The organism is Sphaerochaeta halotolerans (assembly GCF_003429665.1).
Taxonomy (GTDB): Bacteria; Spirochaetota; Spirochaetia; order Sphaerochaetales; family Sphaerochaetaceae; genus Sphaerochaeta; species Sphaerochaeta halotolerans.
Genome location: NZ_QUWK01000005.1, coordinates 115,343 through 172,196, shown reverse-complemented (window position 1 = coordinate 172,196; position 56,854 = coordinate 115,343). Strand labels below are relative to the sequence as shown.

Below are 56,854 nucleotides of genomic sequence, written 5' to 3'. Positions count from 1 at the left end.
CTCGCCTCGGCGCTGAGTGCTGTGAACCATGGACCGATCGAGCGGCCACCGAGAAAGTAGTCACTGGTGGATTTTGTTTTTCTAAAGGTGAAAAACCCGATAGCTAGCATAAGACCCAGATAGAGTGCAAAAGCCAAGGCGGTGATGAGCTGATACCTGTTCATGATCACAATTCTCCCAACATTTAATACATGTTGATTCAGAATACCTGTTGGAAAACAGGGTGACAAGAGCAATAGAGAACATCCTGTAAAAAAATTGCATAAATATGCATAAATGTAGGTAAAAATAACACATCTGTTACAGGTTGGTCGTGCAATGGCACCAACTAACTGCTGGCAGCCACTGTCTTGAGAAATTTCCTGAAAAAGAAGGCGATCAACATTGTTCCCAAAATCATAACGAAGGTGAGTGCGTTGATCACCGGGGATACCCCATAGCGAATCATTGAGTAGACATAGAGGGGGAGTGTTCCTGAACCTGGACCAGAAACGAAGAAGGTGATGACAAAGTCTTCAAGAGACATGGTAATACACATCAGGAACCCAGAGAGAATCGCAGGGATGATGGATGGGACAATGACCTTGAGCAGGGTCTGCCGCTCATTGGCTCCCAGGTCTCGAGCTGCCTCAAGCGTTGAGTAGTCAAACTCATCCAGTCGAGCACTAACCATCATGAACACAAAGGGAAGGTTGAAGGTGGTGTGTGCTACAAAGATGGTGAATAGCCCGAGACGGATCTTTACCGCTGAGAAGAAAATCAACATGGAGATACCGATGATTACCTCAGGAAGGACCATGGGCAGGTAGCTGACCGTGGTAATGTAGCTTCTTCCTTTGAATCGATACCACTTGATGCCGATAGCTGCCAGACTTCCGAGGATGGTGGCAGAGATGGAACTAGTGAACGCTATGAGAAGGCTATTTCTAAAGGCAGCCCAAAGGGAAGGGCTTTCATAGATGAGCGTCTTGTACCAGATAAGGCTTGCACTTTCCCACTGCATTCCTTTCACGCTGTTGAAGGAGAAGAAGACCACGACAAACAGCGGGATGAAGAGGAATACGATGACCAGGGAGAGCATGGTATAGGAGAAGGAAAAGCTGGTTTTTAAGGTGTTCCTGTGGTGACTCATTTTTTCCCCCGTTGGCTATGGTGCGTCTTGATATTCTGTTCGAGGGCCTGTTGATTATTCTTCTCCTGGTGTAGTTCCTTCTTTCCACTGTACAGCATCCAGAACACTCCGATGAGGGAGATCAAGGTCAGTACCATGGAGAAGGCAGAGGCCAGTGGCCAGTTCCTCGTCTTTGAGACCTGGTCTACTATGATGTTTCCGATCATGGTCGAGTCCTTGCCACCAACCAAGAGTGGTACGGTGTATGCACCAAATATGGGAATGAAGGTGAATATGAATGCAGTACTCACTCCACTCTTGATATTGGGGATCATGACCTTGATGATTGACTCCAGCTTGGTTGCTCCCAGGTCCCTGGCAGCATCGAGCAGGGAGAAGTCGAACTTGTCTATGGTCGTGAAGAGAGGAAGGATTGCGAAGGGAAGATACATGTAGATCAGAACGACGATAACTGCCTGATTGTTGTAAATCAGGGAGAGGCTCTGATCGATCAGACCAAGGTTTTTCAGAAGTGTGTTGAGAAACCCTTCACTGGAGAGAATGGAGATCCATGCATAGATACGGATTAGGGAGTTGGTCCAGAAGGGTATGATGATCAAGAAGAGCAGGAATGTCTGATGCTTGCTTTTTGCCATTGCATAGCCACAGGGAAGGGCTATAAGGAGACAAAACAATGTTGAAATAATGCTGATCCACACTGTCCTGAACAGCACTTTTGCGAAGCTTGGATTGAACATCTGTCTGTAGGCGGAGAGGGAGAATTCCCACTCAACACCTCCATAGAGACCACGCTTGAGAAAGCTGTAAAGGATAATGATGCTAATGGGAATGGTAAAGAAGAGCGTGAACCAGAGTCCCATGGGAGCACTGTAGAGTGTACCAAGCATTCGCTCTCGTTCCCTTGGTTTGAGAATCCGCTTCATTGTTCAGTATCCTTCACCAGATACCCGTCGTTAGCACTCCAGCTCACATAGACAGTGTCTTTCCACTGAATCTCTGGACCTTCTTCCAAGAATACTGTGTGTTGCTTGAATACCTTCACCAAGGTCGAAGGTTCCTTCTCTAATTTGATGAAGAACTTTGACTGGAATCCTGAATAGATTGGTTCTTCTACGATGCCTTTGAAGGTGTTCATGGTTGCATTGTTGCTTCTTGGGGGGGTATGGGAAATTCTGATTTTTTCAGGACGGACGGTAAAGTCGAGTGAAGCTCCCACTTCCTGGGCCTCAAAGTCAGTAACGAATACTTCATCCTGTAGCTGAGGGACATCAAGGCGTAGAAGGAACTCCTCCCCATGTGCTTCACAAGAGAGTACGGTACAGGGGAATATATTGGTCTCCCCGATAAAGCTGGCAACAAATCTGGTTGCTGGAGCTTCATAAATTTCATAGGGAGTTCCTATTTGCAATATCTTGCCTTGGTTCATGACTGCAATACGGTCTGAAACCGAGAGTGCTTCACTCTGGTCGTGGGTTACATAGATGAAGGTGATGCCAACCTTATCGTGGATAAGGTCAAGTTCCACCAATAGATTCTGTCTTAGTTTTGCGTCCAATGCAGAGAGAGGCTCATCAAGCAACAGTACGCTTGGTTCATTGATCAAGGCACGGGCAATGGCAACACGTTGTTTTTGCCCTCCACTGAGCATGGAAGGTTTTTTGTTGATGTGCCCTTCCAGCTGCACCAATTTTACATATTCCATGACTTTCTGTTCTACGGTTGCCTTGTCAGTACGACGAAGACGCAGTGGGAAGGCTATGTTCTCATAGACAGTAAGATGGGGGAACAATGCATAGGTTTGGAAGACGGTATTTGCTTGACGTTTTTCAGGGGGGAGGGGGAGGATGTCCTTGTTGTCAAAGGCAACGCTTCCCGAGTCTGGAAAGTCGAATCCAGCGATAATCCTCAGAAGTGTGGTTTTGCCACATCCTGAAGGACCCAACAGTGAGAAGAATTCTCCCTTCTTGATTTGTACGCTGACATTATCAAGAGCCTTGAAATCACCATAGGAACGGGATACCCGTTGCGCAGTTACTTCAACACCTTTCAATCTTTTCCATTTCCTCCACTCGTTTCAGGCATAGAATTTCCAGAACAGGTGTTTTGGAGCCTTCACGATGGTAATGCGAATATCGAATATTTACCACCCACTGTCAAGCATTCATCCGATAAAATTACGGCTCAATCATAAATCTTATGGGATTCCTTCATATGCAGGGTCCTTGACATAGTCCTTCCTGCTGACATCAAAGAGCTGGAGGAAGAAATAGTAGGCATCGGGATGCCCTTGTCTATGATCTGCAAGACGACCTTGTTTCCTCGTCACAGACGACCGCCTCCACTCATCCCCAACATGCTTGATGAACCAGTGGACGCTAGCCTTCTTCTTACCGGGGGCAAGCCAGAAGATGTGGCCGTTCTCCATGCCATGCTTTAGGAATAACCTAGATTCGATGTTTGGAGAGAATATATTGAAAGTTCCCTGTTTGGATGATTTCCCCTTGCCCCCTACAATACAAATTACACTGTTGTTGGTATAGGTTATACCGATACAGATCTAGTTCCTTGACAGTACATGGTACTTTTTTTGCCGTCACCGTTTTTTCTGGATGTAGACCATCATCCAGTTCAATCTCCCTGGATAGCTTCAGGGAGTTTTGGTATTCCCTCAAGCTTTTGGGCTTACGAAGACCTTCTGCAACGAATACCCAGCATGTGAAAGGGCAGGGCTATCCGTGTTGCGCTAGAGAATCCAAAGAAGAAGCAAGCGTTTCATTCCCCAACGGAGCGAGAGGAAAGGAATCAGCAGGAAGGTTCCTCTCCCGAGCGAGTGCCGGGAAAGCAAGGTGAGATACCCCGTCCCTTGGGGCGGAAAAGGAGGCAACGCCTCCTGAGTCCAGGGCTTGCCCTGGGGTATTGATACCTTTCATTTTCAGTTTTTTGGTCTTCCCATCTTCACACCAACAAAGTTTTGTCATTCCCCAACGGAGCGAGAGGAAAGGAATCAGCAGGAAGGTTCCTCTCCCGAGAGAGTGCCGGGAAAGCAAGGTGAGATACCCCGTCCCTTGGAGCGGAAAAGGAGGCAATGCCTCCTGAGTCCAGGGCTTGCCCTGGGGTATTGATACCTTTCATTGCCCATATCCCCTGTTTTCCTGTTTTTATTAGCCAGAAACGACGCACCATGCTGTGTGGTGCAAAGAAATTCAGATACCCCGCGGCTGGGCGCGTGGCAACCCGATGCATCACTATAAGATACCTCATGATTTATGCAGGAAAGATTTTATCGTTTTTGGCCTTGAACGAGCCAATAGCATTTGCTACAATAGATAACGTAATATCTATTTAAAAAAGGAGAGTGTTTTATGGCAAGTTTTGAGAAGCTTTTTGAGCCCATCAAGATTGGGAGCGTAGATGTAAAGAACAGAATTGCGATGGCTCCAATGGGTATTCTTGGATTATCAACGGAGAGAGGTGGTTTTTCAAAGAGGGCGCAGGACTATTATGTGGCAAGGGCTAAAGGTGGTACAGGGCTAATCATCACCGGTGTTGCAAAAATAGAAAACGAAATAGAAAAATTCCATCCAGGAAGCCTGCTTTGTCCTACCATTGACCCGGGACATTTTATAAACACAGCAGGAGAGATGAATGAGAGGATACATGCATATGGCTCAAAGATATTCCTGCAACTTGGGATAGGTTTTGGCCGTGTGGCAGCCCCCATGATGCTTGTGGGACAACCTGTAGCTCCATCGGCTATACCAAACTACTGGACGCCGTCTGTAACATGCCGTGAACTTACCACAGAAGAGGTGGAGAAGCTTGTTAAAATGGCGGCGGAATCGGCGGCAATTGCCAAGATGGCAGGTTTTGATGGTGTTGAGATTCATGCTGTGCATGAGGGTTATCTGTTAGATCAGTTTACCATAGGCATGTTCAACAGAAGGACCGATAAGTACGGTGGAGACCTAATGGGGAGACTTGCCCTTCCTGTAGAGGTTGTAAAAGCCATAAAAAAAGTAAATGGGAATGACTTCACCGTTGGTTTGAGATTCAGCATAAAGAGCTATATCAAGGACTGGAACCAGGGAGGACTTGACGGAGAAGACTTTGTGGAAAAGGGGCGTGACACTCAGGAGGGGCTTACCATAGCGCCTATCCTTGAGAAAGCCGGTTATGATGCTTTTGATGCCGATGCAGGTTCGTATGATGCATGGTATTGGGCACATCCACCAATCTATCAGAAACATGGTCTGTATCTGCCCCTTACTGAGCAACTCAAGAAGGTAGTCAATGTACCGTTGATAATTGCAGGCAGGATGGAGGTACCTGAGCTTGCAGAGAAAACACTGGAAGAGGGCAAAGCAGCCGATATGATAAACCTTGGGAGAGGATTGTTAGCCGATCCTGATTGGGGTAATAAACTTAAGGAAGGCAGACCAGAGGATGTTCGTCCATGCATAGGTTGCCATGATGGCTGTTTAGGCAGAGGCTTCGAGGGTAAGTCGCTGTCTTGTGCCGTAAACCCCGCATGCGGTAGAGAAGAAGAATATGGTGTGCATCCTGCGGATACTGTTAAGAATGTCATGGTTATAGGCGGTGGAATGGCAGGCATGGAAGCTGCCAGGGTATCTGCCTTGAGAGGCCATAAGGTTACGCTTTATGAGAAGACCGGTGAACTTGGTGGACATGTCATAGCGGGCTCCGTAGATGAGTTTAAAAAAGATAATGAAAGACTCCTTGAATGGTATAAGACGCAGGTAAAGAAACTCGGTGTAGATGTAAAGCTCAACACAGAGATAAAGCCGAAAGATGTAAAGAAAGGCAATGCAGATGTAGTTCTAGTGGCAACCGGTTCAGTTCCTTCTATGCCCAATATTCCCGGTATAGATAGTGCTAATGTGGGTACGGCAACAGAGGTTCTGCTGAAGAAAAAGTCAGTCGGGCAAAAGGTGGTTGTGCTCGGAGGTGGACTGGTAGGCTGCGAAACAGCTATTAGCTTAGCAATGGACGGCAAGGATGTCACAATAGTGGAAATGCTTCCAGAGCTTATGGGAGCCGGTATGCCGGTCCCGCATTCCAACAAAATTATGGTGCTTGATATGCTCAAATTCCATAATATAAAAGCTGTCCTCAATACCAGCATGCAAAAGGTTAAGGACGGCGCCATAGAGGTTATGGATAGGAACTTTAAGAAGAGCACCATCCCTGCTGATACGGTGGTAATCTCCGCAGGCTTGAAATCTAATAATGCACTTTACAAGGATGTTGCTAGTACTGTTCCAGACACGTATGTAATAGGTGATGCCAGCAGTGCACGCAATATCATGTATGCCATTTGGGATGCATATGAGCTGGCAAGGAGCATATGAGTACATCAATAGTGTAATTAAAATTTCCTATCCTAATGGCGATTGCTCATAAAACAGTCGATGGAAAACAACATCATGTATGGGCAATCGTCATGCTGGATTAGGTGAACAAAATATGCTGGACATGGTTAATACAGCCCTGCCCAGTATATTTTTACGTTTCTTTTTTTGTTGTCTTTTCCCTCAGTCTCGGTTGCAAGGAGTGTAGCCGTGCATAGGTCACGTAAAGGGTCAACATTAGTCATGCAGAGCTTGCTTCGCGTTTTCATAGTTTGTGTGAATGGAAATCTGCTATGCTAGGAAATAAGAAGCAGCAAAGGGCCAAGAGAAATAAACGAAAGGAAGATGCAATTTACAGCATTGTTGGCCAGCTAGGCCTTGTTGGGATTACCCAGGAAGAATTGTTCAGGGAAGGGGGACTGGCCAGGGGCATTTTCCTGATTACCGACGGTCTTGTGAACATGAACGTGTCGAGAAAATCAATCAAGATGCAAATCAGTGGCCGTGTTCCATCCCTGAGATGACATTGAGAAAATAGAGTTCAACGCTGGAAATCGATTCGTACAACTTCACCGGTTCTGGGGTCTTTCCTGTAGACTGCTGGGCCTTCCTCATCATAGCCATACCAGATAAGGCGAGAGAAACGAAGTAGGTTCTGTTCTTTTGGCGGATCAAAGACTCTGCAATAATCAAACCTGAATATTGTTTGTACCCGCAAATCGTAGCCCAACATATAACACTCCTCAATAAGGCATCAATCACCGTCTTCTGGTTGATATGCTTATGACATAAGCGTAGATGAGCATTGGCGAGTCGTCAAGGGTATCGAAACCGACTGTAATAGTTTTGAGTCTCTGAAGATGAAACTACCGACCAACAAGTGGTCGGTAGTAAAGGTATATTACGCCAAAGAGGTCTCGAACCTCTGACCTACTGCTTAGAAGGCAGTTGCTCTATCCAACTGAGCTATTGGCGCATTACAGGTTTTTAGTCCCTGAAACCAGCAAACAGTACCGCAAAATGAAAAAAAGGTAAAGATGGTTAGAAAAAATAGTTTAATGTGTAAAATACAATCGCGTTCCATTGTATTTTGACTTGCCTAATGGAAGAAATATGTGTATACTCTTAAATACCTAGTTAAAGACTAGGAAATAGACATACGATACATAGGAGGTATTTCATGTTTAAGCAAGTTGAACTTTCCTACGGTTTTGATGCGTTGGAACCTCATATTGATGAATTAACCATGGTAACTCACTACACGAAGCACCATGCTGGATATACCAAGAATCTTAATGCTGCGATTGATAAAGACCCAAGCCTGAAAGACCGCTCCATTGAAGACATACTCAAGAATCTTGATTCGATTTCAGATGAGAAACTCCGTATCACTGTGAGAAACAATGGAGGAGGCTATGCAAACCATAATCTCTATTTCTCAATTCTTAGTCCTTCAGCATCCCCAACACCGAAAGGTTCATTATCGGATAGAATCAAGAAAGATTTCGGAACGCTTGATGCTTTGAAAGAAACACTCAACAGCCAGGCAGCGGGAAGGTTTGGTTCCGGATGGGCTTTCCTTGTTGCTCATTCTGATGGTTCTCTAGAAGTAGTGAATACTCCGAACCAGGATACCCCTTTGATGGATAAAAAGGGTGGAGTACCTATTCTTGGAATAGATGTATGGGAGCATGCATACTACTTGAAATATAAGAATCTTCGGGCCGACTACTTGAAAGCGATTTGGAATGTGATTGATTGGGCAAAGGTGGAGGAAAGCTATCTTAAGCTTCTTTCCTAGGCGTATTGTACTCTTCTCGGCCCCTCTGACCCAGAGGGGCCGTTTTGCAAAGATCTCCACCACTAAGACGTTTCAGATATAGATAAAGTATTACAATATGTATTAATAAGGACTGTAAAATACAAAAAGAAAGCGGAACAATTCAAATATATTAGTCTATCAGTACTTGATTATCGAATAGTAATTCACTAGACTATAGACATGAAACAGAAAGAAGATAAGGAGACCTATATGGATAACCATGATATAGAGAAAAGACAAAGCATTGAGTACATCATTAAAAATACAGACATGTTCCTGGACGCAGACTATGACCGTCTTGCTTCACACATCGAGGGGCATCGCTACTTCCTTGGAAAGGATCTTTCCATGCCGATTACTTGGGATGAGGCAACCTACTCCTGGATGAGTAATATCTACCAGCCAATTAGTCAGGTTATGGAAAACTGGGCAACTCTGTTGAGTTTTCCTGGAAGAAGGAAAGCAGACCTCTTCTTTGAGATCTGTGAACATCAGTACTTTCTCAGTCTGCAGCAGCAGAAGGAAGTCAATATGTACAATGCTGCACTTGACTACGATGTCTTGTTCGGCAGAACCATTGGAAAGATCATCGCAAAGATTCTCTCTTCCAACAATGCGGCATAAGGGCCAGAAGCAAAATATAGGAAGGCATACGGTCTAGCAACTGTATGCCTTTTTCATGCCCTTATCCATATAACAGAACAGGGCAATTATCATGATGTTTCTCTAATAGGTATTGAAGGGGAGAACCAAAGGAACAATATGTCAATTTGGAGAAACATTGTCATATGATTCTCTTGATTTTGTTCGAATGAATTGCGTCAATTGGGGAATTTCGACTCTCTATCTCTATATATATGAATCGCATTCTCGACTTTCAGGGAAACGGTTGATTCATTCCCCAACGGAGCGAGAGGAAAGGAATCAGCATGATGGTTCCTCTCCCGAGCGAGTGCCGGGAAAGCAAGGTGAGATACCCCGTCCCTTGGGGCGGAAAAGGAGGCAATTCCTCCTGAGTCCAGGGCTTGCCCTGGGGTATTGATACCTTTCATTCGTCCATGCTTATAATGCTGCACGTACATCCTATGAAAATAGGGAGCATTGGTTTCGTACTCCCTACCAATTGGAGTTCCTTGATCAGTGGATTCTGAGGCATTTGTAAGGAGGATGGATAGTATTATCTATTCCAAATACAGAAACGAATTGAATTGGATCATTCTCTGTAAAATTGATTGCTGTAGGCTCAGCGTTTAGTTGGCCACAAACCATAAAAAAGGACGAACTGAGAATCTCAATCCGTCCAATATAGATCGGGGCGAAAGGACTCGAACCTTCGATATCCTGCTCCCAAAGCAGGTGCCCTAGCCACTGGGCTACGCCCCGAAACTTTTTGGAGTATACGCACTTGAGCTTGGAAGCGTCAAGGGGGTAGTATGCAGAAATATGGATAAGAATACCTACGCAAACCTTATATATGAACGTTTGGATACCTTGCTCCCAAAAGATATACAGTTTCTGGATCAACGTGACCCCTTCAGATTTCTGATCAGTGTCATCCTTTCAGCCCAGACAACAGACCGAACTGTCAATGCAGTGGTAAGAACGTTGTTTGATGTCTATCCCGATGCTCCCTCTCTGGCAAAGGCAAAGAGGGAAGAAGTGGAAGAGATCATCTTCCCCACAGGTTTCTACCGAAACAAAGCAAAGAACATCATTGCCTGTGCCCAGGCACTTGGAGATGGAGGGCTTCCTGATACCATGGAGGAGTTGGTCAAACTACCTGGAGTGGGGAGAAAGACTGCCAGCTGTGTGCTGGGTGACATCTATGGGAAGCCGGCGATCATCGTTGATACGCATTTCGGCAGGGTCATGAACCGGCTTGGGTTGGTTGCAACCAAGGACCCGGAAAAAATTGAGAAAGCAGTAGCTTCTCTCTTGGAACCGAGATTCCATTATCGGTTCTCCATGACAGCCAACCTGTTTGGAAGGACTACCTGTCATGCAAAGAAACCGAGTTGTGAGGAGTGTCCGTTCAGTGATGTCTGCCCGAGTCGAGATGCTTTTCTAAAGAAACATTCCAAGTGATGAGTGCTCCCTCTCTCTGGATTGAAAGCATGGCAAGCGATAGATCCTTGATGATGATCGGGTCAACAGAGAGAGTAGTCTCTATCTCTCCTAGATATACACCGTCATAAGGATAGTCTGTTCCTAATTGCTTCCGAATTTGGGCAAACGGCGTACCTGGTATTGGGAGATGTAGATGTCCATTTTTGTAAGATGTTGTATCGAGTGTGGTAAGCGGTAGCGGTGGGCAGTCGACAAAAGGCAGGGTGTCCTGCTTGTCAACCGGGCCTAGAATAATGCATGCTTCCAGGGTAAGCAAACTTGGTTCCCCATACTGTTTGTACAAACCGTCCCTGAATAGTTTCAGGTTTCTTCTCAGCTCTTTGCCTAATCGAAGGATGTAATAGTTCTCCATGGGTGTAGCATACTGAAGGAGATAGGCCTCAGCAAGGGAAAAAACAGAAAAGATGATGCCTTTGTCTTTACACAAAAGCTGTTATCTGGTAATTTGGCTAAGGTTGAAGTCTATTTGTACGACACCCTTGTACTACTGCTCACGGGCAAGGGCTTGCCTGGACAAGGTGATGTGTGATTTCAACAGGCCCTGATTCGGCCAACGAATGAATTATTAAGGATAAGGTGGATATAGCTATGGCTCGTAGATGTGAGATTTGCGGAAAAGGAACGGTTGCCGGAAATAATGTTCCGAGAAAAGGACAAGCCAAGAAGCATGGCGGTGTTGGTCAGCACATTGGTGTTACCACAAAGCGCGTATTCCGCCCCAACATCGTGTCTGTAAAGACTTTGGTCAAGGGGACTCCCCGTACCATTAAAGTATGCACACGTTGCTTGCGGAGCGGTAAGATCGAGAAGCTCGTATAATTTACATACGTCATCTCGATTACCAGAAGAGCCCAACGTTGGGCTCTTTTTGTGTAATCATGCAAGACATATTTTCAGTGTTTTGTTCACTATGTTGAACTTTTCTCGGAGGGGGTGCTGATGAATGACATACGGGTACACGCAGTAGAAAGCATTAATCTTGTTTCACAGGATGGTTTGGAAAAGCTCATCCGTATTCTTCAATCCTCCGGAGAGGCACACCAAGTGGTGGTTCTTGCCCCATTTACAGATGTAAATTTGGAACTCAATAACCTTTTACACGTAGCTATGCAACGTGACGAACGACTTTGGTCTATGCAGGAACAACGCTTTACCCGTTGGACCGCCTTGGTTGAAGATTTGCTTGCAGTACCTGCCGGTACCAAAGTCCTGGATAGAATCAAGCAAGGGTTTGCAGACATGGAAGACATCCTTCGCTCAATCTGGTTGGTTCAGGAGATCAGCGAGGGTGCAAAACGCTACGCAGGGGCACTCTGTGATAGTTGGGTTGCTGACATTGCCTGCCATTGGGCCAATTTGCATGACCTTTCTTCCAATCTCCTTGGGTATGCCGATTCCCAGAAGAAACACAGTGTTGAGGAAGCAGTACTGTTTGTGTATGGAGCTGTAAAGGACGGACAAAGCGAGTATGCTGCAGCCTCCCTTGCTGCCCAGCTTGGAGCAGTTGGGGTTACCTTCTGGAACAACAGCTCCTTGCTTCATAATGCTGACCATAGAGAAGTCCCTTCTGCTTTGGTCATCCGCTCTCTTTCCTATGCAGAGGCAACCGAGCTCAGCTTCTTCGGTGCTCCCATCATTCACTCCCATGCACTCGTTCCTGCCATTGCAGCCTCCTTGGATGTGCAACTTCGCTGTTGGAAAGAGGAGCAGGATCCAGGGACTATCATCAGCAAGCACGGAGACCAGATAGAACCGAATAGGGTGAAGGGCTTTTCCATCATCCATGACATTGCATTAATAAATGTGGAAGGAGCTGGCATGAGTGGTGTCATCGGCATCGCGAGCCGGCTCTTCTCAGCTATGAGAAAAGCTTCTATTTCTGTTGTGCTTATCAGCCAGGCTTCCAGTGAGTACTCCATCTGTTTCGCTGTTCCCGAGCATGAGGCAGAGCGCGCCTGCGCTACCGCAAAGAAGGAGTTCGCTCCTGAGCTTGAGGCTGCCTCCATCCAGAGCATTGAAGCAGAGACTGGACTCGCAGTCCTTGCAGCAGTAGGGCAGCAGATGACAGGTCAGGCGGGAGTTGCCGGCAAGTTCTTCTCATCCTTGGGAAAGGCTGGGGTTAATGTCATTGCCATTGCCCAGGGGTCCAGCGAGACAAACATCAGTGCAGTAATCAAGGGTAGTGACAGTAAGAAGGCACTCAGGGCATTGCATGCACGGTTCTTTCTCTCCAAGCGTGCTATTTCAGTTGGTTTGCTTGGACCAGGGAATATCGGTGGTACGTTGTTGCAACAGATCTCCAAGGAGACCATTAGGCTGAAAGAACAGTTTGGGCTCGATATCCATATTCGAGGTATTGCCAACTCAAGAAAAATGTTGCTGGACCAAGATGGAATTGACCCAGGGGACTGGAAGGAACGCTTTGAGAATGAGGCTGTAGAACTGGACCAGGACCTCTTTACCCGCCACATAGGTGCAACGTATTTCCCGCACTCCCTGATCATAGACTGTACTACCAGCAGCCAGCTTGCTGAGCAGTATGTATCTTGGTTGGAGTCAGGGATCCATGTCATTACCCCGAACAAGAAGGCAGGGACGGCTCCCATGGAGTACTACCAGAGGTTGCTGGAGACTTCCATGCGTACTGGAAAGCGGTTTCTCTATGAGACCACCGTCGGTGCCGGCCTTCCCATTATCTGGACCTTGAAAGACTTGGTCCAGACAGGAGATACCGTACACCGCATCGAGGGGATAGTCAGTGGTACCCTTGCCTGGCTCTTCTCCAGCTATGATGGAAGTGTTCCCTTTAGTGCACTGGTGAGACAGGCAAAGGAGATGGGGTATACTGAACCAGATCCGAGAGATGACCTTTCAGGTATGGATGTAGGCCGGAAGACGGTCATTCTTGCCAGGGAGTTGGGATATTCCCTGGAAGTGGAAGACATCCCCATTCAAAGTCTGGTTCCTGAGTCTTTGGATGGTTGCTCACCAAGTGAGTTCATGGAAAGATTGGAAGCAATCGATCCAGTCATAGAAGCTGCCTACAAAGAGGCAGTAGCAAAGGGAGAGAAACTCCGTTATGTAGGGATTGTTGATGAGAGGGGCAACTGTAGTGCTTCCCTGAAGAGCTATGCAAGCGACCATCCATTTGCCCAGGCAAGTGGAACGGACAATGTGATCTGTTTTACCACCGACAGATACTTGAGCCAGCCTCTGGTGATCAAGGGACCGGGAGCAGGAAGGGAAGTCACTGCCGGTGGTGTATTCTCTGATATTCTTCGATTGGCAGCCTATCTTGGGGCCAGGATTTAGGAGGACGTAGCGATGAAGTTTGTATCAACACGGAAGAAAGCTCCAAAGGTGAGTGCCAGCGAGGCGATTCTGCAAGGGCTTGCACCCGATGGTGGACTCTATGTTCCCGAGTCATTTCCCTCTCTTTCCCATCTGAATGTGCATGAGATCTCCTCGTACCCGGAATTAGCCTATGAAGTGCTCGCTCCTTTCTTTGAGGATGATCCTCTGAAAGATGACCTTGCCCAGATTTGCATGGATGCGTTCAATTTCCCGGTTCCCTTGGTTCCCCTAAAAGGGGAAGAGATGGTTCTCGAGCTCTATCATGGTCCCACCGCTGCGTTCAAGGACTTCGGTGCGCGCTTCCTTGCTGCAAGTATGGAGAAGATCCTGGAGAAGCAAAGTCGGAACCTAACCATCCTGGTTGCAACCAGTGGCGATACCGGTGGGGCAGTGGCAGCCGCTTTTGCAGGGCGGAAGGGTATTGATGTAAAGGTGCTCTTTCCCAAGGGTAGGGTGAGCAAGCGTCAGCAGACCCAGCTCACATGTTGGGGTGGCAACATTGAGGCCTATGAGGTCGATGGCAATTTTGATGACTGTCAGAAGATGGTCAAGGATGCGTTCATGGATCAGGAGATTGCCACCAAGTGGGGACTCAGTAGCGCAAACAGCATTAACCTCGGAAGACTGCTTCCCCAGAGTGTTTACTATGTCTATGCATCCCATCTCTACTACCAGGCTATAGGGAAGAAACCAACATTCATCATTCCCAGCGGAAACGTGGGCAACAGTTGTGGTGCCTACTGGGCACTGAGTATGGGTGCTCCCATTGAAAGGATTGCACTCTCAGTAAATGAGAACAAGACAATTCCTGACTATCTTTTCTCAGGCAACTATGAAAAACGTCCCTCTGTAGCTACCTTGGCTAATGCGATGGATGTTGGTGCTCCGAGCAACATGGAGCGGCTCTTCGATCTGTATCCAGATATCGATACCATGCGAAAGATGGTGAGTGCTTGGTCAGTGGATGACGAGACTATCAAGAAGACGATCAAGGAAGTGTATGACGAGTCAGGGTATATCATGTGTCCCCATACAGCTACAGGAGAACGCGTAAGAAGAGACCAGTTCAGTGGCAAACCCACCATTGTTGTCTCTACTGCCCACCCCGCGAAGTTTGAGCAGGTGGTAGAACCACTGATTAATACAGAGATACCTATTCCAGAGAACTTGAAGCAACTCCTGGATAAAGAGACTTCCTTCAAGCAGGTAGGGAAGGAGTATCGGGAGTTGTTTGAGTAGGGAAGTTTTTCACTTTCTACTCAGCAATACAACAACTTTCTCTCTGTCGTACCGTGATGGGAGTAACACTTCCCTTTGAGAAGACCGCCTCCATCGCTTGTTTGTAGAACACATACTTGTCCAGGGGAATATAGGCTTGGATAGTTCCTGCAAAACCTCCTCCGTGGACGCGTACAGTTGTTTCACTTCCTAGGAGCATTTTGGTCATGGCAATAGCCAGGCTCAGACCCTGTTCCTGGGGGAAGCAGGAGGGGTAGAGGTTCTGCAGGAAGCAAAAGGAGCTCTCCCCACTGGATCTGACTTCCTTCAGATATGCCTCAATGTTTTGGTTCTCCAGGGCTTTGAGCATATTGGTAACTCGTTTGTTTTCTTCGAAGAAGTGAATGGAGCGGAGCAGCGCCCTGTCATTCTGAAGTGTCTTTCTGAGAAGGGGAAGCTGAGAGGCGAAGGTTGTCTCATCAATCTCCCTGAGGTGCTTTGCCCCAAAGTGAGCGGCAACTTCCCTCATCTCCTTGGGAACAGCAGCATACTCGGGGGTCAGGTCTGCATGGTTTCCCCCAGTGTCCACAATAACCAGCTGGTAGCCATGTTCACTGAAGGAGTATTGCACCGGTTCAATCTTAGGGTTTTCCTCATCAGCAAAATCAATCCCTATGATCCCACCATAGGCGCACGCCATCTGGTCCATCAAACCGGAAGGCTTGCCGAAGTAGTTGTTTTCGCTGAACTTCCCGATGATCGCAAGATCAACAGGGGAGAGTGCATTCTTATTGTAGAGGTGGTTGAAAATGGTTCCACACAACACTTCTACTGCGGCAGAGGAGGAGAGACCCGAACCTTTGAGTACCCGGCTGGTGGTGTTGGCCTGCCAACCGCCAATTGCAAGCCCACGTTGCTTGAACGCAAAAGCAATACCACGTACCAGTGCCTCGGTGGTGTTTTTCTCTGCTTCAATGATTTCAAGCTCATCAAGATGCACAATGACCTCAGGATAGCCTTCGCTCGTCAAGACAACAGTGTTGTCATCACGCTTGCTTACTGCGGCGATGGTGTCCAGGTTAATGGTGGCAGCAATGACTTTCCCCAGATTGTGGTCAGTATGGTTTCCTCCGAGTTCACTCCTTCCAGCGGTAGAGAAGAGACTGACATCCTGTTCCTTGAACAATTTGGTATGTGCTTCAACCAGGCTGATAAACCTTTTATCCATATCTTCAGCCTGGTAGGAATTTCCGTAGAGAGATTGGTACTGTGCATGCAGCAACCCTCTTTGTATCATTTCTGTTCTGGCCATTGTACTCTCCATTTGGTACGTATTACTTGCATTCTTGAATGTACACGTGTACACTACCCCTGTATCAAGCATTTGTCAACAAAAAAGAGGATGACCGATGGGAGCAACCAGAGACAGTGTCGCTAAGATGGCAGGAGTGAGTAGTGCAACTGTCTCTCGTGTGTACAACAACCCTGGACAGGTCTCTCCGTCGCTCGCTGAGCGGGTATTGGAAGCTGCTAGGGAGTTGGGCTATGAACCCAACAGTGCAGCTGCCACATTGCGAAGGAGTGGAACCGGAACAATCGCCTTCGTCCAATTCAGAAAAGAGGGGAGGCCCTATTACTGGGGAAACATGGATAGTTTTGACTGGTTCTTCGGCAGGGCCATCAAAGGTGTACAGGAAGTACTGGCAAAAAGTTCGTGGCAGATGCGGTTCTACACGGTGGGAACACAAAAGGAGTTGGAAGCTGTTGCAAAGCGCTGTGACGGCATCTTGGCCTATGATGTAGACACAGAGGCGGAGGAAGCACTCTTCTCTTCCATCCCCATCCCCTATGTTCTTGCCCACCACTTATCTGGAAGCGCAGAGATACAGAATTGTGTAAAGACTGACAATAGGTACGGGGGAACCCTGCAGGCAGAGTATCTTACAGAGTGTGGTGTTGAGAAACCTCTATACATCACCGGCTATCTTGAGAGTGTTACTCCCCATGCCCAGCGTCTATCTGGGTTCAGGGAACTCTATCCTGATGTTTTGGTACTCTCGACGACCATTGGGAAAACCAATGCCATGGAAGGCGTTGCCCGGCAGGTACAGAACCTCATTGATGCTGATGCTATTGATGGAATTGCAGCGGTGAATGATATTGCCTTGTTTTCTCTCTTGCTACGCATCAAAACCGCCCTACCAGAAGTAGGGTATGATGCATCCCCACTGTTCAGCGTATACCCCGCTCCTATTGCGAGCATTGCTATTCAGAGCGGAGAGCTCTACAGAAGGGCGGCAGAGAAGTTGTTAGGTCTACTGGCAGGGAATCGATCCGGTTGCACCACTGTATTGCCAAAATTAATACGTTCCCTTTCACAGCAGGAGGAAGAGTTTCTTCCATGAGAGGTTTTCTTCCCCTTGTTGCTTTTTATCCTGCGTCGTCTTGGAGCTTTGCATTTCCTTGACCGGGAGGAATGGACGAGGCATGGTAGGGTAGCTGGGGCCGGTTCTCTTCAGCCTTCTCTTTTGCACTCTCATATGTAAGCCTTAGCCATGAATGTAGAGTTGTCAAGAGTGTGGGTATTACTTTGTAATCTATATAAAGTCGACGTTTAGCCCGCGTGATACAGTGAAGCTTGCCTTCTTTTATCAAAAGCATGATTGCTTCTTGCACTTCCTGCATTCCCCATGAGGAAAGCGTTCCTCCATATGAATACCAGCATTTGGTGTTCTGAAGCATGGAAGCTAACGAAGATGGTGAGAAGCGGAGTGGATGTACAAGCACAGACTTCAGTATTGCTTCCTCTCCTTGCCGCTTCAGGGAAACATCATGGTTGCAAACATCACAACCACCACAATACTCAAATGGTTCGTTCATAGCTTCCAAGAGCCCTTTTCGGAAGCAACAGTCAGTACTGTATAGGATGGAAGCGAGGGGAGAAGGGGTTTCACTCCCATCAAGCAAGCTGATGGAAAGCGCTGGTTTCCCGTCCCTTCCAGCTCTTCCACTCTCCTGCAAAAAGGAGAGTACATCTTCACTGAGATCATGGTGGATGACACATCGAATTCCTTTCACGTCAATGCCCATCCCGAAGGCTTTCGTAGCAAAGAGCACTCCATATTCACTGTCATTGAACCATTTTTCCAGATAGCCTCGCTCATCCTTGGTGAGCCCTGCGTGGTAATAACGGACTGGTAAGTCGGGCAGCGCATAGAGAAGACGGTGAGCTGAGACCTGAGCCTGCTTTCGTGTACTGCAGAAGATAAGGGCGGGTAGGAGATTTTTCTGACATAACAAGCCAGCAATACTCTGATTCTTGCTCAAAGTCCTGATGACATGATACGTGATGTTCGTCCTGTTGCTACTGGCATGAATGAGATGTGGCTTGGCGTTCGGAAATATCAGACGGTTCAAGCCAAGGAGCACCCTTTCATCTGCTGTTGCAGTGAAGCAGAGAACTTGCCGTACTGGAAGGTATTGGATAATGGAACCGACAGCAGCAAGGGCAGGTCGAAAGCCCTCCCCCCAGCTCACGATGGTATGTGCTTCATCAAGGACCAACAGGCTGATAGTCACTTGAGATAGTACAGTAATGACAGATGGTAGGGAAAGACACTCAGCATTGGTCACCAGAATCTTTGCCTTTCCGGCGGTAAGCCTTGCAAGTAAAAGCTTTCGCTCTGCATGGCTCTGGCCGCCTTGTATACAGATATAGGGAATGGAGACTTCCTCCAATCGTCTGATCTGGTCATGCATGAGGGAGAGCAGTGGATAGACCAAGACCGTGATACCTTCCACCAGGAGGGAGGGAAGCATGAAGCAGAGGCTCTTGCCTCCACCGGTTGGAAGTACTACTACGGTCCCTGCGTGACTATTTTCTTTGCAGTCCTCTTCTATGATGTGCTGGATGACCAATTGCTGGAATGGGTAGAGGGAAGAGATGCTGAAACGTTCCCGGAGGAGCCGTTGGATTTGGCCCTCTTGGAAATGTGTATATATTTCGTCTTTCATACCCAAGAAAGAGGCATCTGTGCAACCTTGCTTCAAAAAGCTCCTATTGCTCCTCGCTTCTGTCTGTCGCTGGAGGAGGTGGTGGGCTGATTGCATCAATCGCCTTCATAAGCTCAGGATCGATGGTGATGGATGTAGCCTGCAGGGATTGCTTCAAGTGTTCAGTATTCGCCGCTCCAATGATCGGGGCAGTAACCTGCTTGTGTGCCATTATCCAAGCGACGGCAAGCGTTGCTTCGTGCAAACCCCACTTGCTGCAGAGTGTGGAATACTCACGGGCTATCTGCTCGTAGAACTGGCCCCCATAGCGCTTGTTGTAGTTTTGGTTTTCAACCAACCTACCGGAAGCATTTGCATAGCCATTCTTGTATCTGCCAGTGAGGAGCCCTCCGCCAAGTGGACTGTAGGTGATGACCCCAAGACCTTCACTTTCAGCCATGGGGAGCAACTCAACTTCCGCCATGCGCTTTGCAATGTTGAACATTGGCTGGATTACTGAGATAGGGGTGAACTGGTGCAGGCTGCTGATATGGAGCATTCTCTCCACTTGGTAGGCTGCAAAGTTGCTGACACCTAACGTGAGCACTTTCCCTTCCCTGACAAGTCGGTCAACAGCTCTCAATGTTTCCTCTTCTCCTACTGTTGCATCAAAATGGTGGAGAAACAATACATCGACATAGTCGGTGTTCAGACGTTTCAGGCTTGCCTCCACCCCAAGGCGGATATGTTTCGCATTCAGACCTTTCTCGTTGACATCATCTCCCATCGCTCCATAAGTCTTGGTGGTAATGACAACCTTGTCCCGCTCTTGGGCAATGAAGGCTCCAAGATAGCTCTCTGCTATCCCTTCCTGATAGACATCGGCACAGTCAAAGAAGTTGATCCCCGCCTCTCTACACATGTTGTACATCTTTTCTGATTCATTCTTGTCAGCTCTTCCTCCAAAGGACATGGTCCCAAAGCAGAGCTCTGATACCTTGATGCCGGTTCTTCCTAATGATTTGTACTTCATCGTTACCTCCCAAATACTGTAGCGTTCAGTAGTCTCTCACTCATGGTCAAGGCAAGCCTTTCCATCTTTATCGTCTCTCGTTTAAAAAGTGTCTGTTTTTTGATTGCCTGCTCAACTGCAGAAGAGGAAACCAGTTCGTCAATCCAATGATCAGGAAACAGATCTGGTCCCCTCAGTGCTCCTTGGAGCGCTCCATAGAGACCACCAGCGAGGCGTGCATCTCCACCCATTCTTGCGATGTCACTCATTCCTTGTTCGAAATTAGGAGCATGCAATACTGTATGAAACACCAAGAGCAGTGTTTCCTTCAATGTATGATTCCCCGAGAGGATAAGTTCAGGTTTTCTTGCTCTGGACAGGAGTGAGGTAAGCTGTTCATCCAGATTTTTCCCTCCACGTTGTGTGAGCAAGTCATGCACCAGTTTCTCTGCATCAAACACCTCCTCATTGATCAGAAGGTAGAGACAGTGGGAGAAGAATGCTACCGCCTCTTTTTCAAGAGAATCTTCACAGAAGAGCGAAGCAACATTGAGGGCTATATCCCTGACCTGTTTTTGTTTCAGCTCAATACCTGCTATTGCTACGACGACAGAGAGAGGAAGCGCTGCGCGGTATGCGTCGAGAGGGTAGCCCTCTTCACGCTCCTCGCGGTAGCGATTGACCAATGCATGGAAATGATCAGCATCCAGGCCTTGGTTGGACAACAGGCTCATGGAAAGCAGTAGCGCCAGGTCGCTTACCTCTCCTGAGATGCCGCAATCGCTGCGTAGGTGTTCGAGGGAAAATACCTCTTGAAGCGTATTGATACCTTCTTCTTGGAGTGTTTCCTTTGAGAGGCCGTCACACTGACTGCCAAAGCCATCGCCTACAAATAAACCAAGCAATGCGCCATTTGCACGTTCTTGTATACTCATGATTCCTACAATAGCGTAAGTGCCCGGAAAAGACGAGTCTCTTTGTGCTTCATTCCCCAACGGAGCGAGAGGAAAGGAATCAGCATGATGGTTCCTCTCTGGAGCGAGTGCCGGGAAAGCAAGGTAAGATACCCCGTCCCTTGGGGCGGAAAAGGAGGCAACGCCTCTTGAGTCCAGGGCTTGCCCTGAGGTATTGATACCTTTCATTTCCTCCAGATGCTCTACCATGGTCTTTCCTCCAATGGTAAGGCCTTCCAGCACAACTTTTGTTTCAGTGAGGGTAAGAGTATTCCATTCTATTGCATTTGAATGATAGGTCCACTCAACCAAAAGGTTTTCATGGAGGGTACGAGCGAGGGTAGCAGAGAAGGGTCTATGGTTGTCGATTGCTTGTTTCAATGCATCAACAGCCTGGAAGTCATAGACAATTCCTTTGTAATGCTTTTCTATATGTGTGCGTGCATCGATGGGTTTGTTTGCGTGATCAGGAATAATCCAGTTGCTCCCCATCTTGGTAGCCCCCTCTATTCTCCCTTCGTTGCAAAGCCGACGAACTCTTCTATCGCTGATTCCCATCTCTTACTTGCTGTACTTGTACTGAAATATTGCATGGTTTGCCTCATGCTGAGTATATATCGCTATCGGAATGAAGTAGAGAGAATCAAGGTGATGAACATTCCACCATAAAAAACCACGCTGGTTTATTAGCGTGGCTTCTTAAAGGGTAGGGTGCTATTACTTGTTATAATAGGCTACTCGTGCAGCTTCCAACTCCTCCTGCACCTGAGTCAAATCAGTAGGGATGTCGATATGCTGTGGGCAGAGAGGGATGCACTGACCACACTCCGTACAGGATGGTGGTCGCTTGTCCTCGTCGCTCTTCTGTTCCCACTGGTTCTTGACTACCTCATAATTGTCGAACATCCGGTATTTGTTCCAGAGTGCAAAGTTTCCTGGAATATCGACGCCGGAGGGGCAGGGCATGCAGTACTTGCAACCGGTACAATTATTACCGATACGGCTTCTCATGCTGTTTGCAATCTCTTGGAGAACTGCTCGCTCGTTTTCGTTCAACGGTTTGTAAGGAGAGAATGTCTGCAGGTTCTCTCTGACCTGTTCCTCAGTGGACATGCCGCTGAGAATCACCTTCACATTCGGATGGTCAGCTACCCAGCGTAGTGCATAGGATGCTGGAGTTGCATCAGCATCCAATGCTTTCAGTTTTGCTTCCAAGTCTGGTGAGAGACGGGTAAGCGAGCCTCCCTTGATCGGTTCCATCACAATGAGTGGAATGCCGAGCTCAGTGCACAGTTCATACCCCTTGTCCCCTGCCTGTTCCTCAGTATCCAGATAGTTGTATTGGATTTGGATGAAATCCCATGGCCGGAATCGGGTGATATATTCAAAATCCTCATAAATGGAGTGGAACGAGAAGCCCAGATGTTTGATACGGCCCTTCTTCTGTTCCTCTTCCAGGTAGGTAACCACTCCAAGGTCCACCATTCGGTCGAAGGCCTTCTTGTCGATGGAATGGATAAGATAAAAGTCGATATAGCTCTGTTGCAGTCTTGCAAGCTGTTCCTCAAATATCCGTTTTGCATCATCAATTGAATGTACCGACCATTGGGGGAGTTTTGTGGCTACGTAAAAGGTGCTCCTGTCCAAGCCAGAGAGGAATTCCCCTACCAATGGTTCGCTCTCCCCCCCATGATATGGGTAGGCGGTATCAAAATAATTCACCCCAGCTTCATAGGCTTCCCTCATCATTGCCAAGGCGCGTTTCCTGTCGATCTTGCCGTCAGGGGTAACGGGCAAGCGCATTGCGCCAAACCCAAGAAGGGATGCGTGAATGTCAAATGTTTCAAAATACCGTGTTTCCATGTCCAAAACTCCTTTCCTCGCAATGATATCATAAAATATTTTTTTTGTGTTGTCTCTAGGCCCAATTTTGTTAGAATTGCCTTAAGCTTATCCCGATGCAAGTCTAGTATGGATACGGTTTGGGGAGAGTAATAATGAAACAGAGAAGGTATAGAAGGAATATTCCACTATCCTACGGGTTCACTGCGTTGATGAACCTCTCCTTTACGCATGGGCTTTGGATGATGTATCTCGCATCGAAAGGCTTCTCGTTGGTACAGCTCGGAGCGCTTGAGGCAGTTTTCCATATTACCAGTTTCCTGATGGAAGTCCCCACCGGCTCAGTTGCTGACATCTGGGGAAGGAAGGTAAGCCGGCTCTCTGGCAGACTGTTCAGTGCCCTTAGCCTCACCATCATGTTCCTTGCCCCTACCTTCAGCCTGCAGGTGTTGGGATTCATCTGTAGTGCCTTGGGGTATAACCTTGAGTCTGGTGCAGGGGATGCCTTGCTCTATGATTCGCTGTTGCTTGATCAGGAAGAGTCCTCCTATCTAAAAGTCAAAGGACTCGATGAACTGCTCTATCAGGCATGTTCAGTGGTTGCCTTCCTTGTTGGAGGCTTGCTTGCCACCATCGATTACGGATATGCCTTCTCCCTCACTATACTCACCACGCTTCTTGCCTTCCTCTTGGCTTTGTTTTTCAAAGAGCCTGAGATTGAGAGGGAGCCAAGAAGCGGGCTGTTCTCTGGAATCATGGGCTCACTGAAAACCCAAATAGTTTCCAGCGTGAAAGTGTTCAGGGAAACACCTCATATTGCGTTCCTGATTGTTTTCAGTGAGTCCTTGTTTGCATTCATGATCAGCCTTTTCTTCTACCTGCAGAACTTCTGGACTGACCAAGGGTATCTCCCTGATGTCATCGGGATTGCCTATGCAGCCCACGCCTTGCTGGCGGCAATCTTTTCCTTGAATGCCCATCGCATTGAGCGAACGATCAATGAGAAAGGAATCCTGATCACCTGTCCCGTCTTTCTAGCACTCTGTCTCTGGGGGATAGCACTTACCCCCTATACCATGGTTTTCTATATCATCCTTGGTTGTATGGAAGGATTGCTAGCCCCTACCATCAGCACCTATCTGAACAAGCTCATTCCCTCCAAGTTCCGAGCTACCATCCTTAGCTTCCAGAGCATGGCCTATAGCCTGTTTATGATCATGATCTTTCCCTTGGTTGGATTGATCGGGAGCGCCCATTCTCTCTTGCTCTCTTTCACATTGATGGCCATCACTGCAACACTCTTGGTTTTTGCCTACATCTGGGCTCTGGTGCGAAGGCGATAAGCTTGGCAGTGGTCTCGCTCTCTGCTATTATGGACCAATGAAACTGAGTGAGCGAATAGTCAATGGCTTACTGCGTGCCTTTTTCCGCATTTGCTTCAAAATTGACCGCAGTGAGTTGAAGAACGTCCCCATGGAGGGGCCGCTTCTGATGATGGTGAACCATACCTCAAACCTTGAAGGTCCCATGCTCTATGAGTTCTTGCAACCAAGGAAACTCCATGCCATGGCCAAGCAAGAGCTCTGGGAGAATACATTCATGGCTTATTTGATGGAGACCTGGGGGAGCATTCCTGTGGACCGAGAGAACATGGGGCGCGCCACCATGGATGCTTGTTTCAAGGTGCTCGATCAAAACCACATCCTAGCCATTGCCCCAGAGGGTACCCGAAGCAAGGATGGGACCCTCCAGCAGGGGAAGGGTGGAGTTGCGTTCATTGCTCACAAGAAAAACGTACCAATGATTCCTGTAGCAGTCATGGGCTTCGAAAAGACCAAAGCAAATATGAAACGTCTGAGACGAACGGCTATTTCAATCAAGGTAGGTAAGCCCTTTGAGATCATCCAGAAGGGTGGACGCATTGATGCAGAAACAAGACAAAAGCTTGCTGATGAAATCATGCTGCACCTTGCTGTATTGATGAGCGAGGAGAAACGTGGATACTACCGAGGCAAACCGATTGAATTTACCCTAACCCAGAATATTACCTAACGGTTTGGCCCGACGCTTCCCTGCACAGCAATGAAACCAATTCGTGAGAATATCCTAGTAGCGTACATCATGTAGCACTGTGAAAGCATAAAATAAGCAAGGCAAACAAGGCAGGCCTGAAGAAGTCAAAGACAACTGAGAATAGGGGAAAAGCGTACGCAGGAAACTCCTTCCACCTTGATTCATCTCCTTATTCCACTATAATACTGAAGACCCACCTATAGGAGTATTATGGAAAACAAGGATCAGCCAGTTGCTGGAAGACAGGATTCGCACCGAGCAGGTCAGCTGACCGGCCGTGTCATTCTGCTCAGCCTCTTCTTGATTGTAATGCTCTCGATATTTTTCCAACAGTTCTATCGAAAGCTGGAACAGTCACTTTGGGAGGAAAAGCAAGGACAGCTCCAGTATCTGGCAGACCAGAGTGCCCAGTTGGTCATCCAGCAAATACATGAAGATCAAAGATTCCTGCAATCATTAGTGGATCAAATAGCATCCCTCGATAGGGAGAATGCACAAGCACTACTCGATAATGCCGGTATTCATTGGGAGGAAACAGGTCTCTATCCTCCCATCGCCCGGGTAGGTGGCTCTTTACGGTACTCTGCAAAAGTTGATCTCATAGACGGTACCTATCTCACCATATTCCATGCTATTCCTACGAAGGTCTATGATGCACTGTTTGATGGAAAACCTCTCACTGGATACTGGATCAATCCAGAAGGAACCATACTTTGGCAGACAGATGGGGGCCTGGACGGGCTTGATAGTCTTGCCACCAAAGCTGATGAGTCAATCCAGCTTTTTACGAGTGAGCTTGGAAATGGATTGGGACAGTTTGTCCTGGTTGCCGAACGAGGACTTGCTGATTCTGTCTCGTTAGCCATACTCCAATCCTTCCTTTCCATGGCAGTGATGGCGCTTGTCATTTTCTTTCTTTTCCTCGTGTACCTACTTTCCATGGATCATCGTTATGGAAGGACCTTATGGCGTCTTGCCTATGAGGATACGCTGACAAAACTCCCCAACAAGAATCTCTTCGAAAAAGAAGCGAAACAGCGCTTGCAGCATTCAAGAGACTCCTATGCGGTCATGATTCTGGATATCAGGAAATTCAAGTTGATCAATAACCATTTTGGCTATGGATTTGGTGATTCTCTGCTCTTGCACTGCGCTAAGGTCATTCCGCGTTATGTTACTCGTGATGGACTGTGTGCTCGATTTAGCGGTGATTCGTTCATCATGCTGGTAAGTTACCGCGAGAAGGCAGCTTTGCATCGGAGAATTGCCATTATTGGGGAGGAGTTGCGTCGGTTCGCTTTTCCCAAGGCATCCCAGTTCCAGTTGGAGATACTTATCGGTATATCGCTGGTTGATGAAACTAATCTGCAGATCAACTCCTATATTGACCGTGCCTTATTTGCGCTCTCAGCACTGAAGGAGACAAAGCAAGGCTGGTATCTCTTCTATGAGGAGGCTCTCAAGGACCAGTTGCTGGAAGAGAGTGAGTTGGAGAATGTGTTTGGCAAGGCGTTACGGTCTGGAGAGTTTTTCATCCAGATACAACCCAAATATTCCTTTGCTACAGGACGTCTAATCGGAGGAGAGGCTCTGGTAAGGTGGAAGCATCCCGAAAAAGGTCTCCTGACCCCTTCCCAATTCATTCCCTTGTTCGAAAAACACAATCTCCTCATTCCGTTGGACATGTACGTCTTGAAGCTAGTCTGTAAGTTGCTTAAGCGTTGGGAGGAAGAAGGCAAACCACTGCTACCTATCTCAGTCAATCAATCAAGGGCACATCTCCTCGTTACCGACTATGAGGAGAGTCTGGTAAGCTTGGTAGACCACTTTAACGTAGACCACCATCTCATGGAATTCGAATTGACAGAGACATTGTTTCTCCATGACATGACCCATCTAGCTTCTGTGTTGACCACATTGAGAAGTCAGGGCTTCTTGGTCTCCCTGGATGATTTTGGTTCAGGATACTCTTCTCTTACGATGCTCAAGGATGTACAGATTGATGTGATCAAGATGGACCAAGGATTTTTTACCGACCTTACCTCGAATGAGCAAGGAAGGGTGGTAATCCAACATGTCATTGCCATGGCAAAAGACCTGGGTATTACCACCATCGCTGAAGGTGTGGAAAGCGAAGAACAAGCCAGGATGCTCGCTTCTATGGGCTGTGACGGCGTGCAAGGGTATTTCTACAGCCAGCCCTTGGAGGTCTCAGAATATGAGCAGCTGCTTGCTGATGATACACCACGCTGTTTCCTCTAGAAGATGAGATACGTCAAGGTATACATGATCATTGTGTATTGATAGGCCAAGAATGAAGAACAAGCGAAGTATGCTCTCTTCCAAAATACCAACGTAGAGTAGTGTAAACAAGCTAAGAAGTAAAAAGGGAGGATTCTGCGGAGTTCTTTTTTGTTGTAAAGGGAGTGCTTGTTCACATCCATTACTACGCAGTGCGTAGCATGGATGGAAAGTATCTTGGGATTCAGGAGGTGAGGCAGATGCAATACACCTCAGATCCCTTAGCAGGAAGAAGTGGTTGCTTTAGATTCGAGATACCCCTTGATCAGGGTAGCATTGAAATTTTCTTCAACTTGCAATATACCCATCTCCCGTTGGGCATTTTCAGGGGAGTCGGACGCATGTGCTGCATTGACGCGGATATTGGAGCCGAATTCCCTACGGATGGTTCCAGCGGGCGCTTTGTTTGGGTCGGTTGGGCCAAGAATGGTTCTGATCTTCCCAATTGCATCAACGCCTTCATAGATCAGTACCATGCATTTAACCAAACCTGGTTTTTCCAAGTCCTCAGCCTTGCAATCGCTTGGTTTGATACCGGCCATGAACTCAACAATACGTTCGAACTGTTCTTCACTGTACATGTCTCCAAAGCTGTTGGTCAGGATGTTCTGGAGTTGGTCTCCAAGCAGTACATTGAACTCACTTTCTAGCAGTTCCCTTGCTTGCATACCGTAGATGGGAGCAAGTTTTGCTTTCAATCCTTCCTTGGTTGGGCCATAGAACTGCAGTGCCTGGGAGACAGACATCTTCAACACCTTGATGCCTACAATGCGGAGACCACTTCGGCTGAACATGTCTATGATCATTCCGGGGCGACTCGATGCATACTTCCAGTTGTCTGGTTTGATGATTACCAGTGTGCGTTGGGTTTTTTCGTAGTATTCAGGAGGTCTGTTCTTGACGATGTTGTTCTGTCCCGGCAACCAGGAACCAAAGAGGGCAAGCGTCTGGTCTGCCTCATTCTGGCTTTGGGCAGTGATGACCGCCGGCTCAAAATAGAGAATTTCACTCTCTTTCTCATCGGTGTAGATCAAATCGGCATAGGTGTCTCTAATTGACATACCGGTAACGTTTTCCACCAAACGGGCTTCTTTCTGGAAGGAGCCAACCACCTTGGTGAGTTCATCGCAAGGATGCTCGCCTTTGAACAGGAGCAATAGGGAACGGTGTTTTACTCCACCCGTGGGCCCAAGGTTTTGTTCTATGTAAGAAGAAAGAAGGTTTGAGGTGTTGACTCCCTCATCCTTCTCCCGCGTCCTGATAATCAATGCATATTCCTCGGTAATGGTCTGATCCATTGCAATCATCTGAGCACCAACAAGCTCGAGGGAAATGCGAGAAAGAAGTCTGGATAGCACCCCGCCGGTGCGACTTTTTGCTACGGTATATGGGGTTACCAGAACATACGATAAGGACTGTTCCATGAGCAGCCTCCTTAGTAAAGTGTCTGTACACCGTATCCTACAAGTCAGGGTGCTCTTTGTCTATGACCTGTTCAAGAAAAAACCTCGATTTGGCAAGAACGCATCGTCTGGAGTGCAGCCTCATGATTCAGGGTGGTGGTTCCTGCGCAACAACTTGCATCAACGAGGACGGAAAGCTCTGGTCGCATTGCCTTGATCAATAGGGCATTGGAGACAACACAGATGTCTGTGCATACACCGACCAACTCAACCGAAGAGATTGATTCATCTTGTGCAATGTATGTTGCAAGCTTAACAGAACCGAAAGTGGGTTTCTCAAAGACCAGTGCATCTCTCAGTGGCTTTTTGAGCGAATCGACCAGCTCGTGACCCTCCTCCCCCTTGATACAGTGAAGCACAGGGAGATGTTTTCCTTCGCTGGTCTCCAGATATTCTGGTCCATGGGTGTCCAAGGTGTAGGCAAGCTTTCCATCGTGCTTCGCTACTTTTGCTGCCACCTTCTCCACGATTGCCTGTGCTTCAGCAGTGCCAAGGCTACCGGAAACGAAATCTTTTTGCATGTCGATTACGACGAGCAACCTTCTAGAAAGAGGCTTTGAATAATCCTTCTTTATTGCAGTATGCATAGACATCTCCATGGTCAGTATCGCTGAATACCGCAGAGGCTGGTGTCCCTTTGCGGATGTCATGGCGCCGGGTATGATCTTTCGTTACGAGAAATAGAGTAGTAATCTGGTGTTCCTCACTCTGGGGGTGGGGCTTGCTCCCGACTTTCACGTAGAGCAAACCACTTCGGTGTGTGAGTACAATTTCATGGTTTGGATCACGCTCGTCAGCGGTTCTTGGTATCAAGAGTTGCATCTCGGTTTCGCAACAGTGCAAGGAGTGCCCCTCGTCATGAATTACATCAACCATTGAATGACAAATGGGGCAACGGTAGAAGTGAAGTTTCTTTGCCATAAGTCCTCCCTTTTCTTAAGGTACCAAGGTTCATTAAAAGAGGAAAGAGGAGGAGGGAAAATGATAACAGACTATTCATGGTATCCAAACACTTTTTTCACATATTAAAAGTATGGTATGGCCAACAATGTTTCTAAATATGGAGGAAACAATGAAAAGATTGAGTATTATCGTATTGATGGTTATTACCTTGGTTTCGCTCAGTGCAGCAGGCACAAGTGAATCAGGGAATGTTGCAACAACATCCTTCAACTGGATTGAAGGACCATCCGTTGATGGCCTCCCAGGAGTAAATCCCCTGAAGGTCAAGGGAAATATCATCACCGCTGGTAGTTCCACCGTCTATCCCCTTTCCGAACGAATGGCTGAACGCTTCAAGGAAGAGGGTTACAGTGGGGTCATTACCATTGATTCCATCGGAAGTGGAGCAGGATTTGAACGTTTTACGGTTTCCGGTGAGACAGACATCTCAAACGCAAGTCGCCGTATCAAGGCAAGTGAAATTGAGGATGCAAAGAAAATTGGAAGAAACCCAATTGAATTCAGGGTGGGTACCGATGCGCTTGCCGTTGTGGTAAGCAAGAAGAATACCTTCATCAAGAATGCCACCATGGAAGAGCTTGGAAAGATTTTCAGCACCGCTAAGACTTGGAAAGATGTGAATCCATCGTATCCTGATGAGCCGATTCAGCGATTCATTCCAGGAACCGACAGTGGTACATTTGACTACTTCGCTGAAGAAGTATTCAAAAAGAATCCTGAACCAATGCTTTCTGCCAGTCACCTGCAGCTAAGTGAGGATGACAACATCCTGGTACAGGGGATCAAGGGGAGCCCCTATGCAATCGGATTCTTTGGCTATGCATATTACAATGAGAATGCCGATTCGCTCAACATACTCAGCATCAATGGGATTGAAGCCAGCAAGGCGAATGTGGACAACAACTCCTATCCGCTCGCTCGACCACTCTTCCTCTACAGTGATGCAGAGATCATGAAGAGCAAGCCTCAGGTTGCAGCCTTCCTAGACTTCTACCTCAGCTATGTCAATGAAGAGATTACTAAAGTTGGCTACTTCCCTGCCAATGAGGATGAGCTGAATAAGGCTCGTCAGACTTGGTTAGAGGCCACCAAAGGTGCATATTAAAGCACAATGTAGTGAAGTTGGCCGCATTGTTTTGATGCGGCCAATTCCTATGAATAGAGGATATACAGTATGACACAAAGGCATATCACCCATCCTTTTGGGAAAAAGCACAGGTTGCACGAACAGGTTATTGAAACAATCCTGTTCCTTTGTGCACTTTTCTCTATCTTGATTACAGTTGGGATTGCGGTGATTCTCGTTCGGGAATCCTTTCTCTTTTTTTCAGATCAAAAGGTCACGCTCGTTGGCTTTCTTACTGGTAAGACGTGGCAACCCATGATCGACTTGTTCGGTTTTCTTCCCTTGTTGAATGCAACCATCATTACTAGTGTAATCGCCATGGTGTTTGCTATTCCCCTTGGGTTGTTTGTGGCAATTTACCTTGCCGAGTATGCGACTGACAAAGTCAGGGGAAGACTTAAGCCTATTCTGGAGGTATTAGCCGGGATTCCCACTATTGTTTATGGCTATTTTGCCCTTACATTCATGACCCCGTTGCTCCGCTCGATTTTTGGGCAGGGGACGGTTGAAATCTACAATACTGCCAGTGCAGGTCTGGTTATCGGTATTCTTGTGCTCCCCATGATAGCTACCATGGCTGAGGACGCCATCTCTGCTGTTCCCCAGGAGTTGCGCCTTGCAGGTCTTGCTCTTGGCGGTACGAGGATTGAGACCACGTTCCGTGTTGTCCTTCCTGCAGCTTTGAGTGGGCTTAGCGCAACCTTCCTTCTGGCTCTCTCTAGGGCTATTGGGGAGACCATGATCGTAGCCCTGGCGGCAGGGGCGGGACCAAATATGACATTCAACCCCTTCGAGGCAGCTGAAACGATTACTGGCTACATTGTGAGAATCAGTGGTGGGGATGTGAGCTATAACTCGGTTGATTACAACAGTATTTTTGCGCTTGGATTGGTGCTGTTTATCATCACCTTCACGTTGAATCTTATCTCAAGAAAGGTTTCGAGCCTTTTCTACCAGGAGTATGAATAATATGCAGACAGAATCGATGTTTGGCACCAGAGCAGAAAGCCTGCTCTTGTTACAAAAACGCTCTCGAGTATCGATGATCTGGAAAGTGATATTTATCTTTGCTACAGCAGTGGCAGTTTTGTTCTTACTTTTGTTGCTTATATCGGTGATTGATTCCGTTTTTGGATACATCGTTGTTCGCAATGAAGTAGAAGTTAGTGCATTGGTCAGTGGGGCTTCCTCCCTGGATGAGCTTTCACGTTCCCAATTGGAGGAAGCGGCAAAGAATAACCTGTCCAGCGGAATACTGAGAAGGGTGGAATCTGAGAAGCCGTTAGCAGAAAGAACCGATCGTGAACTCAGATCCTTGATCGAGCAATATATCATTAAGCCATCAGTTCTCAAGAGTTGGGGGCTCTGGGGCTCAATCACAAAACAGGATGAGATCGGTGCATTTATGGCTGATCAAGCAGATTCCTATCTCATTTTCAAAAGTTGGATAACCCCTGAGTTCCTCATCAATGATCAGTCTGCAAATCCTTTGAATGCAGGTATTCGTACTGCAATGTTGGGTTCACTTTGGATCATTGCCATTACCTTTTTGCTTGCTTTCCCCATTGGGGTGGGCTCGGCCATCTACCTGGAAGAGTATGCAGATGATACAAAACTGAATCGTCTGCTCCAGCTCAATATCTTCAATCTCAGTGCAGTGCCATCCATCATCTATGGGCTCCTGGGGTTGGCTGTATTCGTGCGAGCCTTGGAGGGGGTGACCAGTGGGGCAATCTTCTCCTCAGTTGCCGATACTACTGCAAATGGAAGGACGATTCTCAGTGGTGGCCTTACCTTGGGATTGTTGGTATTGCCGATCATCATCATCAACACCCAGGAAGCCCTCAAGGGCGTTCCTGACTCACTGAGGATGAGTAGTTACGGGGTGGGTGCCACAAAGTGGCAGACCATCTGGAGCCATGTGCTTCCTGCCAGCTTTGACAGGATTTTAACCGGGACGATTCTTGCCCTTTCCAGGGCATTGGGAGAGACTGCCCCTTTGGTGGTCATTGGAGCATCGACGTTCATCAGTGTGGACCCTGCAAGTATTTTCTCGAAGTTCACTACATTGCCAATCCAAATTTACCAATGGTCGGCACGTCCCCAGGGTTCTTACCGCAACATTGCAGCCGCAGCCATCATTGTACTGCTGGTACTTTTGCTTGTGTTGAACAGTGGGGCGATATATCTTCGGGACAAACTCTCCAAGAAAAAAAGGATGGCAGCATGAAAGTAATGCAAGCAACAGAAGTAGAAAATTTTGAATACTTAGGGAAGTCAGAAACAGTGGAGAAACAGAAAATCATAACATTGGAGGATGTAAATATCCATTACGGTAGTTTCCATGCAGTAAAGGATGCTTCCTTACCAATTTATGAGAAACAGGTTACCGCTTTTATTGGTCCCTCTGGTTGTGGAAAAAGCACTGTACTGAGAAGCATCAATAGGATGAATGATATGATTAGAGGGGCTACTATTGATGGCCAGGTCCTGTTTCATGGTCAGGATCTCTATGCAAAGGATGTTGACCCTGTTTTGATCAGGAGAAGCATCGGCATGGTGTTCCAGAAACCTAATCCGTTTCCAAAATCCATTTATGAAAATATTACCTGGGGTGCAAAAATCAATGGATTCAAAGGGGACTATGATGAGCTGGTGGAGACCAGCTTGCAGAAGGCTGCTCTCTGGGATGAGGTAAAGGACAAACTCAAGCAGAATGCACTACAACTCAGTGGAGGGCAACAACAACGTCTTTGCATCGCAAGGACCTTGGCGGTCCAACCTGAGGTCATCTTGATGGATGAACCGGCTTCTGCGCTTGATCCCATTGCAACAGGGCGCATTGAGGAGCTGATTCTTGAACTGAAGCAATACTACACAATTGTCATTGTCACCCATAACATGGGCCAAGCGTCGCGTGTTTCAGACAATACAGCGTTCTTCATGGTTGATGAGGGACGTACCGGTTATTTGGAGGAGTATGCTCCAACCGAGCAGCTGTTCCTCAACCCGGCACACAAAAAAACGGAAGAGTACATCTCCGGAAAATTCGGTTGATCCTGGGAGGGAATCATGGACCAAACTATCAGTAAGCTTGATGAGAAGATGCAATTCTTCCAAGAGATGCTCATTCAAATGGTAAACAGGGTGGAAGAAGCAATCTATCAAGCACAATATGCGTTTCGAAACCACGACGTGGAGTTGGCTAAGAAAGTCATTACAAATGACTGGTTCATCGATCAACTGCAGGAGATGGTGGAGAACGACGGGGTACGCCTCCTTGTAAGTGAAACCCCCTACGGTCATTACATGCGCCATATCATTGCAGGAATCAAGATTGTTTCCAGCTTGGAGCGAATGGGGGACCATGCCTCTCATATGGCCAAGATGGCAAGTAGTGAAGAGGAAGCAATGTTTATCCCGTTTGTCGAACGTATCAGCGAGATGGCGCTCCTTGGCGCTACCATGACGCGCAAGGTTGTTGAAGCATTCATTGACGTGAAAGCAGAGAAGGCTATAGAGGTGGCACTACTTGATGACAAGATGGATGCAGAGCGGGATGCCTTGAATGCTGACCTCTTCGCTCTCAGACCAGAAACGGAAGCAGAGATGGAGCGAATACTCAACCTCTTCTACCTGACAAAGGAGATGGAACGATATGGAGACCATGTGACCACCATCTGCCGCTGGATTGTGTACATGGACAAGGGCCAGCGCCCAAAGCTCAATGGACCAAAGAAGACTGAGTAGAAGACTCCACAGCCCAGATTGCTATCGATATCCTCCCGCAAGGGGGGATGTCTTTTAGTGCTTCCGGTAGAGCTCCTCACTACGTTTTTGCAGATCCTTCAGCTGCCCTCCCATTCTTGGTAACATGATGGTAAAGGTGCTTCCTTTTCCCACTTCGCTCTCAAGGGAGAGTCTGCCTCCATGCACCTGCACGATATGTTTCACGATGGATAGGCCAAGGCCTGTGCCACCTTGACTCCTGCTTCTTGCTGCATCGACTCGATAGAATCGTTCAAAGATTCTATCCTGGACATCCTTAGGAATTCCAATGCCATGGTCCTGGATACTGAAGGTAATGTGTTCTTCGCTTACGGTGGCAGAAAGAAGCACCTTTGATCCCGCCTCAGAGTAGTTCAAAGCGTTGATGACCAAGTTAGTCAGCGCTTGTGCGATCAAGTTCTCGTTGACGTAGAGCAGGAGATTTTCAGGATTACTGGAAGTAATCTGGAGGCTGCTGCCTCGTTCCTCAAAGCGATAGGTACAAGCTTCTTCAGTCTCTCCCACTATTTGCTCGAGGGTGGTCCAGCTCATGGATGCCTTGTGCTGTTCTTGCTCCAGGCTGCTGAGCAACAACAAATCCTCTACCAGCTGTCTCATCCGATTTGCTTGTCTACTGATGATCTTTGAGAAATGTTCAATCTCTTCCGGTTTCTTGGTTTCTGTCAGTGCCTCTGCGAATCCAGCGATTGAGGTGATGGGTGTCTTGAGCTCATGGCTTACATTTGCCACAAAATCTTTGCGAATTTGTTCTAGGTGTTTCAATTCTGTCATATCATTGATGGAAAGCACCACTGAGTCGATGAGACCTTCACCCGATCGTACAGCACAGGTGACCATTCTTAGTTCCCTGACCTGCTGTTTTCCCACAATCCGTGCTGTCTGCCCGAAGAGATGTCCATACTGTTCAATAGTGAGTTCCCTTTCTTCCCCATCCCGTAGGGTGGCATTGCAGAGTGAGCGTACTTCATTGGAACTGATAAGATGGGAAAGGTTTTTTCCGAGCACAGTGCCTTCCTGTTCGGTAAAGAGCAAGCGTGCTTCACTGTTTGCCACTTTTACGTTCAGATGACGGTCAAGAAGAAGTATTCCTTCGCTAAGGCTGTTGAGAATAGCCTCCACTTGATTTTTCCCAAACTCCACCTGGGAAATTTTTTCTTGGATCTCTTGGGCCATCTCTTCCATGGTGTGGGAAAGCTCAGCCAGTTCTTGCGGTGAGGTGAGATGTAGCCTTGCCTGTAGGTCTCCGTTTGCATACTTGCGGGCTAAGTCCTTCAAGCGGTCGAGTGGACGGGTGATCATGGAAATAACAAAGAACATGAGCAGTACGAAAAAGAGTACCAGGACTCCAATCCCTCTGAAAAAGAGGCTTTGGTAGGTTGCCTGATACCCTGCTAGCTGGTTGAGTGTCTTGGAGACTCGTAGTACTGCAATGGTGGGATGCTCTTCCAACGCTATAGCCCAATAGAGGACGGGTAGGTTTTGGGTGCTGCTTCTTCGTTCACTAAAAGCTTTCCCGTTCATCAATGCTGCCTGCACCTCTTCACGGTAGAGGTGGTTGTTTAATTCTGCGATGTCATAGTCGGAGTCAAACAGGACTACGCCCTCTTTATTGATAAGGGTGATCCTGGTTGCCGTAGAAGCTGCATAGGAGTCAAAATGTTCTAGCAACCAAGGCTCAGAAGAGTCCTTTACCAATGTTGCCAGATAGTCGGCCTTTGCAGAGAGTTCAGCATAGGTGGTCTCCCTAATGGTAGTGGAGAACGCACGATTCGCAATCCACATACTGCCCAAGAGCGAACAGACAAGAACGAGAAAGGTAGTCAACGCCAAACGCGCACGAATGCTTTTGTATTGCATAATTCTCCTCAGTTGATTCTACCAACGTTGGTTTGGGAAAGACAAGGGAATCGTATAGTATTCATACTTTCTTCATAGTTTCCGCCCCCTTTTCCCTTTTTTCTTTCTGTGGTACTGTTTCCTTTATTCCCCAACGGAGCGAGAGGAAAGGAATCAGCAGGAAGGTTCCTCCCCCGAGCGAGGGCCGGGAAAGCAAGGTGAGATACCCCGTGCCTTGGGGCGGAAAAGGAGGCAACGCCTCCTGAGTCCAGGGCTTGCCCTGGGGTATTGATACCTTTCATTATCAATGAATGGAGTTTGCAATGAATCTCACGGTGCAGGAAAAAGATCCTGCTGGTCTCTATGATACCCCTCTATTACATCAATCGTATTTCTGGTCCCAAGTAAAAGAGAACCAAGGATACCACACCAAAGCATTTGATATCAAAATACCACTTTCAGAACTCAAAGGGAAACCAGGATCTTCCTATATCCTGGATGACATCCTTGTGCAGTTGATCCCGGTAAATCGGCACCAGAGCATCGGATATGTTCCCTACGGGCCGGTGTTGAATCCAGATGAGGAAAAAATGGGGCCCTTCCTGGAAGAGCTCTCGATAAACCTTCGTGCAAAGCTGCCTTCCCACTGTCTTTTGCTGCGATACGACCTCCCTTGGCAGTCCATCTGGGAAGAGGATGAAGATGTCTCCCTCTCCCTGCAAAACCTTCGCCTCAATTGGGGGACGAGAGACAAACAACTCAGAAAAGCAGTATCAAATCAGCTCCCCAGCGATACCATGTTCGTGAATCTGCAAGGAAGCGAGGAGCAAATCCTCTCTGGAATGCATCACAAGACCCGTTACAATATCAGACTCGCACTTCGAAAAGGGGTAGAGGTCCGCCAAGTGGGAAGAGACCACCTTGAGATCTTCTATTCGCTGTATGAGGAAACCTGTGAACGGAACAGGATAACCTTGCATGACCGCTTCTTCTTTGATGCTCTCTACAATGCTGAGGATGAAGGAGCAGGAATTGTGCTCTTGATGGCATTCTTTGAAGGGCAACCACTCAGTGCCATGTTCCTCAGTCGTTCATCCCGTCGTGCGACCTATCTCTACGGAGCATCCTCATCCCAGAGGAGGAACTCCATGAGTACCTATGCCCTGCAATGGTATGCCATCCAGTTGGCTAAGCATTGGGGGTGTACCGAGTATGACCTTTTTGGTGTTTCTCCCTCTCAAGGAAAGCATCACCCGATGAGTGGCCTCTATACCTTCAAAAAAGGATTCGGAGGAACGGCCTTCCATCGAATGGGATGCTGGGACTTTGCCTATGATGAGGAACAAGCTTCCCAGCTCTTTGCCTATGAGATGGTGGGAGAAGGGTATCACCTGCGCTGAAAAAGCAGGGTAGCCACACCACCACAGATCATACCAATGTTACCAGCATGTTCATTGCTCAGATCGTAGGTAACTACATGGTCGTTCATTTGAGCATCCATGAGCATCCGCTGTGCTTCCTTGATTGCTCGTGCCTCAATCGCTCCACCCCCAACCGTTCCCATGAGAGTCCTGTCTGCAAACAGGGCAAGCTGGAAGCCGACTTCGCAAGGAGCCGATCCGTGCTTTTCCACTACCCGTACAAGAATATGGCTCTCTCCGGTAGCTTGTTTCGCAAGTATTCGTTCATCGAGCCTGACAGCTTGTTCGTTCTTGCGGTATTCACTGATGACTTGGGCAAGAATGGAGAGGGCAATCTCTGAAGAAGTCACGGCTCCAATATCCAACCCGATAGGAGCCTTTACGGTTGCGAGTTCTGCTTCACTGTAGTGTTCTTCCCGCAGTGCATCAAAGGTGTTGGCAACCTTCTTCTTGCTCCCGATCATCCCGATGTATGCGTGGGGCAGGCGAAGTGTTTTCTTCAGGCAGAGCCGGTCATAAGCATGGCCTCGCGTGGTGATGATGAAGTAAGGTCGGATCCACGATTGCTGTGTTCCCAGGACCTCTTCAAACGGGGCGCAAAGACAGGTGGCTTTAGGAAAGCGTTCCTGATTACAGAAATCAGGGCGATCATCAACAATCGTTACCTGCAGGGCGAGGTCCACTGCCAGATGGTAGAGATCAAGGGCAATGTGACCCCCTCCAAAGATAACCAAATGTACATCAGTGGCAAGTCGTTCCGTGAGATAGCTGGGATCATTCCAGTCATGATTCCTTCTAGAATGGGTTGCGATGACCGTATTGTGTTGCAGAAGTGCTTCATCACCGATATAAGGGCCCTGCAAGACAGTTCTTCTTTCAACGGTGTCAATCTTCAATGCTTCGAGTAATTGTTTATAGTACTGTTGTGAATCCATGGTCCCCCCTGGTAAAGGCTGTCATTTTGCTTAATACTACAATATCCATTGCTTATAGTAAAGAATAATGGAAGCGTGTAAGAAAAACACCTGGTGTTGTTTTTCTTATGCTCTGCTGAGGAAGCCGTCGATGGCCTCCAGCACTGCTCCCCCGATAGCCATGGCTTTTTCACTGACTGTTAAGTGGTCAGAACGTTCGCCCCGGGGGTCGATGTCAGCGATCTTGAAGTGCTGGGGCACCTTCAGCCCATTGTTCAGCAAGCCTCTGAGTTTTCCGTCGATGGTTGCGATGACATCTACATCACCCACCTTTGCAATGACCTCGCCTTGCTTTACCATGTCGCCAATCTGGTGGTCACTGTTGAAGATTCCTTCTGCAGGGCTGTGGATGACGCGCTCTTTACCAAACCCTTCTATGACTCCAGGGGTTCCTGTATTAGCCATTGCTGAACCTTCGCTAAGGATTCTGGCAAGGCTATGTCCTCGCATCGTTTCAATGACAAGGTCACAATCCTGTTTTGCCACAAAGCCAGGGCCAAGGGCGATAACCAGAGGAGCATCCGTGATTTTTGTACCGATATTCTTCTTTGCCATGATGGCATCTACCACACACACGGGTTTGATTCTCTTGATCTGTTCTCCCTTAGGGTCAACTAGGACAGGGATGATTCCTGCATCAAGCTTTGTATAGGCGTCCTTCAAATCATTGCAACGGGAGGCTTTCACCCCTTCTATCACCACTGTACCACTGTATATTGCCTGTGCAATACTGACTGTTCTCCTGATAACGGTAGGTTGCTCGGTTTCCAACACCAAGACATAATACCCCGCTCTAAAGAGACGGAGGATGACACCTGTAGCCAAATCTCCACCACCACGTACGACAATCATCTTGTTTGCCTGGTGCTTGAGACTTTGCCCACTGCGATTATTGAAGACCTTCATGACCTCACTCAGTACGGAAAGGGCAATCTCCTGGGGAGTCTCGGTACCGATATCCAGTCCAATTGGGCAATGCAACCGCTTGAGATCTTTCTGTTCGAGAGAAAGTGAAGCAAGCAGTTTTTTCGCCTTGTGCCTCGAACCAAGTACCCCGAGGTAGGCAATATTCCTTCTGAGCAACAGCTTGGTGGTTTCTGGGCCAAAGGCATGACTTGCGATGATACATGCTGTGTATTCGTTGGTTTCAATGTTGTTCAGCGCTTCTGCAAGTGTTGGTGCAACCTCCCTCTTCTTTGAAAAGGTAAAGAGGTCTTCGGTGGCAAAATCTTCACGAGTTTCAACTACCTGGGTAGGAATTCCAACGAAGTGGGCAAGTTCCGCGATTGCTTGGTTTACATGTCCACCACCGATTAAGAGAAGATTGTGGTAATTCACCGGGAGACTGAGATGACAGGTCCATGAACCGGTATCTATCAAGGTGGAAGTCTTTTTATTCAGTGCTTCCTGGGCATAACTGAGAAATGTAGGATGTACATCCCCGATGGTTGCCCCTCCTTCACAGAGTCCGAGCAATGTAACCGAAGGTTGCATCTGGAGGCCGAATACATGGTCAAGCTCATAGGACTCCCATCTTCTGAAGCCGATGAAGGCCTTCCAATCCTCCTCCCTGGTACAGTGGAGGAGAAAGAGATACACAACCCCAACACTTACTTCGTCCTCTGTCTGAACAGTGAAGTGGATGTATCGATATGCCTCATCAGCGCTGATCAGATTGAGGGACTGGCTGAGTACATACGCCTCAAGTTCTCCTCCCCCGACGGTCCCGGTAATCCTTCCCTTGGTATCAATAACCATCGATCCTTGACTTCTGCTGGTGGACCCCTCAGTCTTGATGATGGTTGCATACACAAATTCCTCTTTGTGTTCACTCAAGTATGCTGCTACTTCAAATACAGTGTGTTTCATATAATATTCCTTTCTATGAGAACATTTTGTTCAAGGGAACCAAAAAACAAAGGAAGATTCGGGAACTGAGTGCGGATGTTCTCAATCTTGGTTCGATCGGTTCTCTCTGCCTGGTTGAAAAGGATAGCACAAACGCCTTTCATACGTTTCTGCATTCCCTCGGGGTGGGTAAGCAACAAGGAATAGGTCTCCTCATCGATGAGACGGTCATCCAATGACTCACAGCCAAAACAATGCTCACTGAGACTCTGGCCGAACAGGGAAAAGGATGCAATTGCCAGAGTCGCTGTAGTAAAGCTGGGTACAACTGGGTCTTTCCCGCTGTGAAGTTTCAGTCCCCTTCCACGTGCACCATCCGCTTCAAGTATGAGAACGTCATAGTATTCTTTCAGTCGTTCTAGATCTTCAAGGGGAGGCGCTTCAGCCTTGATGGGGCCACGTTTTGCGTAGAAAACCCGCTCTCCCTTCTTGCATGGATAAGAAAAGACCGCCTCATCCCAAAAATAGTGGTCACAGTGGTAGTCTCTGTCTTCAGGGTGGCGTACCTTCGTGGTTGTGGAAACAAGTACCCGCTTCTGAAGTGCTGCATACGCCTCAGAGAGCTGAATCAGAGCAGTAGTCTTTCCCCCACTTCCGGTGATGCAGATGCAGCTCTCATTGCCAGAGAAGTGCTTTTGCAGGGATTCTATCAATGTCGCCATGCTTTACTGTAGCACCACAGCTGGTGTTCTTGCAACTATCGCCCTGATTTCTTTCTGCACTGGTTTCCTCGCTGTACCCGGTTACACTGGAACAATGAGCAACATTGAAACTGGGTTTGCAGGAGCCGATATTATTGGAAATCGTTATGTGTTATGTGTTATTGACCACGAAGGCAAGCATCCTCACTATGCACGAGGACGATGTGATACAGTAAAGGGAAGGGAGAAGTTCTTTGCCTCCATTCCACCCCATACACCACTTATGATAGTGGAGTCTGAACTTGCTGTTCTTTCCTTACACCTCCTTGGTGAGGCGAGTGTGTTCATACAGAAGGAACGGGAAGGCTATGCAGTCTGGGAGAAAGCGGGAGTACAGCGCGGGGAACGTATGGCCCATTTTGCGGCTAGCATCCTCCATACAACTTCCACTCAGATTCCACTTACAGAAAAACAGCAACTGCAACTGTTGGAGATGCAAGGAAGAGAGTTGGAAAGGATACAGCGCATTACCGATTCAAGTCTCTCCATCATAGGGAAAATCCAAGATGAGAGTGCAACTGATGCTGATGTTTCCCATGCCTTTGAAAACGAGTATCAAAGTAGGGTGGGACAGCTTATGGCTGAGACAGAGGAAAGTGAAGAGCCTTCCCCGTTTGCAGAGGATGATGCAAGTTTTCTTGCCGAACTCTACCGATTGCTTGAGAAGGTGCATTGAACTGGCTAGTGTTTGTAGGTGTACCCAATTCCCCAGATGGTTTTGATCCTTGTTCCATATGAGCCTAGTTTCTTTCTCAGCGTTGCAATCTGAACATCAATCGATCGGTCAGTTACCGGGTAATCATCCCCTTTGACTTTGGTGATTATCTGGTTTCTGGTGAAGACTTGTTCAGGGTTCGATGCCAGTAGATACAGCAATGCGAATTCAGTAGCAGTGAGCTCAATCTCATCCCCATTGATGAGGCATTGATGTTTCTGCTGGTCCATGCTCAGACCATCGGTTTGCACCATCCTGTGGGGTTGTTCAAGTTCCTGAGTTCGTCTGAGCACCGCACGAATCTTACTGGCAAGGACTTTTGCACTGAACGGTTTGCTTAGGTAGTCATCTGCGCCCAGTTCCAAGGCAGTAATGATGTCACTCTCTTCCCCTCGTGCTGAGACTACAATGATGGGTACTGGATTGTTGAGACTGTAGCGAACTGACTTGATAGTGGAAAGCCCATCAAGGATTGGCATCATGATATCAAGTACAATCAAGTCAACAGGGTGACTTTTCAATATATCCAAAGCGAAGGCACCATGTTCAGCTTCCAGGACTGTGTATCCGAGAGAAGCAAGCGTATACCGTTCCAATTCCCGAATATCAGCATCATCCTCAACAACCAAGATAGTTTCCATAGCCATACACTACTTGCAATGTACTGTGAAAGCAAGATTTCCCAAGTGAATTCATACATTTTTCATAGATCCGATGCACAAAAAACCACGCTGGAATGTCTCCTGCGTGGTTTGAATAAGAAAAATTGCAGATAGTTAGCGCTGCTTTACCAAAATTGTAGCTAATTCTGGGTCCTTTGCGATGTCCTTCTGAAGGGCTAGCTCCCTGCTCTTGTTTACATAATCCTTGTCTTCAAAGGTGTAATGGAAATTGGTATGCACATCATAGGTTCCAGTCATGAGTGCATATGCATCCTCAGTCATGACCAACTCCTCATCAGTTGGAATGACCAGAATCTTGACCTTTGAATCATCGGTATTGATCTCAAATTCTCCGTTTCTGCTGAAACAGACCTTGTTCTTATGCTCATCGAGCTTTGCCCCGATGGCTTCCAAGCCCTGGCAAGCACCAAGACGGATGTGGGGAGCCATCTCGCCTACACCTGCAGTGAAGATAATCGCATCCAAATTGCCACCAAAAAGGGTAGCATAGCCACCGATGTACTTTGTAATCCTACGGGTTTCCATCTTGATGGCAAGGGCTGCTTTCTTGTCCCCTTCCTTACTTGCTTTGAGTACGTCCCTACGGTCACTCTTGCCGCATAAGCCGATCAAGCCACTCTTCTTGTTGAGAACAGTGTCCATCTCTTTTGCACTCATGCCGGTGGTTTCCATCATGTAAGGAATGATTGCAGGGTCGATGTCTCCGCTTCGTGAACCCATGATAAGGCCCTCAAGTGGGGTAAGCCCCATGGAAGTGTCAATACATACGCCATTCTTAACAGCACTGATGGATGCTCCGTTACCGATATGGCAGATGATGACATTTGTATCTTCATTTTTCTTTCCCAGCAAGACCGCCGCTCGCTTTGCGCAGTAAAGGTGGCTGGTTCCATGGAAGCCGTAGCGGCGTACATTGTAATCAGTATACCACTCGTAGGGAACAGCATACATGAATGCTTCCTCAGGCATGGTCTGGTGCCATGCGGTGTCGAGGATAATGGCTTGTGGAACAGAAGGCATTGCTTTTCTGGCTGCTTCGATGCCCATGATATTGGCTGGCATGTGCAATGGTCCAAGATGTATGACCTTCTTCAATTGTTCAATGACTTCATCGGTTACCAATGCAGACTGCTTGAAAACCTCTCCACCGTGCAGCACACGGTGTCCAACAGCCCCAATTTCCTTCAGGTCACTGATGACTCCATACTCATCATCAAGAAGCATCCTTATGATCAATTCAATTGCTTCTTTGTGAGTAGGGGAGGAAAACTCTGCATGATATTCCTCTTTGCCATTTGCTTTATGCTCAATGGTGGAATATTCCAGCCCAATGCGTTCTACGACACCAACAGCAAGAATATCTTTGTTGACCCAATCGTACACCTGGTACTTGGCAGATGAACTGCCACAGTTCAAGGTTAAAATTACCATGAATGACTCCTATTATCTCTCTATAACACTTGGTTATTTGATTGTAAAAAGCGCCCTTCTATTAAAACACTATTGCACATAATAATCAACATGAAGCAAAAGAAGAAATGATAGTTCTTTTCACCTTATGAAGGTATTTCTCTTTCTATGTTTTTCCCTACTGCCGTTCCTCTTGCACGCTCAAACGACGTTACAAGGCTCTTTCTCTCCCTTACAAGAGAAGACCAACCTGGTATATCGAGTGCAGGAAGGAAGTGTAGATGTACGTTGCAAACTCTCACTTTCCTCTTCGGGAATATCGGCTGAACCGACTGGTTCCTACAAGGGAGATGGTTGGAACATTGTCTGGAAGCCGAAGCTCTTCTTGGGGAAAACGTGGTTCAGCAATACCTTAGAGACCAAAGACTTCAATCTCTCCTACCTCTACGATGATAAGCAACGCAAGGCTTTCCAGATATCAGGGAACCATGGTGCATTTGCCTATGTGCTTGCCAATTGGCAAGCTTCCATCCCCTCTGTGTATGCATGGCAGGGAAAGGGCGGGAGCGTGTTCTGTTTTTGGAATGCAGAGAGTTCCCATGCAAAGCTCAGTCTCGTTTGTGCTTGGGCGGATGGAGAACGGTTTTCCTTGTCCCACGACATCTCCTTAGCAGAGGGAACACTTACATTTGATTGGAAGTTCAGTGGGAATACACAACAACAAGCACGTGCGGTTGCCTTGGCAATGAAAAGTCAGAATCTAAGGATAGCGTGGCGAGCTGAGATACAGGCTGGCTCCCCTCCAGTTTTTGGAGGACAAAAGCAAGCAATGGAACGTTCTGTTCACTCCAAAATAAGCTATACGCCTGGTAATTTCACCTTGGAAGGCTCACTGCAGAGTAGGGTGCAGACCAAGATGCCTGGAGGACAAGAAGAGCGGACCAGTTGCCAATTGGCAGGCACATGGAAACACTATAGTATCAATGTTGTGTGGGACAGCATCGATGGGAAGGCTTTAGAACTGGAAGCCGAGCAGGGGAAACTGCAGATTAGCAAGGACGGTATCACTTTTTCTCTGCTGCTGAAAAAAGGCCCCCTGTCGCTTGCCATCAAGAGAGATACCAAAGAGAATCTTTCTCTTACATACTCATTTCGATTTACCAGTGGCCCAGATACTGAATCTCTTCTTCCAAGGTGATATGCAATTCCTTCTGCACGGTGGTCTTGATGTACTCGATTAAAGCACGTACGTCTGCGCTGGTAGCCTTCCCCTCCTTGTTGATAATGATATTGGCATGCGTTGGGGAGATGCTTGCACCTCCGATGGTATGTCCTTTGAGGGCACATGCATCAATGAGTGCAGCGGCTTTTTTTCCCGCAGGGTTTTTGAATATTGAACCAAGACTTGGATAGTCATACAGTCCTTTTTGTTTGCGATGTTTCTTGATTGTATCCTTGCGTTTTCTTATCTCACTGGTTTGTGTGGTGGGCTTCAAACGGAATCCAGCCTCATAGATAATCAAGTCATCTCTGCCTGTGAAAGGGGATTGCCGGTAGGAAAACTCATCATGATGGATCTGCATCCTATGGAGTTTCCCATCCAGTGTCATATAGTCGACATAGTAGAGCAGGTCTCCAATTTGTACACCGTTTGCGCCGCTGTTACCATAAATGGCCCCACCCACGGAGCCTGGAATACCCCCTAACATTTCCAGTCCTTCCAATCCATCTTCTATTGCCTGGGAGATGGCGTGTTCCAAAGGGCATCCGGATCGGACACAAAACATCTCACCCATTACGTGCCTGCTGGCAAGGTGGTTGGTGAGAATAACGAGGCCTTCAACACCGTTGTCACTGATCAAGGTATTGGTTGCCCCTCCTAGAATTGAAAGCGGTAAATCGTTATTTCTTGCATAGGTAATTAAGAACCTGAGTTCCTCAAAATTAGCGGGATAGGCAGCCCATTGGGCATTTCCCCCACATTGAATACTGCTGTGTGACCCGAGTTCCAGATTCTCTATGAGTAGGTGATCAAGGTTGATTTTTTCAACACGATTGCTTACATTGGTAGCCATGGAGACATCTTACCCCCTTTTTTTGGGGTGGGCAACCTAAAGGAGCTCTCAATGCCTGTCTTTCTCTATAATACCATGAGTCGTAGTTTGGAAGCATTTGAACCACTACACGATAAGGAGGTAGGCCTCTACTCCTGTGGGCCTACTGTATATAATTATGCACATATCGGGAATCTGAGGACTTTTCTGTTTGAAGATCTCCTCAAAAGAACGTTGCTGATTTCTGGTTTCAAGGTAAACCATGTCATGAACATCACCGATGTCGGGCACTTGACCGGAGATGGGGATGAGGGCGAGGACAAAATCGAGAAGATGGCAAACCAGAGTCATAAAAGTGTCTGGGATATTGCTCAGTTCTATACAGATGCATTTTTCAGGGATTATGACGATTTGCATATGATTCGACCCAATGTGGTCTGCAAGGCAACCGACCACATTCAACAGATGATTGATCTGATCAAGAGGCTGGAGGAAAAAGGCCATACCTATGTCAGCGGCGGCAATGTCTACTTCAGTATTGACTCAATACCCGACTATGGCAAACTGGCTCGATTGGATCTTGATTCACTCAAGACTGCTGTCCGTGATGATGTAAGCAGTGACGACAACAAGAAGAATCCCAAGGACTTTGTGCTCTGGTTCACCAAGAGCAAGCATGGGGAGCAAGCAATGATGTGGGACTCCCCATGGGGAAAGGGATTCCCCGGCTGGCATATTGAGTGTTCGGCAATGAGTATGCACTATCTTGGAGAGTCCTTTGACATCCATTGTGGTGGAATAGATGCAATCCCTGTTCACCATACCAATGAGATTGCTCAAAGTGAAGCAGCCACCGGCAAGCCGTGGGTAAAGTATTGGATGCATGGTGAATTTCTCCTTGATGAGACGGGGAAGATGAGCAAGAGCAAAGGGGAGTTCCTTACCCTTGATTTACTGAAGCGCAAAGGCTACGATGCAATGGATTACCGTTACTACTGTTTGGGAGGCCATTACCGTAGCCAGTTGAAGTTCAGCTTTGAAGCGCTTGATACTGCTCGTAAGGCCCGTAAGAATGTACAGGATCGTATCCAAAGTCTGCTGAGAGAGGGTGCCAAGAAGGTTCCTTTGACGAGTGAGAAAGCTCTGCAATACCAAGCGACATTCCTTGAACATGTGCAACATGACCTGGGAAGTCCAAGGGGGCTTGCTGACCTTTGGGGGGTGTTGAAGGATGAAGCGTTGGACTGTGATGAGCGGTACACCCTCATCATGTTCTTTGATCAGGTGTTTGGTCTGGGTTTCGCATCTGTTGAGCTTCCGGAGAGAGAAGATTTCCCATCCGAGGCACTCGCACTACTCGAGAAGCGACTGCAAGCTAAAAAGGAAAAGAACTGGCAGCTTGCAGACAGGTTGCGTTCCGAGTTGGATGCAATGGGCTACCGTGTCAAAGACACCCCAACGGGAAGTTCTTTGGAAAAAAAGATGTAACTTGGTTACTGGTGAGTTGTTAACGTTATGGAAATACAAAGCAACGATGAGCGAGCCTTTCGGCAAGTATATGAGCAGGTATTCCCGATACTGATGCGTGTTGTTTATCACGTTACCAATAATCAGGATCTTGCTGAGGAGATTTGTCAGGAAGCTTTCATCCGGTTCTTTGACAAAGGTATGGAGTTCGCTACCCTCAATGATGCCAAGTATTGGTTGATTAGGGTTTCGAAAAATCTTGCCATCAATCAAGTGAAGCGGAAAGCCCGTGAGATGAGCATGGTGGATAAATTGAAAAAATATCCAGCCACCGGGGCAAACCATTCCGATGGATCTCAGGTATTGATGGAGAAGGAGACCAGGAAACTTGTTCAGGAAGCAATCGATCAGCTGCCGGAAAAGTTTCGCCTAGTCATTGTGATGAAAGAGTACACCGATATGGACTACAAGCAGATCGCACAGGTGTTGCATATTTCTGAAAGTAACGTGAAGGTACGAGTCTATCGGGCACGAAAGATGCTTGAGTCGATTCTCAGCCAGGAGTGATGTGAATGTGTGTCGATGACGAATTGTTGAATACCTATCTTGATGGCGAATTACAGGAGCCTTGGAGAACGCAGGTCCAAGAACACCTGGGTTATTGCAATGCATGTCGTCAAAGGCTCGAGCAGCTTCGCGCCCTTCACCAGAAAGTTGCCGATGCTGTACTGCCGGATTCAGAAATTTCTGTTCGGCAGGAACGTGTGCTCCAATATTTTGAAAAAAACCGTTTTTCCTCTTCCAATAAGAAAATGCACATTTTTCGAAAGAAAATCCAGGTCAGGCTTGTTCCTGCCTTGATTACCTCTGCGGCAGCATTTGTCGTGGTCTTTATCGGAGCTTTTGTTCTCTTTGGGAACAACTCCCAGCAGGGACAGGAAATCCTTCCTGGAGTTGCATCCCAAATTGATAGTGCCCATATACGACAAGTAACAGAAGTGCAACAGCCTTCCCTTGATATGTTCAGTCTGGAACAAATTGTCCAGCATCTTGATGCAATGGGATATGCAGTTAAGCTGGAGGTGAAGGCGGTTACTCCTCTCGAATAACAGTCTATTTTTGTTCGCATGCCGAAGGCTCTACATTCACTTGTAGAGCCTTTCCTATTTTGGTACTATGGGGAGACTCATTTCCCCTGTAGGAGGCATATTGTGAAGGCTGTTGAGTTACCAAAGGCCTATGATCCCAAACAGTTTGAGGATCGAATTTACCAGCAATGGTTGGAAGAAGGGAAGTTCAAACCCGTACAAGGCAAAGAACCTCCGTTTACTATCGTCATGCCTCCCCCTAATGTTACGGGGATATTGCATATGGGACATGCCTTGAACAACTCCCTCCAGGATATCCTTACCCGTTACTACCGGATGAGTGGAAGAACAACCCTCTGGGTTCCCGGTACTGACCATGCAGGCATCGCAACCCAGAACGTGGTGGAACGACAGCTTGCGAAAGAAGGATTACGTCGCCAGGATTTAGGCCGCGATAAGTTTTTGGAGAGAACCTGGAAGGTGAAAGAGAAGCACCATGGCATTATCACAGACCAATTGAAGAAGATTGGTTGCAGTTGTGATTGGGACCATGAACGCTTCACAATGGATGAAGGACTGAGTCAGGCTGTACGGGAAAGCTTTGTCACGTTGTACGAGCGTGGCTTGATCTACAAAGGTGAGTACCTGGTCAATTACTGCCCCCACTGTGGTACAGCCCTTGCTGATGATGAGGTTGAATACCAAGAGGTTAGTGGTTTTCTCTATGACGTGCGATATCCCTATAGTGATGGAAGCGGCTACAGTACTGTTGCGACCACAAGACCGGAGACGATGTTCGGCGATGTGGCGATTGCAGTACATCCCGATGATGAACGCTATACCCATCTTGTTGGCAAGTTGGTTGATCTTCCCCTTACTGATAAGAAGATTCCCATCATTGCAGATAGTTTTGTAGAAATGGGGTTTGGCACCGGCATGGTGAAGATAACCCCTGCGCATGATCCGAATGACTGGCAATGTGGTATTCGGCATAATCTGGAGAAGGTCAATGTACTCAATCCTGATGGTACGCTCAACGAAAACTGCCCTGAAAAGTACCGGGGTATGAGTGCAGTCGATGCCCGCTCCGTGGTGGTTGAAGATCTCAAGGAGCAAGGGTATCTGGTCAAGGAAGTTGTGCACAACCATGATGTTGGCCACTGTTATCGTTGCCATACAGTAATCGAGCCATACCTTTCCAAGCAATGGTTTGTAAGAATGGAAGGAATGGCAAAGAAGGCTTTGCAGGCTTGGAAGGATGAAGAGATAGTTTTCTATCCCAAGCGTTGGGAACATACTTACACCCACTGGCTGGAGAACATCCATGACTGGTGTATAAGCCGCCAGCTCTGGTGGGGGCACCGCATCCCGGTTTGGGAGTGTCAGGATTGTAATGAAATTATTGTAAGCCGTGATGATCCCACTTCCTGTCCCAAGTGTGGTTCCACGAATCTCATTCAGGAGAGCGATGTACTCGATACTTGGTTCAGCTCATGGCTTTGGCCATTCAGTACTCTTGGTTGGCCTGAGAAAACTGCTGACCTGAAGCAGTTCTTCCCAACCAGTACCTTGGTTACCGGGTATGATATTATTTTCTTCTGGGTGAGTCGTATGATCATGGCTTCCTTGGAATTCCTTGGTGAGGTCCCGTTCAAGGACATCTATATTACCGGCTTGGTACGTGACAAGCAGGGAAGGAAAATGAGCAAGAGCCTCGGCAATGGTATCGATCCATTGGATGTCGTCTCCCAGTATGGTGCTGATGCAATGAAATTCACGCTTGCATATATGGCTACCCAGGGGCAGGATATTCTCATCGATATGGAAACCTTCAAACTAGGGAGCCGTTTTGCCAACAAGGTTTGGAATGCTGCTCGCTTCCTCTTGATGAATCTTGAAGGGGTCGAGCTGGGTGAGATAGCGAAGGTTGAGTTCAACACACTGGACAAGTGGATATATCATCAGCTCAATGAAGCAACAGTAACAATCAAGGGGGCCATTGAGAACTATAAGTTCAATGATGCTGCACAGGCTGTCTATGATTTTTTCTGGAATGACTTCTGCGACTGGTATGTAGAGAGTGCCAAACGTGGCTTGTATAGTGAAAATCTTGGGGAAAAACAGAGACAGGTGACCATTCTCCTCGACCTGCTTGCAGAATCGATGCGTTTGATGCACCCCTTTGTTTCTTTCATCAGTGAGGAGATTTACCAGAAGCTTCCCAATGTACATGACCAGCTGATCGAGAGTACCTATCCAGTATTCCAGGAAGAGAGGGAGCATAAAGCGGAGGCTGCGCTTGTGCAGCGGATGCAAGAAGCTGTTACCGGCCTTCGGGCGATGCGTTCTGAGTTGGGCATTCCCATTGAGCGAAAGATCAGGGTGGTAGTAACGTTTGACAAGGATTTCTTTGCTTCAGACTTCTTCACTGAACAGAAAGCATTGATGGCTACCTTTGCTGGGGCTTCCTCTATAGAAGTGGACAGCAGTGATGCTATTGATGTCAGTGGGGCATTCCCTGTGGCAGGTACTGGCTATGAGATGTATGTGTTTGTCAGGGAAGCAATCGATGTAGAGAAAGAGATTGCACGGCTTGAGAGTGATTTGGACAAACATACCAAGAACCTCGCCAAGGTCAGAGCCAAGCTCTCCAACGAGAAGTTTATCCAGAATGCAAAAGAGGAAGCTGTCGAGAAAGAGAAGGGCAAGGAAGCTGAGTTTGAAGAGAAGATTGAGAAAGGGCAGAAACACTTGGCCCTGCTCAAGAGTTTCCTGTAACAGAGAAACCGAGATAGTACTACAATGTCCCCCTGAAGCTAGAATGTTCAGGGGGATTTTGTGTCCGTTGGTTATGAATAAAGAAATAGACGCCCTGTCTGGGCGCCTGAAAAACGAGTAAGGACGTATTATTATTCGCCTTTCTCTGCCTGAATTTCTTTTCTGCGCTCTTTTGAAAGCTTTGCAATTTCAGCCAGAGCCTTGCGAGCTCTTGCAGCCGATACCTTGACTCCCTTCTCGGTGAACTTCTGGTTTTCTGCCAGGTAGGTCTCATACTGCGCAACAATCTGCTCGTGAATAGTCATGTATTCCTCCATGTGTCTAGGTTAATTCATTCTACCATGGATTCACTCTTACGCAAGGAAAAAACCTGTATTTAACGCGTTAAAACGCCATTTTTACGATATTTTGCGACCTTTCCATGTAAATCCCTTCCCGGTGAGCACCAAAAAGAGTCCATGGAAGTACATCAGCACTACAGAGAAAACGGTGACATGCGCCAAAAGAGCCGAAGAAAATGAAAATTTGAAGAACCGAGCATTGACTATCCAGGCAGATAGAAAGAGTAGGATACCGGCAAGGCTGGGCAGAATGATAATCATCGATGCACCAGTAAAAGCAAGGAAGAGGGAAATGAAAGGAGAGAAAGCGAGGAGGAGCAACACCAGTACAATTACCAGAATTAGGATGGTCCTAAGCCATCCTCGCTTGACTACACCGGTAATGGAACGTTCCAATCCATGGAATGCTTCTTTGCAAGTAGGAAACATTTCACAGGAGAGTGCATCACTCATCGGTGCGAATATCTGCTTCTCCTGAAATTTTGTACAACTCCTCGCTAGTTGGACGTCGTCACAGATTTCGCCCCTGATGTGAGAAAAACCTCCCATATGGTCAAGGGCAGAGCGTTTAAGAAACATATACTGCCCGATTGCCATGGCAAACAAGGAGAACTGGAACCGTTCCTGGAGTCTGAATGGGACGAAAAGTGTTGGATTGAACAGTATTGCACTTACCAGCAATTCAATACCCAGGTTCTTGGTAATCTGCTTAGGGTATCCACTCAACATTGATGCATTATGAGCTTGTAGGAGAGAGAACCCGTAGGTGATCGAGTCTGGGGTGTGTATTGTGTCGGCATCTGTGAAAAGCAGATAGTCACCTTTGCTTGCCTCATAGAGCTGTTGCATTGCGTAAATCTTCCCTCTCCATCCTTGTTTGAGTGGCTTTCCTGGAATGAGACGGATACGCTCATCATCGAGGCAAAGTGCCTGTACTACCTTGGATGTCCCATCTTCTGAATCATCGTCAAGGATGAGAATTTCAAGGTTCGTATGGTTTTGCTTCAACAGTGAACGCACACAAGGTCCAATGGTGCTCTCCTCATTCCTTGCCGGAATCAAGACACTCACCAATTCTGATGAAGACTCGATGCGTTTCGTACGCTGAAGGTCGGAAAGATAACGGATATTTGAGCGGGTGAGGATGAAAGCGTATATACCCAGGGCACCTATCAGTAGAGAGAAAACCATGCTCATAGTTGCTCCTCTGTTTCCCGGATGTATCCATCTAGGGTGGGGTCGAACGCATAGAGCGCTTTAGCTGCGGTAAAGTACCCCAGCGCATTGTCCCACTCTGTCCTCTCCATACAAATCCGCCCTATGCCTACATAGATGCTTGCGAGGTCCCAATTGCTGAGTTGGGAACCCCCTTCCTCTAGGAGGAAGAGAAGAAGCGAAAGTGCTTCTTCCTTGTCTCCCCCTGCAAAGGATGGCGCATAGAGAAGGCTGTTTGCTTTCATCAATATGGCATAGACCTGGCTTGGATACTGTGTGTAGGCTTTCTTGATCTTGGAATTACTACTGATCCCTTTTACAAGTCTTGATGGGTTGATAAGGTAATGGATGGAATCTATCTCTGCTTCACTCATCAGATGGAAAAAAGGGGTATCACTCAATACATTGAGGGATTTTTCAGCTTCGCTCAACAGCTCCTTTGCCCTCTGTATATCTGGTCTTTCCAACTCACTGTAGAGTCTCGCAAGCAGCGTCGAGCTCCGTATAACAAGTACAGCCTGTTTTTCTTTAGGAAGCAGCGGTGTAGAGAGAAGCTGTTGGCGCAATAGTTCTCCCTTTTCCGGATTTCCCTGTCCAATTACCGCATCGATGAATTGTACGAAGGGGGCGTGCTCACTGAGAAAGCCATAGTCATCAGAGAGAGAACCTGCAGCACCAAGTGAATACGAGAGAAGGCAAACTACATGTAAAGCGATACATATCCTCCGCATGGCTTTATTTAAGCATAGATTCCCTGCGGATGATATATCCTTTCTCAATCGGCTTGGTTGTTTTAAGGTATTGGACCTTGCCATGGTCTGCTTGGTGCACTGAGATGTAGTCAGCATCAAGCAATGTAAATCCTTCGTCCACAATCTTCGGTACATTTTTGCCGATATACTCAATCTTCATCGTGTCCTTGATCTGGTTTTTCAGGTCCAACGCATAGATACCCTCAGAGACTTTTTCTCCGATAAAACCACAGAACAGATAGGTCCTCTCGTAACCTTTCTCTGTGCTCTTGTCTATGGACTCTCCCATGACCGGATCAACTGGTCCATGACCAAAGAAAAATCCAGTAGAATACTCACGGTGACTGATGTTGAATAGGTCTTCACGGTACGCTTTCCAACTGTCATCCCCTGTACTCAGACTATCCAGGGCTTTTCGATACGCCCTTGTGACTACAGCAACATAGTAGCTGCTCTTCATCCTGCCTTCAATCTTCAGGGAATCTACACCGGCATCTATGAGTTCTCTTAAATGATCGATCATACATAGATCTTTGCTGGAGAGTATGGTGGTGTACCCATCTTCTTCAGCAATAGGGTAGTAGACACCACTTCGTTTCTCTTCCTCCAAGGCTAATGCTCCACTTTTTAGAACATCCTCGATTGCATCGGTGGTCGCCAGGCGATAGTTCCACCTACAGGTATGACTGCAGTCGCCTTGGTTAGCGCTTCTCCCTGACAAATGGCTGGAGAGCAGGCATCTTCCCGAATAGGCCATACACATGGCCCCATGTACGAACACTTCCAGTTGCAGGTCAGGATTTGCATCCTTGATGCGTTTGATGTCATCGAGCGGAGTCTCCCTGCCCAGTATTACACGAGAGAAGCCCAGTTTTTGATATACTGCTGCACTGCTTGAGTTAGTACAGCTTGCTTGTGTGGAGAGGTGCAATTCTACACGCTCACCCAATGCATTCTGCAGAATAGGGACCAGCGCCAAGTCACTGATGATGAAAGCATCGAAAGGCCAAGCCCTGATGCTCTCCATCTGCTCCTTGAGAGAGGAAAGCTTCTGCTCATTAAAAATCATGTTAAAGGTTCCATACAAGCGTTTCCCGCTCGATTGTTTCAAGCGGGAAACCTCCTGTAAGTCTTTTTCTGTAAAGTTTCTTGCATTGGCACGCAAGGAGAAATCGCTGAGTCCCATATAGGCTGCGTCCGCACCATATTCAAATGCAAGACGCAGCTTCTCAAGGTTCCCTGCAGGGCTGAGTAACTCAACGCTCACGCAATGCCTCCCGCACCGCAAGAGCTACCGCCTTGCTGATTGTTTCCGCCTCGCTGGTGTTGGGAGGACTGAGAATTGGTTGCATCGCTTCACGTTTCTCGTCGTTTGGAAACGCGAGTGCAAGAACCTCTTCAATGGTGCCAACCAGATGGAAGTTGATTCCTTTGGTGACTTGCTCATCCAACTTGTCCAGATCACGCTTGTTGAACTGCGGGATGATGATATCTTTGATCTTGTTCCGTTTGGCCGCAAGAACCTTCTCCTTCAACCCTCCGATCGGCATGACCTTTCCCTTCAGACTCAATTCACCGGTCATGGCCAAATTAGGTGCGATTACCTGGTTTGTGACCAAGGAGTACAGAGCTACAGTCATGGTAATTCCAGCCGATGGCCCATCCTTCGGAGTCGCTCCTTCAGGCACATGGAGATGGATTGAGTTGTGCTCAAACCAACTTGGATCAATCTTACGCTCCAAAGCGTGGGCTTTGACCCAGGTGTGGGCAATACTGACCGATTCCTGCATCACTTCCCCAAGCTGGCCAGTGAGTTTGATTTCTCCCTTGCCAGGGGTGTTCTGTGCTTCAATAATCAGGGTATCCCCTCCCATGCTCGTCCATGCAAGTCCGATGGCCATGCCTGGGCGATCTGCCTTGAGAATCTCATCCTCAACAAAGATGGGTTGCCCGAGCAACTCATACAACAATTTCTCGTTGATGGTTACCGGCAGGTTGGTTTCGGGGTTTTCTGTTAGCATAAGGGCAACCTTTCGGTTTATCTTATGCAAGGACTTCTCGAAGTTTCTTACCCCTGCTTCCCGTGCATACTCATCAGCAATCTTTCTGAGAATCTTGGATGGGTAGCGAATTTCGCTCTTGCTCAAACCGTGCTTGTCCAAGGATTTTGGTACTAGGTACTTCTTTCCAATGGCAAGTTTCTCATCACTGGTGTATCCAGCAAGCTGGATGATTTCCATACGGTCAAGCAAAGGACGAGGGATTGTCTCCAATGTATTTGCGGTAACAATGAACAGTACCTCGCTGACATCGAAGGGAATATCCAGATAGGTGTCCCTAAAAGCAGTATTCTGCTCAGGATCGAGTACCTCAAGCAGTGCACTGGCAGGGTCTCCTTGGTAGGAGACACCCATCTTGTCAATCTCATCGATAAGGAAGACCGGGTTCTTGCTCTTGGTGATTCTTAGGCCTTGGACGATTTTACCGGGCATTGCCCCAATGTACGTCCTCCGGTGTCCCTTGATCTCACTTTCGTCATTCATTCCACCGACGGAGAACCGGAAATACTCCTTCTTCAGAGCCCTGGCAATGGAAACACCCACGCTGGTCTTTCCGACGCCCGGAGGGCCAACAAGACAGATAATTGAACCCTTGGTGTCCTGCTTTTTCTTTCGTACTGCAAGGAATTCAAGGATTCGATCCTTTACATCCTTCATGCCATAATGGTCATGCTCAAGGATCTTTCGAGCACTTTCAATGCTGAAGTTTTCAGGTTTCGGCTCCTTCCAGGGAAGGTCACTGATGATTTCGAGATAGGTCCTGGTGAGGGAATATTCCGGACTGGATGGATCCATTCCTTCAAGTCGGTCCATTTCGCGGTCAACAGTCTCCTTCGCCTCCGCAGAGAGGGGAAGATTCTTGAACTTGTTTTTCAGTCGGTTGATCAAGTCAGTCTTGGGATTTGTAGAGATTC

The 56,854-nt window shown here is 47.5% G+C and carries 55 protein-coding genes and 2 tRNA genes (2 of these 57 cut by a window edge); 24 read left to right on the top strand and 33 right to left on the bottom strand.

The annotated features are described in order from the left end of the window. From putP to DYP60_RS14190, 7 genes are all read right to left on the bottom strand, one after another. Positions 1-164: the 5' portion of a sodium/proline symporter PutP gene (gene putP / locus DYP60_RS06195; RefSeq protein WP_117330021.1), read on the bottom strand. The gene continues 1,333 nt to the left of window position 1, outside the view; only the first 164 of its 1,497 coding nucleotides appear in the window; it begins with the start codon at positions 162-164; the stop codon falls past the left edge of the window. Between the two features lie 164 nt (positions 165-328). After that, positions 329-1,132: an ABC transporter permease gene (locus tag DYP60_RS06190; protein ID WP_117330020.1), complete on the bottom strand. Its 804-nt coding sequence runs from the start codon at positions 1,130-1,132 to the stop codon at positions 329-331. Then, positions 1,129-2,055, bottom strand: coding sequence for an ABC transporter permease (locus DYP60_RS06185; RefSeq protein WP_117330019.1), 927 nt, complete (start codon positions 2,053-2,055; stop codon positions 1,129-1,131). Before DYP60_RS06185 ends, DYP60_RS06190 begins: the two co-directional genes overlap by 4 nt. Further along, positions 2,052-3,182, bottom strand: coding sequence for an ABC transporter ATP-binding protein (locus DYP60_RS06180; RefSeq protein ID WP_117330018.1), 1,131 nt, complete (start codon positions 3,180-3,182; stop codon positions 2,052-2,054). The genes DYP60_RS06185 and DYP60_RS06180 overlap by 4 nt, the downstream gene beginning before the upstream one ends. A gap of 144 nt (positions 3,183-3,326) precedes the next feature. Continuing rightward, the gene (locus DYP60_RS06175) at positions 3,327-3,557 is read right to left on the bottom strand and encodes a hypothetical protein (protein ID WP_117330017.1); all 231 of its coding nucleotides are present in this window, start codon (positions 3,555-3,557) and stop codon (positions 3,327-3,329) included. Between the two features lie 304 nt (positions 3,558-3,861). Then, on the bottom strand, positions 3,862-4,062 hold the full coding sequence (locus DYP60_RS13965) for a hypothetical protein (RefSeq protein ID WP_133299301.1): 201 nt from the start codon (positions 4,060-4,062) through the stop codon (positions 3,862-3,864). Between the two features lie 25 nt (positions 4,063-4,087). Then, positions 4,088-4,264, bottom strand: a complete 177-nt coding sequence (locus DYP60_RS14190) for a hypothetical protein (protein ID WP_165849521.1) — start codon at positions 4,262-4,264, stop codon at positions 4,088-4,090. Between the two features lie 230 nt (positions 4,265-4,494). Here DYP60_RS14190 and DYP60_RS06160 point away from each other — a divergent pair, with 230 nt between their 5' ends. After that, entirely contained in the window at positions 4,495-6,501 is a 2,007-nt protein-coding gene (locus DYP60_RS06160) for an oxidoreductase (protein ID WP_117330014.1), read from the top strand. 293 nt (positions 6,502-6,794) lie between these two features. Then, complete coding sequence (locus DYP60_RS06155) at positions 6,795-7,025, top strand: hypothetical protein (RefSeq protein WP_117330013.1); 231 nt, start codon at positions 6,795-6,797, stop codon at positions 7,023-7,025. 17 nt (positions 7,026-7,042) lie between these two features. Here DYP60_RS06155 and DYP60_RS06150 read toward each other — a convergent pair whose 3' ends face one another. After that, a complete protein-coding gene (locus DYP60_RS06150) occupies positions 7,043-7,234 on the bottom strand; it encodes a hypothetical protein (RefSeq protein WP_117330012.1) in 192 nt (63 codons plus the stop codon). Positions 7,235-7,403: 169 nt separating this feature from the next. Continuing rightward, a tRNA-Arg gene (locus tag DYP60_RS06145) sits at positions 7,404-7,477 on the bottom strand. A gap of 204 nt (positions 7,478-7,681) precedes the next feature. Here DYP60_RS06145 and DYP60_RS06140 point away from each other — a divergent pair. After that, on the top strand, positions 7,682-8,302 hold the full coding sequence (locus DYP60_RS06140) for a superoxide dismutase (RefSeq protein ID WP_117330011.1): 621 nt from the start codon (positions 7,682-7,684) through the stop codon (positions 8,300-8,302). Between the two features lie 201 nt (positions 8,303-8,503). Beyond that, positions 8,504-8,947, top strand: a complete 444-nt coding sequence (locus DYP60_RS06135; RefSeq protein ID WP_117330010.1) for a DUF4032 domain-containing protein — start codon at positions 8,504-8,506, stop codon at positions 8,945-8,947. A gap of 197 nt (positions 8,948-9,144) precedes the next feature. On the opposite strand, the gene DYP60_RS06130 is transcribed toward DYP60_RS06135, so the two are convergent. Next, positions 9,145-9,375 (bottom strand): hypothetical protein, encoded by a 231-nt coding sequence (locus tag DYP60_RS06130; RefSeq protein WP_133299300.1) that lies wholly within the window; start codon positions 9,373-9,375, stop codon positions 9,145-9,147. A gap of 258 nt (positions 9,376-9,633) precedes the next feature. Beyond that, positions 9,634-9,706, bottom strand: a tRNA-Pro gene (locus tag DYP60_RS06125). A 60-nt stretch (positions 9,707-9,766) separates the two neighbouring features. Here DYP60_RS06125 and DYP60_RS06120 point away from each other — a divergent pair. Next, a complete protein-coding gene (locus tag DYP60_RS06120; protein ID WP_117330008.1) occupies positions 9,767-10,408 on the top strand; it encodes an endonuclease III domain-containing protein in 642 nt (213 codons plus the stop codon). Here the strand turns inward: DYP60_RS06120 and DYP60_RS06115 are convergent. Then, positions 10,356-10,802 carry a hypothetical protein gene (locus tag DYP60_RS06115; protein ID WP_133299299.1) on the bottom strand — a complete coding sequence of 149 codons (447 nt, stop codon included), beginning with the start codon at positions 10,800-10,802 and terminating at the stop codon, positions 10,356-10,358. The two genes, DYP60_RS06120 and DYP60_RS06115, sit on opposite strands and share 53 nt — an antisense overlap. A gap of 236 nt (positions 10,803-11,038) precedes the next feature. Here DYP60_RS06115 and rpmB point away from each other — a divergent pair, with 236 nt between their 5' ends. The 3 genes from rpmB to thrC all read left to right on the top strand — a co-directional run bounded on the left by rpmB (position 11,039) and on the right by thrC (position 15,043). Next, entirely contained in the window at positions 11,039-11,269 is a 231-nt protein-coding gene (rpmB, locus tag DYP60_RS06110; RefSeq protein ID WP_117330006.1) for a 50S ribosomal protein L28, read from the top strand. 120 nt (positions 11,270-11,389) lie between these two features. Further along, positions 11,390-13,762, top strand: a complete 2,373-nt coding sequence (thrA, locus tag DYP60_RS06105; protein ID WP_117330005.1) for a bifunctional aspartate kinase/homoserine dehydrogenase I — start codon at positions 11,390-11,392, stop codon at positions 13,760-13,762. Between the two features lie 12 nt (positions 13,763-13,774). Beyond that, positions 13,775-15,043: a threonine synthase gene (gene thrC, locus DYP60_RS06100; protein ID WP_117330004.1), complete on the top strand. Its 1,269-nt coding sequence runs from the start codon at positions 13,775-13,777 to the stop codon at positions 15,041-15,043. A gap of 16 nt (positions 15,044-15,059) precedes the next feature. On the opposite strand, the gene DYP60_RS06095 is transcribed toward thrC, so the two are convergent. Further along, positions 15,060-16,334, bottom strand: a complete 1,275-nt coding sequence (locus DYP60_RS06095; protein WP_117330003.1) for a galactokinase — start codon at positions 16,332-16,334, stop codon at positions 15,060-15,062. 97 nt (positions 16,335-16,431) lie between these two features. Between DYP60_RS06095 and DYP60_RS06090 the strand changes: the two genes are divergently transcribed. Then, positions 16,432-17,427: a LacI family DNA-binding transcriptional regulator gene (locus DYP60_RS06090; protein WP_117330002.1), complete on the top strand. Its 996-nt coding sequence runs from the start codon at positions 16,432-16,434 to the stop codon at positions 17,425-17,427. Between the two features lie 25 nt (positions 17,428-17,452). Here DYP60_RS06090 and DYP60_RS06085 read toward each other — a convergent pair whose 3' ends face one another. From DYP60_RS06085 to DYP60_RS06070, 4 genes are all read right to left on the bottom strand, one after another. Further along, positions 17,453-19,036, bottom strand: coding sequence for a RecQ family ATP-dependent DNA helicase (locus DYP60_RS06085; protein WP_165849520.1), 1,584 nt, complete (start codon positions 19,034-19,036; stop codon positions 17,453-17,455). A gap of 43 nt (positions 19,037-19,079) precedes the next feature. Then, positions 19,080-20,048, bottom strand: a complete 969-nt coding sequence (locus DYP60_RS06080) for an aldo/keto reductase (RefSeq protein ID WP_117330000.1) — start codon at positions 20,046-20,048, stop codon at positions 19,080-19,082. Positions 20,049-20,050: 2 nt separating this feature from the next. Next, positions 20,051-21,538 carry an ADP-ribosylglycohydrolase family protein gene (locus tag DYP60_RS06075; protein WP_133299298.1) on the bottom strand — a complete coding sequence of 496 codons (1,488 nt, stop codon included), beginning with the start codon at positions 21,536-21,538 and terminating at the stop codon, positions 20,051-20,053. A gap of 159 nt (positions 21,539-21,697) precedes the next feature. Further along, the gene (locus tag DYP60_RS06070; protein WP_117329998.1) at positions 21,698-22,843 is read right to left on the bottom strand and encodes an aldo/keto reductase; all 1,146 of its coding nucleotides are present in this window, start codon (positions 22,841-22,843) and stop codon (positions 21,698-21,700) included. A 134-nt stretch (positions 22,844-22,977) separates the two neighbouring features. Here DYP60_RS06070 and DYP60_RS06065 point away from each other — a divergent pair, with 134 nt between their 5' ends. The 3 genes from DYP60_RS06065 to DYP60_RS06055 all read left to right on the top strand — a co-directional run bounded on the left by DYP60_RS06065 (position 22,978) and on the right by DYP60_RS06055 (position 27,157). Continuing rightward, positions 22,978-24,165 carry an MFS transporter gene (locus tag DYP60_RS06065; RefSeq protein ID WP_117329997.1) on the top strand — a complete coding sequence of 396 codons (1,188 nt, stop codon included), beginning with the start codon at positions 22,978-22,980 and terminating at the stop codon, positions 24,163-24,165. Positions 24,166-24,202: 37 nt separating this feature from the next. Beyond that, positions 24,203-24,874, top strand: coding sequence for a lysophospholipid acyltransferase family protein (locus DYP60_RS06060; protein WP_117329996.1), 672 nt, complete (start codon positions 24,203-24,205; stop codon positions 24,872-24,874). 231 nt (positions 24,875-25,105) lie between these two features. After that, positions 25,106-27,157, top strand: a complete 2,052-nt coding sequence (locus DYP60_RS06055) for a putative bifunctional diguanylate cyclase/phosphodiesterase (protein ID WP_117329995.1) — start codon at positions 25,106-25,108, stop codon at positions 27,155-27,157. Between the two features lie 260 nt (positions 27,158-27,417). Here the strand turns inward: DYP60_RS06055 and DYP60_RS06050 are convergent, their stop codons facing one another. The 3 genes from DYP60_RS06050 to DYP60_RS06040 all read right to left on the bottom strand — a co-directional run bounded on the left by DYP60_RS06050 (position 27,418) and on the right by DYP60_RS06040 (position 29,580). Further along, positions 27,418-28,620 carry a nucleoside-diphosphate kinase gene (locus DYP60_RS06050; RefSeq protein WP_117329994.1) on the bottom strand — a complete coding sequence of 401 codons (1,203 nt, stop codon included), beginning with the start codon at positions 28,618-28,620 and terminating at the stop codon, positions 27,418-27,420. Between the two features lie 71 nt (positions 28,621-28,691). Next, positions 28,692-29,246: a cysteine hydrolase family protein gene (locus tag DYP60_RS06045; protein ID WP_117329993.1), complete on the bottom strand. Its 555-nt coding sequence runs from the start codon at positions 29,244-29,246 to the stop codon at positions 28,692-28,694. Next, complete coding sequence (locus tag DYP60_RS06040) at positions 29,203-29,580, bottom strand: desulfoferrodoxin family protein (RefSeq protein WP_117329992.1); 378 nt, start codon at positions 29,578-29,580, stop codon at positions 29,203-29,205. The genes DYP60_RS06045 and DYP60_RS06040 overlap by 44 nt, the downstream gene beginning before the upstream one ends. 151 nt (positions 29,581-29,731) lie before the next feature. On the opposite strand from DYP60_RS06040, the gene DYP60_RS06035 reads away from it, so the two are divergent. The 5 genes from DYP60_RS06035 (at position 29,732) to phoU (ending at position 34,498) form a co-directional block, all read left to right on the top strand. Then, the gene (locus DYP60_RS06035) at positions 29,732-30,727 is read left to right on the top strand and encodes a PstS family phosphate ABC transporter substrate-binding protein (RefSeq protein WP_117329991.1); all 996 of its coding nucleotides are present in this window, start codon (positions 29,732-29,734) and stop codon (positions 30,725-30,727) included. Positions 30,728-30,796: 69 nt separating this feature from the next. Further along, positions 30,797-31,717 (top strand): phosphate ABC transporter permease subunit PstC, encoded by a 921-nt coding sequence (gene pstC, locus DYP60_RS06030; RefSeq protein WP_117329990.1) that lies wholly within the window; start codon positions 30,797-30,799, stop codon positions 31,715-31,717. Then, the gene (pstA, locus tag DYP60_RS06025) at positions 31,710-32,978 is read left to right on the top strand and encodes a phosphate ABC transporter permease PstA (RefSeq protein WP_240622833.1); all 1,269 of its coding nucleotides are present in this window, start codon (positions 31,710-31,712) and stop codon (positions 32,976-32,978) included. The genes pstC and pstA overlap by 8 nt, the downstream gene beginning before the upstream one ends. Before the next feature lie 5 nt (positions 32,979-32,983). After that, on the top strand, positions 32,984-33,805 hold the full coding sequence (pstB, locus tag DYP60_RS06020) for a phosphate ABC transporter ATP-binding protein PstB (RefSeq protein WP_117330068.1): 822 nt from the start codon (positions 32,984-32,986) through the stop codon (positions 33,803-33,805). A gap of 15 nt (positions 33,806-33,820) precedes the next feature. Beyond that, positions 33,821-34,498: a phosphate signaling complex protein PhoU gene (gene phoU / locus DYP60_RS06015; RefSeq protein ID WP_117329988.1), complete on the top strand. Its 678-nt coding sequence runs from the start codon at positions 33,821-33,823 to the stop codon at positions 34,496-34,498. A gap of 54 nt (positions 34,499-34,552) precedes the next feature. On the opposite strand, the gene DYP60_RS06010 is transcribed toward phoU, so the two are convergent. Together DYP60_RS06010 and DYP60_RS06005 are read right to left on the bottom strand one after the other, a co-directional pair. Continuing rightward, a complete protein-coding gene (locus DYP60_RS06010) occupies positions 34,553-36,394 on the bottom strand; it encodes a HAMP domain-containing sensor histidine kinase (protein ID WP_117329987.1) in 1,842 nt (613 codons plus the stop codon). A gap of 8 nt (positions 36,395-36,402) precedes the next feature. Continuing rightward, positions 36,403-36,675, bottom strand: coding sequence for a hypothetical protein (locus tag DYP60_RS06005; RefSeq protein WP_117329986.1), 273 nt, complete (start codon positions 36,673-36,675; stop codon positions 36,403-36,405). 21 nt (positions 36,676-36,696) lie between these two features. Here DYP60_RS06005 and DYP60_RS06000 point away from each other — a divergent pair, with 21 nt between their 5' ends. After that, positions 36,697-37,773 (top strand): lipid II:glycine glycyltransferase FemX, encoded by a 1,077-nt coding sequence (locus DYP60_RS06000; protein WP_117329985.1) that lies wholly within the window; start codon positions 36,697-36,699, stop codon positions 37,771-37,773. On the opposite strand, the gene DYP60_RS05995 is transcribed toward DYP60_RS06000, so the two are convergent. The 3 genes from DYP60_RS05995 to yqeC all read right to left on the bottom strand — a co-directional run bounded on the left by DYP60_RS05995 (position 37,761) and on the right by yqeC (position 41,338). After that, positions 37,761-38,729, bottom strand: a complete 969-nt coding sequence (locus tag DYP60_RS05995; RefSeq protein ID WP_117329984.1) for an XdhC family protein — start codon at positions 38,727-38,729, stop codon at positions 37,761-37,763. The two genes, DYP60_RS06000 and DYP60_RS05995, sit on opposite strands and share 13 nt — an antisense overlap. A gap of 105 nt (positions 38,730-38,834) precedes the next feature. Next, positions 38,835-40,637: a selenium-dependent molybdenum cofactor biosynthesis protein YqeB gene (gene yqeB, locus DYP60_RS05990; RefSeq protein WP_117329983.1), complete on the bottom strand. Its 1,803-nt coding sequence runs from the start codon at positions 40,635-40,637 to the stop codon at positions 38,835-38,837. Then, complete coding sequence (yqeC, locus tag DYP60_RS05985; protein WP_117329982.1) at positions 40,634-41,338, bottom strand: selenium cofactor biosynthesis protein YqeC; 705 nt, start codon at positions 41,336-41,338, stop codon at positions 40,634-40,636. Before yqeC ends, yqeB begins: the two co-directional genes overlap by 4 nt. A 94-nt stretch (positions 41,339-41,432) precedes the next feature. Here yqeC and DYP60_RS05980 point away from each other — a divergent pair, with 94 nt between their 5' ends. Further along, positions 41,433-42,053 carry a hypothetical protein gene (locus DYP60_RS05980; protein WP_133299297.1) on the top strand — a complete coding sequence of 207 codons (621 nt, stop codon included), beginning with the start codon at positions 41,433-41,435 and terminating at the stop codon, positions 42,051-42,053. A 5-nt stretch (positions 42,054-42,058) separates the two neighbouring features. Here DYP60_RS05980 and DYP60_RS05975 read toward each other — a convergent pair whose 3' ends face one another. Then, positions 42,059-42,733 (bottom strand): response regulator transcription factor, encoded by a 675-nt coding sequence (locus DYP60_RS05975; protein ID WP_202384362.1) that lies wholly within the window; start codon positions 42,731-42,733, stop codon positions 42,059-42,061. Positions 42,734-42,868: 135 nt separating this feature from the next. Next, positions 42,869-44,206 carry an acetate kinase gene (locus DYP60_RS05970; RefSeq protein WP_117329979.1) on the bottom strand — a complete coding sequence of 446 codons (1,338 nt, stop codon included), beginning with the start codon at positions 44,204-44,206 and terminating at the stop codon, positions 42,869-42,871. A 241-nt stretch (positions 44,207-44,447) separates the two neighbouring features. Here DYP60_RS05970 and DYP60_RS05965 point away from each other — a divergent pair, with 241 nt between their 5' ends. Next, positions 44,448-45,383: a hypothetical protein gene (locus DYP60_RS05965; RefSeq protein ID WP_133299296.1), complete on the top strand. Its 936-nt coding sequence runs from the start codon at positions 44,448-44,450 to the stop codon at positions 45,381-45,383. Here DYP60_RS05965 and murB read toward each other — a convergent pair. Continuing rightward, positions 45,343-46,260 carry a UDP-N-acetylmuramate dehydrogenase gene (gene murB / locus DYP60_RS05960; RefSeq protein ID WP_117329977.1) on the bottom strand — a complete coding sequence of 306 codons (918 nt, stop codon included), beginning with the start codon at positions 46,258-46,260 and terminating at the stop codon, positions 45,343-45,345. The genes DYP60_RS05965 and murB overlap by 41 nt on opposite strands. A gap of 51 nt (positions 46,261-46,311) precedes the next feature. On the opposite strand from murB, the gene cysS reads away from it, so the two are divergent. From cysS to DYP60_RS05940, 4 genes are all read left to right on the top strand, one after another. Beyond that, positions 46,312-47,727: a cysteine--tRNA ligase gene (gene cysS / locus DYP60_RS05955; protein WP_117329976.1), complete on the top strand. Its 1,416-nt coding sequence runs from the start codon at positions 46,312-46,314 to the stop codon at positions 47,725-47,727. 27 nt (positions 47,728-47,754) lie between these two features. Beyond that, complete coding sequence (locus DYP60_RS05950; protein ID WP_117329975.1) at positions 47,755-48,273, top strand: RNA polymerase sigma factor; 519 nt, start codon at positions 47,755-47,757, stop codon at positions 48,271-48,273. Positions 48,274-48,278: 5 nt separating this feature from the next. Beyond that, positions 48,279-48,815, top strand: a complete 537-nt coding sequence (locus DYP60_RS05945) for an anti-sigma factor family protein (protein WP_117329974.1) — start codon at positions 48,279-48,281, stop codon at positions 48,813-48,815. Between the two features lie 102 nt (positions 48,816-48,917). Further along, positions 48,918-51,572: a valine--tRNA ligase gene (locus DYP60_RS05940; RefSeq protein ID WP_117329973.1), complete on the top strand. Its 2,655-nt coding sequence runs from the start codon at positions 48,918-48,920 to the stop codon at positions 51,570-51,572. A 131-nt stretch (positions 51,573-51,703) separates the two neighbouring features. Here DYP60_RS05940 and DYP60_RS14185 read toward each other — a convergent pair whose 3' ends face one another. The 5 genes from DYP60_RS14185 to lon all read right to left on the bottom strand — a co-directional run. Further along, positions 51,704-51,877 (bottom strand): hypothetical protein, encoded by a 174-nt coding sequence (locus tag DYP60_RS14185; RefSeq protein ID WP_165849519.1) that lies wholly within the window; start codon positions 51,875-51,877, stop codon positions 51,704-51,706. Positions 51,878-51,970: 93 nt separating this feature from the next. Next, positions 51,971-53,110 carry a glycosyltransferase family 2 protein gene (locus tag DYP60_RS05935; RefSeq protein WP_117329972.1) on the bottom strand — a complete coding sequence of 380 codons (1,140 nt, stop codon included), beginning with the start codon at positions 53,108-53,110 and terminating at the stop codon, positions 51,971-51,973. Beyond that, on the bottom strand, positions 53,107-53,859 hold the full coding sequence (locus DYP60_RS05930; RefSeq protein ID WP_117329971.1) for a hypothetical protein: 753 nt from the start codon (positions 53,857-53,859) through the stop codon (positions 53,107-53,109). The genes DYP60_RS05935 and DYP60_RS05930 overlap by 4 nt, the downstream gene beginning before the upstream one ends. Positions 53,860-53,863: 4 nt before the next feature. Continuing rightward, positions 53,864-55,147 carry a U32 family peptidase gene (locus DYP60_RS05925; RefSeq protein ID WP_206363113.1) on the bottom strand — a complete coding sequence of 428 codons (1,284 nt, stop codon included), beginning with the start codon at positions 55,145-55,147 and terminating at the stop codon, positions 53,864-53,866. After that, positions 55,137-56,854, bottom strand: the 3' portion of a protein-coding gene (gene lon / locus DYP60_RS05920; protein ID WP_117329970.1) for an endopeptidase La. 745 nt of this gene lie beyond the right edge of the window; only the last 1,718 of its 2,463 coding nucleotides appear in the window; its start codon lies beyond the right edge, outside the window; the stop codon is at positions 55,137-55,139. Before lon ends, DYP60_RS05925 begins: the two co-directional genes overlap by 11 nt.

Bases quoted from the DNA above. Each gene is read 5' to 3' on its own strand.
- DYP60_RS06000 (WP_117329985.1), top strand. From the start codon at position 36,697: ATGAATCTCACGGTGCAGGAAAAAGATCCTGCTGGTCTCTATGATACC.
- phoU (WP_117329988.1), top strand. From the start codon at position 33,821: ATGGACCAAACTATCAGTAAGCTTGATGAGAAGATGCAATTCTTCCAA.
- DYP60_RS06005 (WP_117329986.1), bottom strand. From the start codon at position 36,675: ATGAAAGGTATCAATACCCCAGGGCAAGCCCTGGACTCAGGAGGCGTT.
- DYP60_RS06090 (WP_117330002.1), top strand. From the start codon at position 16,432: ATGGGAGCAACCAGAGACAGTGTCGCTAAGATGGCAGGAGTGAGTAGT.
- DYP60_RS13965 (WP_133299301.1), bottom strand. From the start codon at position 4,062: ATGAAAGGTATCAATACCCCAGGGCAAGCCCTGGACTCAGGAGGCGTT.
- DYP60_RS06055 (WP_117329995.1), top strand. From the start codon at position 25,106: ATGGAAAACAAGGATCAGCCAGTTGCTGGAAGACAGGATTCGCACCGA.
- DYP60_RS06190 (WP_117330020.1), bottom strand. From the start codon at position 1,132: ATGAGTCACCACAGGAACACCTTAAAAACCAGCTTTTCCTTCTCCTAT.
- DYP60_RS06120 (WP_117330008.1), top strand. From the start codon at position 9,767: ATGGATAAGAATACCTACGCAAACCTTATATATGAACGTTTGGATACC.
- DYP60_RS05995 (WP_117329984.1), bottom strand. From the start codon at position 38,729: ATGGATTCACAACAGTACTATAAACAATTACTCGAAGCATTGAAGATT.
- DYP60_RS14190 (WP_165849521.1), bottom strand. From the start codon at position 4,264: ATGAAAGGTATCAATACCCCAGGGCAAGCCCTGGACTCAGGAGGCATT.
- DYP60_RS05935 (WP_117329972.1), bottom strand. From the start codon at position 53,110: ATGAGCATGGTTTTCTCTCTACTGATAGGTGCCCTGGGTATATACGCT.
- DYP60_RS06140 (WP_117330011.1), top strand. From the start codon at position 7,682: ATGTTTAAGCAAGTTGAACTTTCCTACGGTTTTGATGCGTTGGAACCT.
- DYP60_RS05930 (WP_117329971.1), bottom strand. From the start codon at position 53,859: ATGCGGAGGATATGTATCGCTTTACATGTAGTTTGCCTTCTCTCGTAT.
- thrA (WP_117330005.1), top strand. From the start codon at position 11,390: ATGAATGACATACGGGTACACGCAGTAGAAAGCATTAATCTTGTTTCA.
- DYP60_RS06070 (WP_117329998.1), bottom strand. From the start codon at position 22,843: ATGGAAACACGGTATTTTGAAACATTTGACATTCACGCATCCCTTCTT.
- murB (WP_117329977.1), bottom strand. From the start codon at position 46,260: ATGGCTACCAATGTAAGCAATCGTGTTGAAAAAATCAACCTTGATCAC.
- DYP60_RS06010 (WP_117329987.1), bottom strand. From the start codon at position 36,394: ATGCAATACAAAAGCATTCGTGCGCGTTTGGCGTTGACTACCTTTCTC.
- yqeB (WP_117329983.1), bottom strand. From the start codon at position 40,637: ATGAAACACACTGTATTTGAAGTAGCAGCATACTTGAGTGAACACAAA.
- DYP60_RS06050 (WP_117329994.1), bottom strand. From the start codon at position 28,620: ATGGAACAGTCCTTATCGTATGTTCTGGTAACCCCATATACCGTAGCA.
- thrC (WP_117330004.1), top strand. From the start codon at position 13,775: ATGAAGTTTGTATCAACACGGAAGAAAGCTCCAAAGGTGAGTGCCAGC.
- DYP60_RS06040 (WP_117329992.1), bottom strand. From the start codon at position 29,580: ATGGCAAAGAAACTTCACTTCTACCGTTGCCCCATTTGTCATTCAATG.
- DYP60_RS06135 (WP_117330010.1), top strand. From the start codon at position 8,504: ATGAAACAGAAAGAAGATAAGGAGACCTATATGGATAACCATGATATA.
- DYP60_RS06150 (WP_117330012.1), bottom strand. From the start codon at position 7,234: ATGTTGGGCTACGATTTGCGGGTACAAACAATATTCAGGTTTGATTAT.
- DYP60_RS06095 (WP_117330003.1), bottom strand. From the start codon at position 16,334: ATGGCCAGAACAGAAATGATACAAAGAGGGTTGCTGCATGCACAGTAC.
- DYP60_RS06045 (WP_117329993.1), bottom strand. From the start codon at position 29,246: ATGCATACTGCAATAAAGAAGGATTATTCAAAGCCTCTTTCTAGAAGG.
- DYP60_RS06185 (WP_117330019.1), bottom strand. From the start codon at position 2,055: ATGAAGCGGATTCTCAAACCAAGGGAACGAGAGCGAATGCTTGGTACA.
- DYP60_RS06160 (WP_117330014.1), top strand. From the start codon at position 4,495: ATGGCAAGTTTTGAGAAGCTTTTTGAGCCCATCAAGATTGGGAGCGTA.
- DYP60_RS05945 (WP_117329974.1), top strand. From the start codon at position 48,279: ATGTGTGTCGATGACGAATTGTTGAATACCTATCTTGATGGCGAATTA.
- DYP60_RS05980 (WP_133299297.1), top strand. From the start codon at position 41,433: ATGAGCAACATTGAAACTGGGTTTGCAGGAGCCGATATTATTGGAAAT.
- pstC (WP_117329990.1), top strand. From the start codon at position 30,797: ATGACACAAAGGCATATCACCCATCCTTTTGGGAAAAAGCACAGGTTG.
- DYP60_RS05975 (WP_202384362.1), bottom strand. From the start codon at position 42,733: ATGGAAACTATCTTGGTTGTTGAGGATGATGCTGATATTCGGGAATTG.
- DYP60_RS06115 (WP_133299299.1), bottom strand. From the start codon at position 10,802: ATGGAGAACTATTACATCCTTCGATTAGGCAAAGAGCTGAGAAGAAAC.
- rpmB (WP_117330006.1), top strand. From the start codon at position 11,039: ATGGCTCGTAGATGTGAGATTTGCGGAAAAGGAACGGTTGCCGGAAAT.
- DYP60_RS05950 (WP_117329975.1), top strand. From the start codon at position 47,755: ATGGAAATACAAAGCAACGATGAGCGAGCCTTTCGGCAAGTATATGAG.
- DYP60_RS06060 (WP_117329996.1), top strand. From the start codon at position 24,203: ATGAAACTGAGTGAGCGAATAGTCAATGGCTTACTGCGTGCCTTTTTC.
- yqeC (WP_117329982.1), bottom strand. From the start codon at position 41,338: ATGGCGACATTGATAGAATCCCTGCAAAAGCACTTCTCTGGCAATGAG.
- DYP60_RS05970 (WP_117329979.1), bottom strand. From the start codon at position 44,206: ATGGTAATTTTAACCTTGAACTGTGGCAGTTCATCTGCCAAGTACCAG.
- DYP60_RS06035 (WP_117329991.1), top strand. From the start codon at position 29,732: ATGAAAAGATTGAGTATTATCGTATTGATGGTTATTACCTTGGTTTCG.
- DYP60_RS14185 (WP_165849519.1), bottom strand. From the start codon at position 51,877: ATGACTATTCACGAGCAGATTGTTGCGCAGTATGAGACCTACCTGGCA.
- DYP60_RS06075 (WP_133299298.1), bottom strand. From the start codon at position 21,538: ATGGGAATCAGCGATAGAAGAGTTCGTCGGCTTTGCAACGAAGGGAGA.
- DYP60_RS06080 (WP_117330000.1), bottom strand. From the start codon at position 20,048: ATGAAGTACAAATCATTAGGAAGAACCGGCATCAAGGTATCAGAGCTC.
- DYP60_RS06130 (WP_133299300.1), bottom strand. From the start codon at position 9,375: ATGAAAGGTATCAATACCCCAGGGCAAGCCCTGGACTCAGGAGGAATT.
- DYP60_RS06065 (WP_117329997.1), top strand. From the start codon at position 22,978: ATGAAACAGAGAAGGTATAGAAGGAATATTCCACTATCCTACGGGTTC.
- DYP60_RS06175 (WP_117330017.1), bottom strand. From the start codon at position 3,557: ATGGAGAACGGCCACATCTTCTGGCTTGCCCCCGGTAAGAAGAAGGCT.
- cysS (WP_117329976.1), top strand. From the start codon at position 46,312: ATGCCTGTCTTTCTCTATAATACCATGAGTCGTAGTTTGGAAGCATTT.
- pstA (WP_240622833.1), top strand. From the start codon at position 31,710: ATGAATAATATGCAGACAGAATCGATGTTTGGCACCAGAGCAGAAAGC.
- DYP60_RS06085 (WP_165849520.1), bottom strand. From the start codon at position 19,036: ATGAAAGACGAAATATATACACATTTCCAAGAGGGCCAAATCCAACGG.
- DYP60_RS06155 (WP_117330013.1), top strand. From the start codon at position 6,795: ATGCTAGGAAATAAGAAGCAGCAAAGGGCCAAGAGAAATAAACGAAAG.
- pstB (WP_117330068.1), top strand. From the start codon at position 32,984: ATGCAAGCAACAGAAGTAGAAAATTTTGAATACTTAGGGAAGTCAGAA.